The organism is Variovorax sp. SRS16, from assembly GCF_901827165.1.
Classification (GTDB): Bacteria; Pseudomonadota; Gammaproteobacteria; order Burkholderiales; family Burkholderiaceae_C; genus Variovorax.
Map to the genome: position 1 here is coordinate 3248860 of NZ_LR594666.1, position 54382 is coordinate 3303241.

Consider the following 54382-nt stretch of genomic DNA (forward strand, 5'->3'; position numbering starts at 1 on the left):
CATTCGAGATGCTCGTGACGGGCGAGTTCATCGATGCCGCGCGCGCCATGGAACAAGGCCTGGTCAATCGCGTCGCCGAGCCCGCGCAGCTGGATGCCGAGGTCGAGCGCCTCGCGGCGAGCATCGTGGCCAAGCCGCGCGTCGCGGTGGCGATGGGCAAAGCGCTGTTCTACCGGCAGATCGAGAAGAACATCGCCGCCGCCTACGAGGACGCCGGCCGCACGATGGCCTGCAACATGATGGACGAGGCGGCGCTCGAAGGCGTGCAGGCCTTCATCGACAAGCGGCCACCGGACTGGGCCGCGCGCTGAGCTGCGTGCGCGGCGCTAGGCCGCAGGCGCGCGCGACGAGCCGCGAATCACCAGCTCACCCGGCAGCAGCAACTGCCGCGGCGCCGTCTCCAGCCCCTTGAGCCGCTCGATCAGGCAGACCGCCGCGGTGCGGCCGATCGCATCGGTGGGCTGCGAGATGACGCTCAGGCCGGGCCCGATCAGCGATGTCCATTCGGGATCGTCGAAGCCGACGAAACCCAGCTCCTCGCCGAAGCGCCAGCCGAGCTTCGCCATCGCCGCCGCGACGCGCAACGTGACGACCGCGTTGCCGGCGATCACCGCCGCACGCCGCCCGCGCTTCGCGCGCTGGCGCAGGGCACGCAGCGCCGCGTCGAGCGCATCGGCGTCGCCGTCCGTGCTTTCGAACACCTGCCCTGCCACGCGCGGCGCGTCCGACGCATGCGCCTCCATGCAGCCGCCGAAGGCCGCGGTGCGTTCGCGCCGCGAGCTCACGCCCTTCTGCGGCTCGGTGATGTACAGCAGCTCGCACCATCCGCCTTCGACGAGGTGGCTGCATGCGGTCTTCATCGCGGCCGCATTGTCGAGCGACACGAAATCGGTGTGCATGCCGGCATGGCGCCGATCCACCAGCACCGCGGGTCGCCCATGCAGCGCATCGGCATCGACCAGGCCGGCGCCGCGGCCCAGCGTGTTGAGGATGAAGCCGTCGACCTGGTAGCCCGCCAGCGCATCGATCGCCTCGCGCTCGCGGTCGATGTCGTTGCCGAGGTTGAACAGCATCACGAGGTAGCCCGCATCCTGGCAGGCCTTCTCGGCGCCGCGCAGCACCGCAACCGAGTAGGGATTGGTGATGTCGGCCACGACGAGGCCGATCAGCCGCGAGCGGCCATGGCTCAGCGCCTGCGCCATCAGGCTCGGCGTGTAGGCGAGCTGGGTGACGGCGGCTTCGACGCGCGCCGCGATGTCGGGGCTCAGCAGGCGCTCGCGGTGATTCAGGAATCGGGAAACGGTGGCCTTGGACACCCCTGCCGCTTTCGCGACATCCGCGATCGTTGCTCGTGGCGGCCTCGCCTTCACGCCGCAGCCGTATCGAAAACCGCCGCCGGCCGTTCGCCCGCCAGCGCCTGCAACAGGCAGGTGGTCGCCAGCTCGGCCATCGCGTGGCGCGTCTCGTGCGTGGCCGAGCCGATGTGCGGCAGCGGCGTCACGCGCGGGTGGGTGCGCAGCGGCGAGGCCTTGGGCAAGGGCTCGGCGGCGAACACGTCGAGCCCCGCGGCGCGCAGCGTGCCGTGGTCGAGCGCGGCGAGCAGCGCGTCTTCCTGCACGGTCGCGCCGCGCCCGCCGTTGATGAAGATCGCGCCCGGCTTCATCGCGCCGAACACGCGCGCATCGATCATGCCGCGCGTGCTGTCCGACAGCGGCAGCATCGCGACCACGATGTCGGCGCGCGCCAGCAGATCGTCCAGCGGCGTATGGATGGCACGGCCCTGCAGCTCGGGCGCCTGCGCCGCCAGGTCGACCGGATGGCGCGCGTGGTAGAGCACCGGCATGCCGAAGCCGAGCGCGGCGCGGCGCGCGATCGCCTGACCGATGCGGCCGAAGCCCAGCAGGCCGAGCGTCTTGCCGTGCACGTCGAAGCCGAACAGTTCGTCGCCGATGTTCTTGTCCCAGCGGCCTTCACGCACCAGGTTCGACAGCTCGACCACGCGGCGGCAGGTCGCCATCAGGATCGCGAACACCGTGTCGGCCACTGTCTCGTCGAGCACGCCGGGCGTGTGGCACAACAGGATGCCGCGCGCATGCAGCTCGGACAGCGCGTAGTTGTCGACGCCGACCGAGACGCTGGCGATCGCCTCGAGCTTCGGCGCCCGGTCGAGCAGCGCGGCATCGACCGGATAGGCCGAACCGATCATGCCCTGCGCCGTCGGCAGCGCGGCCTCGAAGGCCTCGCGCTGCGCGGCGATGCGCGGATTGGCCACCGTGACCTCGTGCACCGCCTGCAGGCGCGCCAGTTGGTCATCGGGCAGTTCGCGGAACACCAGCACCTTCTTTTTTTGCATCACAAGTTCGCCTCATTGAGTTGGGCCCGCGTCGGCAGGCCTTCGGTATCGCCGAGCACCTGCACGGCGCGCGCGCCGATCCAGGCGCCGCGCCGCACCGCATCGGGCACCGGCCGGCCTTCGAGCAGCGCGCTGATCACGCCGGCCGCGAAGCCGTCGCCGGCGCCGACCGTGTCGATCACCTCTTTCACGGGGAAGCCGTCGACGCGCCCCGTGCCGGCCACGTCGCTGTCGTAGTAGGCGCCGTCGGCGCCGAGCTTGACCACCACCAGCTTCGCGCCGAGCGCGCGATAGAAATGCGCGATGCCTTCGGGTGTCGTCTCGCCGGTGAGGAACAAGCCTTCTTCCATGCCCGGCAGCACCCAGTCGGCGCGCGCGGCGAGGCCGTTGATCTCCTGCCGCATGCGCTCGGGCGAGGACCAGAGCGTGGGCCGCAGGTTGGGATCGAAGGAGATCGTGCGGCCGGCCGCGCGCATCACCGCCATGCTGCGGATCGCGGCCTGCAGGCTGGTGTCGGAGATGGCCGGGAACACGCCGGTCGCATGCAGGTGCCGTGCCGAGCACAGCCAGGCTTCGTCGACATCGGCCGGGCCCATGTGGCTGGCGGCCGAACCCTTGCGGTGGTATTCGACCGGCGGATCGCTGCCGTCGGTCACGCGGCCCTTGAACTGGAAGCCCGTGCGCTGCGTCGCGTCGCTGACCACGTGCGAGCAGTCGATGCCCTCGGCCCGCATCGCGGCCAGCAGTGCGCGGCCCATCGAGTCGGTGCCGAGGCGGCTGGCCCAGCCGACCCGGAGCCCGAGGCGCGCCAGGCCGATGGCGACATTGGTCTCGGCGCCGGCGGTGCGCTTGTGGAAGGCGGTCGCGTTCTCGATCGGTCCGGGGCGGTCGGCCACCAGCAGCAGCATGGCTTCGCCGAACAGCGCGACATCGAAGGCAGGCTTCGTCATGACACAGCGCGCAGCGCGCGGATGTGCGCGACCTGGTCGCGCGTGACGGCGAGCAGGTCGTCGCCGATCAGCGGGTATTCGATCGCATGCGGCACGTCGGCCGGCAATGCGCGCAGCACCGCGCGCCACGGCGCGACCGAGTCGGCCAGCGGCACCGCCACCCATTTCGCGGGCAGGCGCTGCACGCCCTTGCAATGCACGTAGCGCACGCGCGAGGCCAGTGCCGAGGCGGCCTGCAGCGGGCATTCGCCGAGCCAGTGCCAGTTGCCCATGTCGAAGGTCATGCCGAGGTCGAGCCCCGCGTGGTCGGCCGCCTTGAAGAAGGCCTGCAATGCAGGCAGCGAGCCGGCCGACACGGTCTGGTCGTTCTCGATCATGAGTTCGATGCGGGTCTCGTCGAGCTGCGCTTTCAGGCCCGCCAACGCGCCGTGCGAGGACACGCGGAAATCGCCGATCGCCATCTTGAGCCGGCGCGCGCCGAGCGCGGTCGCGGCGGCGAGGCCGCGCGCGAGCGCGGCGCCGTCGAGCAAGCCCCCTTCGGCCCACAGACCTTCGGGACTCGAATAGACCGAAGCCAGTCCGGCCAGCGCCGGCAGCTCCGACGACGGATTGCGCAGCAGCTCGCCGCGCACCTCGACGCCGTCGGCGCCGGCCGCCTTCGCGAGCTGCGCGCACCACAGCTGGCCGTGCTGGCCGACTTCGGCTGCGCCGTAGGATGACAGCGAGATCAGTACTTGGAACACGTCAATGCGCTTGGTGAGAGGAGAGGATTTGCCCGAGGAACTGCTTGGTCTTCTCGTTCTTCGGATGAGCGAAGAACTCTTCCGGCGGCGCCTCTTCGACGATCCTTCCTTCGGCCATGAAGATCACGCGGTCGGCCACGCTGCGTGCGAAACCCATCTCGTGCGTGACGCACAGCATCGTCATGCCGTCCTCGGCCAGGCCGATCATGGTGTCGAGCACTTCCTTGACCATTTCGGGATCGAGCGCCGACGTAGGCTCGTCGAACAGCATGATCTTGGGCGTCATGCACAGCGCGCGCGCGATCGCCACGCGCTGCTGCTGGCCGCCCGACAGCTGGCTCGGGTACTTGTTCGCCTGCTCGGGAATGCGCACGCGCGTCAGGTACTTCATGGCGATCGCTTCGGCCTCGGCCTTGTTCAGGCCGCGCGAACGCATCGGCGCCAGCGTGCAGTTCTGCAGGATGGTGAGGTGCGGGAACAGGTTGAACTGCTGGAACACCATGCCGACCTCGGCGCGCACGGCGTCGATGTTCCTGCCGCCGGCCGTGAGCTCGATGCCGTCGACCACGATGCGGCCCTTCTGCACCGTCTCGAGCCGGTTGATGCAGCGGATCAGCGTCGACTTGCCCGAACCGGACGGCCCGCAGATCACGATGCGTTCGCCGCTCTTCACCGACAGGTCGATGCCGGTCAGCACCTGGAAGGTGCCGTACCACTTGTTCACCGCCTCCATCCGGATGATGGTGTCGGCGCCCGCCTGGGTCGTGACTGCGTCCGTCATGGCTTTTCGCGTCTTACTGCAGCTTGGGCAGGTCAGCGCCGAGCCACTTGTTGTAGAGCTTGTTGAGCTCGCCGTTGGCGGTGTTCTTCTGCACGAAGTCGTTCACGTTCTTGAGCAGGTCGTCCTGGCCCGGACGCATCGCGATCGCCATGGCCTGCTGCACCAGCGTGAACTTGTTTTCGAAGGTGTTGGCCGGCACGCGCTTGGCGATCTGCGCCGCCACGGTGACCGAGCAGCCGATCGCATCGACCTGGCCCGACATCAGCGCCTGCATGGCCGAGGCGTCGTCGTCGAAGCGGCGGATCTCGGTGCCTTCGGGCGCGGCCTTGGTCACGGCCACATCCTGCGTGCTGGCACGGGCCACGCCGACGCGCACGCCCTTCAGGTCGGCCGCGCTCTTGATCGTGCTGCCCTTCTTGCCGTAGAGAACGATGGTCGCGGCCGCATAGGGCGTCGAGAACTGCACCTGCTTGGCACGCTCGGGCGTGATGGCCAGCGAAGCCACCAGCAGATCGACCTTGTTGGTCAAGAGGAAGGGAATGCGGTTCGGCCCGGTGACCGGCACGATGTTGGCCTTGACGCCCCAGTCCTTGGCCAGCAGCTTGGCGACATCGGCGTCGTAGCCGTCGGGCTGGTTCTTGGCGTCGGTGGTGCCGTAGGGCGGGAAGTCGACCAGCATGCCGATGGTGATCTCGCCTTTCTTCTTGATGTCGGCCACGCTCTGCGCCGAGGCGAAGGGTGCGAACGCCGTGAGCGCGGCGCCCAAGGCGATGGCTGCGAGGGCCGTGCGGCGGGCGATGGAATGGTTCATGTCGGAGTCTCCTTGATTTGAAGTCGGATGAGAAAAGAAAACGCAGTGCTCAGCGCGCCAGGGCACGCGCGCGGCGACGCTCCATGTGCGCAGCCAGCAGCGACAGCGGCCAGCAGATCACGAAATAGATCGCCGCCACCGTCGTGAAGACATACAGCGGCTGGAAGGTCGCGTTGTTGATGATCTGCCCGGCGCGCGTGATCTCGGTGAAGCCGATGATGGCCGCCAGCGAAGTGCCCTTGATGATCTGCACCACGTAGCCCACGGTCGGCGCGAGCGCGATCTTGAAGGCCTGCGGCAGCACCACGTCGCGCATGCGTGCGCTGTAGTTGAGGCTCAGCGCCTCGGCCGCTTCCCACTGGCCGCGCGGCACGGCCTCGATGCAGCCGCGCCAGATCTCGCCGAGGAAGGCCGCGCTGTTGAGCACCAGCGCGACGCCGGCGGCAATCCACGGATTGATGTCGAAGCCGAGCACCGGCGCGCCGAAGAAGATCAGGAACAGCTGCAGCAGCAGCGGCGTGCCCTGGAAGATCTGGATGAAGCCGGTCGACAGCGTGCGCGCGGTCTTGCTGTCCGACGTGCGCGCCAGCGCGACCACGAGGCCCAGGATCGCGCCGCCGACGAAGGCGATCAGCGACAGCGCCAGCGTCCACTTGGCCGCTTCGAGGATGAACAGGAATTCGGGAGTGCCGAAGGTACGCATGGTGTTCAGCGCCGGTCCGGATAGTTGAGCGTGCGCTGGTAGATCAGCTTGAACAGCGCCGAGAAGGCCAGCGCCAGCGCGAGGTAGATCGCGGCGACCACGATGTAGATCTCGAAGCTGCGGAAGGTCTGCGATTGCAGGTTGGCCGCGACCGAGGTGAGGTCATCGGCCGAGATCACCGACACCACGGCCGAGCTCAGCATCAGCAGGATGAACTGGCTGGTGAGCGCCGGGTAGATGGCCTTCAGCGCCGGCTTGATGATGACGAAGCGGAAGATCTCCCACGGCTTGAGGTTGAGCGCCCTGCCCGCCTCGATCTGGCCCTTGGGGATCGACTCGATGCCGGCGCGGATGATCTCGGTCGCGTAGGCGCCGAGGTTCACCACCATCGCGGTCAGCGCCGCGGTGTAGGGCGACCAGCGCAAGCCGATGGCCGGCAATGCAAAGAAAAAGAAGAACAGCTGCACCAGGAAGGGCGTGTTGCGAATGACCTCGATGTACGCATTGACGATGAAGCGCAGCCAGCCCGGCCCCGAGGTCTTGCCCCAGGCGCAGAAGATGGCGACCACCAGGCCCAGCAGCGTGGCGACGAGCGAGAGCTGGATGGTGATCCACGTGCCCTTGAGCAACAGCGGCCAGGCGGCGAAGACGGCTTCGAACTGGAATTGGTAGTGCACGGCGGCAAGTATATTGAAACCGGTTTCAGACGCGCACCCGGGATTTCCCTAGGCACCGTGCCCACCTACCGCCTGCCTACACTGACGCGATGCTGATCACCGAGACATCGGATGCTGCCGCAGCGATCGACCCCGCAGCCGCCACGCCGGTCGTGCGTCATCTGCGCCAGACCCTGCTGTGGCCGCTGCGGCTGATGCCGACCGCGCAGCCGCGCCATGCGCATCGCGGCCCATGGCAGGTGCTGCGCGAACTCGGCGACGCGTCGCCCTGGCACGAGGAGATCGACGAATACAACGGCAGCAGCGAGCATTTCCACGAACGGCACTACAACGAGTTCGTGAGCTTCCTGCCCTATGTGCAGCGCTTTCTCTATGGCGACGGCCGCCGCGGGCGCGAGGCCGGAACGGACATCGGCAGCGAATCGCCGATGCGCGTGTTCCGCCGCCGCGATGTCGCCGCCGTGCGCGTGCTGCCGAAGCCCGGCGATGCGCCGGTCACGCTGCAGGTGGTGCATGTCGACCTGTATTTCTTCTTCGACGTCGACGTGGTGCTGCTCAACGTCGAGGTCGGCGCCGACGACCTCGGGCTGCCGCAGGCGCAGGAGTTGCTCTACCGCTTCGGCCGCGCCTACCCCGGCGGCTGGGACGCGCAGGGCCAGGCCTTGCATTGCATGAACAGCGTCGAATGGCTGGCCGCGGACGGCCGCGTGCTCGCGCGCTCCGATGCGCAGCAGCGCGAGGCCTTTCTCTCGCACGTGGCCGAGCACCGCGCGCCGCGCCTCGCGGCCCACTGGGCCTGGCTGATGCAGCCATTGGTGAGCGACCATTCCGACGAGCCCGGCGCATTGCGTTTTCGCCAGCTCGAGTACTACCGCATGCCGGTGATGGCCTACCTCTCGCTCGACGATCCGCGGCGCCTGTCGCGCAGCGACTTCATCCGGCTCGCGATGGTCACGGGCGCCGCGGAACCCGCGGTCGGCGGCGCCGGACCGCTGCCCTATGCCGAGGCGCAGGTGGCCGACTTCGAGCAGCGCTACTGCTACGACCGCTTCTGGGTCGATGCCGGCGCCGCGCCCAACACGCGCTACCTGTGCAACGGCCGCGCGTTGATCGTGGTCGGGGATGCGCGCTCCGAATTCTTCGGCTGCCGCGATCGCGGCGTGCTCGCGCAGTTCAGGCACCAGCACTTCCTGCTGTTCCTGATCGCGCATTTCCAGAAGGCGGCGCTGCTGATGTTCTCCGACCGGCTGGTGGAGGCACTGCGCAATCTCGACGTGCACGATGTCGCGAGCGTCAAGCGTTTCAAGCGCGCGATCCGCATGAGCTTCGAGGGCTTCCTGCGCTTCACGCACCGCTACTGGTTCCACGAGATCTCGGAGCAGGCGCAGGTGCGCGCGCTGTTCCGTCTGTGCACCACGCACCTGGGGCTCGATCCGCTGTACGACGAAGTCAAGGTGCGCATCGCCGACATGAACACCTACCTCGATGCCGACAGCCTGCGGCGCCAGGCCAACACGGTGGTGCGGCTCACGGTGGTGACGCTGTTCGGCCTGATCGGCACCATCACCACCGGCTTCCTCGGCATGAACCTGCTGGCCGAGGCCGATGCGCCGTGGTGGCGCAAGGCAGCCTGGCTGTTCGGCATCGGCATCTTCACGACCTGGCTCACGGTCTACACGATGATCAAGTCCAAGCGGCTGTCGGACTTCATCGATGCGCTGTCGGACGAGCGCCATACCTTTCGCACCAAGCTGGCGGTGCTGGCGCGGGTCTGGCGGGCGGGGGCGGATTAGGGGCCGCGGCCTTGCTCAGTTCCCGTAGGTATCCCGGGTGCGCGGCAGCCAGACCTCGATCGCATCGGCCGCGCCCTTGAGCGAGCGCGGCAACAGCTTGATGGTCCACGGCTGGCCGGTCGGCGATGCGGCGGTCTGCACCAGCGCCTGGGCGCAGGCGCGCTGCGACTCGTCGCGGATGATCACGCTCGGCTGCGGATGGCCGGTGGGCGGCGAGCGCCCGGCCTGGCGCGAGGTGCGCAGCACGTCCTCGACCGGCGGCACCGAGGCACCGAGCGCGTGCCAGGGCTCGCGCAACGCGCGCGCCGCGTCGCGCAGCGCCGGTCCGTAGAGCTGGATGTAAACCACGACGCCACGGCACACGTCGGCTGCGGGCATCGGTGCGCCCCCGGCCTCGGGCGGCGTCGCACCGGCCTCTCCGGACGCTGCGCCGACCTGTCCCGGTTCGATGCCACGCATGGCCGAAGGCGCAGGGGCCTCCGCCGGCGGCGGCGGTGCGGCCGCGACCTGGACGGCGGGGCCGCCGGTCACCACGTCGCGCAACCACACCACCGCGGGCCAGGGCGCCGGTGCCGTGCCGCTGCAGTTTTCCTTCGATGCCGTCAGGCCGCTGTAGTCGCGCGCCCAGTAGCGCGGCGCACAGGCCGGCGCCTGCGTCGGCTGCAGGCAGTCGATGCCGTTGCCCGCGTCGAGCAGGCGCGCACAGGCCGGCGTGCGCTGTTGCGGCGCTTCCTTGGCGCACGCGCGCTTGGCATCGTCGACGATCTGCACCGAGAGACGGAACTTGGCCATGAAGTTGTCGCTGCCCTCGCGGCACAGCAGGTCGCCGGTGCGCAGCAATTCAGCCGCCAGCAGCGAGGGCGCCTCGCTCGCCGAGGTGCCGGCCGGCAGGTGCGCCCAGACATTGCTCAGGTCCTTGAAGGCGGTGTTCTCGGACTGCTCGGTCGCAGCCTGCTGCGAGCGCCAGTTGTCGATGCCCTGCCAGGCCGCGACGCCGAAGGTGGCGGCGGTGCCCAGCCCGACCGATGCCGTCACCGCACCGGCCTTGATCACGCGCGCCTGCAGGCGGCTCATCTTGCCGACGGCCGCGGCCGCAGCGCCGTCGCTGCGCTCGCCGGCCGTGCGCGGCGCATCGGCATCGTCCACCGGCAGCGACTGGCCATCGTCGGGCACGAAAAGCCCCTGCGCACCCGCCGCGACCTGGTCGAGCAGTTCGCCCTTGAGCCGGTGGCCGATCTCGGCGCCGAGCTGGAAGTAGCTTTCCCACTGCGCCTCGTCGAAGAACTGGTCGGTGGTCGGCTGTTGCGGAAAGAGCGGATTGGCGGCCTTGAAGTTCACCAGGTCGACCGGCAGCGCGGCCGAGACATTGGGCTTGACCAGCACGATCTGCCCCGTGGCGCCGCTGGCGTAGCGCACGTTCGCCATCGCAAGACAGGCCTGGCTGCTGGGCGAAGCGAGGTCGTTGAGCGAACCGAAGGCCTCCCGGTGCGACCACTCGGCGTCCGGTTGCGGTTTCATGAAGGTGATCTCGGCATTGAGGTCGATGCGCGCGCGGCGGATCAGGATCTCGAGGTCGCAGAAGCGGTAGTCCGGATCCGCGCCGCAGTCCGCGATCACGATCAGCGCGGCCTGCTGACGCAGCAGCGCATAGGCGCCGGTGTTCTCGAAATGGCCGCCGTCGCTCAGGTACCAGTTGGCCGAGCTGCTGCCCGGGAAGGCGCCGAAGCATTCGAGCAGCAGGAAGCGCGTCTTCATCAGGAGCGTGCTGCCGCGCGCGGCGGCGCCGCGCTGCACCATGCCGGCATCGGCGCTGTCCCACCAGTAGCCGAGCCGGAGGCCCGCGAACACCGACAGCGCGGAGATGCCGCGCTTGGTCACGCGGCCCAGGCCCGGCGCGATCGCGGCGCCCGAGATCGCGGTCCAGGCACCGAGCGTGAGCGCGGCCTTGGCACGGGCCTGCAGCCACGCGCCGCCGCCGGCCTGCATCCAGCCGAGCGGACCGATGGTCAGCGGCAGGCCCTTGCGATCGCGATTGAACAGCCGCTCCTTGGAGTCGTGCGTCTGGTTGATGCAGACGTTCACCAGATGCACCGGCCCGCCGTGCAGATGCGGCGCATAGTGCAGCTGCGCGATGTCGTCGTGCGCATCGACCTCGCCCACCGGCACCTGCGGCGGTTCGAGCCCCGAGATCTCGTCGGTCGGGCTGGCGCCGAGCCGCCGCGCATTGGCTGCACCGAGGTAGCCGCGCACGATGCGCGCGCGGTAGAACATGTGCAGCGACGAGATGTTGAGAAACGCGAAGTTGCGCCCCGTGACCAGTGCATAGGAGCCCACGATCACGCCGATGGTCCCGAGCCAGACCCAGCCGCGCGAGAAGTCGAGCCCTTCGGGCGTGAAGACCTGCAGCAACACGGCTGCGTACACCACGCCGATCCACCAGGCCGCAAGGCAGAAGGCCAGCACCAGCCCGAGCAGGCTGGCCAGCGTCAGCAGCACCGTCTTGCCGATGCCGGGCGCCTGGCCCTTCTGCGACAGCAGCGTCGGCAGCACGCCGCGCAGCGCCGCCGCCGCGACCAGCAGCACGGCGCCGTAGGAGATGCGCTGCTGCTGATTGTCGGCCGCCAGCCACCAGGCGCTGCGGTCGAGCAGGCCGAGCAGGCCGATCAGCAGCGCGGTGTTGAGCACCGAGGCCAGCGCATCGGTCAGCTCGTTGCGCAGCTGGCTGGCGTTGCGCTGCCGGCCGCGCCAGAGCACCCACAGCAAGGCGACGATCCAGCACAGCGCGAAGCCGACGAAGGCCGGCGCGAGCCATTGCGGGCCGCTGTAGTGATGGACCAGTTGAGGACCCACCCAACACGCGCCGGCGCCGAGCGCGCACCACATGCCGACCTGCAGGAACATCGAGGAGGGAGATGGCTTGTCGCGCACCGACCAGTAGGCGCACGCGAGCACCAGCGACGCGATGAAGGGTCCGATCCAGGTGAACCACAGCGTCGGCACCTGCGTGGCCCATTGCACGATCGCAAGCAGCGCCTGCGTGCTGGTGAGCTCGGCACCGGCGAGCGCCACGTCGGCCTGCGCGCCATCGAGGTCCACCGCGCGGAACACCGCATCCCACAGCAGCAGGTTGGTGGCGGCGAGCACCATGCCGATCAGGCTCGCGGCGATCGCGATCTCGACGTGCGTGCCCAGCAGGTTGCGCAGGTAGAGCGCGGTCGCGAACAGCGTGTCGCGCATGCCGCCCGGAATCAGGTAGCGGCCGTTGGCGCGCAGCCACCAGCCGAAGCGCGAGCGGTCGACATCGCCGAGCGTGCGCTCGATCTCGCGCACCGCGTCGGCCGAGTCGGCGTTGGTGCACAGCCGTCCCAGCGCGGCGCCGATGTAGCCGCCGCCGGAGACGGTGGAGATCAGGTCGAAGCGCAGCAACTGCCGCCGCGACGCCAGCGCCTTGAGCAGGCCGAGGCAGAAGGTCGCGCTGCGGATGCCACCGCCCGAGAGCGCCAGCCCCCAGGGCCGTCCGCCGTCGTCGCTGCCGTTGAGCGCCATGCGACGGGCGTTCACCAGCTTCTGGATGGTGTCGTCCATGCGGCTCCTCGTGGTTCGGCGTGGAATATTTCACCTTTGGCAGGCGCGATCAATGGGACGAATGGTCTATGCCGGATTCAGTAAGCTCGGCGCGGCGCCTTTGCCCGCTCGACGAATTCGCACGCCATGTCCATGCTGCCCTCCTTCGCCTTCGCACACCGGTGCCTGCGGCCATGCCGGCTGCATGCGGCGCTCGCCATCGCGGCCTGTGCCCTGCTCGCGGCCTGCGCCGGCCATGGTCCTTGCGACGCATCGCCCTATGCGTCGTCGCCGCAGTTCAAGGGCTGCGGTTTCCGCAACCCGCCGAACCCGCAGGCCCTGCCCTCGGCGAGCCCATGGAAGATCTGGCCGAGGTTCCTGTTCGAGACCAAGACCGGCACCATGCCGATCGACCCGATCCCGGTGCACGCGCTCGGCGCCGCACAGCTCGATGCACTCGATCCGCAAGCCAACCACGTGGCGCGCATCGGGCATTCGTCGAGCCTGCTCAAGCTGCGCGGCAGCTACTGGCTGATCGATCCGATGTTCAGCGAGCGCGCGTCGCCCTTCCAGTGGATCGGGCCCAAGCGCTTCGAGGAATCGCCGATCGCACTCGCGCAGCTGCCGGCGATCGAGGGCGTCATCATTTCGCACGACCACTACGACCATCTCGATGCCGCGACCATCGGCTACCTGGCGCAGCGCGCGCAACGCTTCTTCGTGCCGCTTGGGGTCGGCCGACGCTTGATCGCGCTCGGCGTGCCGGCCGATCGCATCACCGAGCTCGACTGGTGGCAGTCGGCGACGCAGGGCGAGGTGCAGGTCACGGCCGTGCCGGCGCAGCATTTCTCGGGCCGCAGCCTGGACGATCGCGACGACACGCTGTGGGCCGGCTGGGTGATGCAAAGCGGCACGCAGCGCATCTACTACAGCGGCGACAGCGGCTATTCGCCGAACTTCAGGCAGATCGGCGAACGCTTCGGCGGCTTCGACCTGGCGCTGATCGAGAACGGTGCCTACGACAGCCACTGGCCCTCGGTCCACATGACGCCGGAGCAAAGCGTGCAGGCTTTCGAGGAGGTGCACGCCCAGGTGCTGCTGCCCGTGCACAACAGCACCTTCGACCTCGCCTTTCATCCGTGGCAGGAGCCGATGGCGCGCATCGCGAAGCTGGCCGAGGACAAGCACATCGAGCTCGCGACGCCGGAGCTTGGCGAGGTGGTGACCATCGGCGTGCCGCGTGCGAATGTGCGGTGGTGGGAAGGGGTGCGCTAGCTTTTTTCCGGCCCTGATGACTTGCTCCCTCCCCCTCTGGGGGAGGGTTGGGGTGAGGGCTTGCGGGCCTTTGATTTGGCGTTGTGTTTGATGTGAGGCCGGAGCCGGGAATTCGCCCCGGCGGGCGACTCACTTTCTTTTGCTTCGCCAAAAGAAAGTAAGCAAAGAAAAGGCGACCCCACTGCGCGTGTCCCTCCGCTTCGCTACGGGCAACCTGCGGTGCTCGCTTCAGGCGGGGTCCGCGCAAACTCGCTTCGCTCAAACACGCGCGGCCCTGATCCGCCTGAAGATGCGCTCCTCGGCACGCGCAGAGGGGATGAGGGTCAACGCGCCTTGGCGCGTCCTTGTGTGGAGCAGCGCCGCGCGACGATTGCGTGGATAGATTCGATGGCGTCGGCCATCGGCTGTCGATGCAGATCAATCGCGAATGAGAAGTTCAATCAGCAATTGGCAGCGTTACTCGATGCCATTGGCTGCTGCGCAGCCGAGCGAAGCGATGGCCCGAGAAACACATATACGCGCCATGGCGCGTTGACCCTCATCCCCTCTGTGCGCGCCGAGGAGCGCAGCTTTTCGCGGATCAGGGCTCGCGACTGTCTGAGCGAAGCGAGTTTGAGCGAGACCCCGCGAAAAGCGAGCACCGCAGGTTGCCCGTAGCGAAGCGAAGGGTCGCGCACAGTGGGGTCGCCTTTTCTTTGCTTACTTTCTTTTGGCGAAGCAAAAGAAAGTAAGTCGCCCCCGGGGCGAATTCCCGGCCAACAGCCCAACCAACGAAGACAACAGTTCAAAGGCCCGGACGCCCTCACCCCAACCCTCTCCCAGAGGGAGAGGGAGCAAGACCTCGACAGAGGACCTACGCCGCCCGCTGTATGGCCGCCAAGCGCCATCCGAGTCACAGTCGTCGTCCCGCCGCAGCCCGGCGCCGACAGGACACGCCATGAGCAGCAACCGCTATCCGATCATCTACGTGCGCGGCTACGCGATGACCGCGTCGGAGCGCGACGAGACGGCGGCCGATCCGTTCTGCGGCTTCAATGTCGGCTCGACGGTGTACCGCGCCACGGTCGACAAGAACGCGGCGGCGCAGAAGTTCGTCTTCGAGTCGCCGGTGGTGCGGCTGCTGTCGGAATACGGCTACCAGAACGTCTACCAGAACGGCCTCGACATCCTCGATCCGGACTGGAAGACTCCGCCGGACGACACCGGCCGCGACGTGGACGGCATCGCATCCACCTCGATCGTCATCTATCGCTACTACGACGCCGGGTCCGCGCTCCTGGGCGACGGCCAGGCGCGCGACGTCAAGACCTACGCGACAGGACTCGGCCAGTTGATCCTGCGCGTGCGCGACCTGGTCTCGCAGCACCCCGGCGCCGGCTTGACGAAGGACGAATTCCGCTGCTACCTCGTCGCGCATTCGATGGGCGGCCTGGTGGTGCGCGCGTTCCTGCAGAACCATGCGCTCGGCACGCCCGAAGCGCGTGCCAGCGTCGACAAGGTGTTCACCTTCGCGACGCCGCACAACGGCATCGACGTTGCCGGCATCAACGTGCCGACCTGGCTCTCGGCCAGCGAGATGAATACCTTCAACCGCGACAAGATGGCCGACTACCTCGACACGCCGGCCGCGGCCGACGGGCGCGTCGATTGCCTGCCCGCCGGCATCCAGCCGTCGCCGGAGCGCTTCTTCTGCATGATCGGCAGCAACCGCGGCGACTACGAAGTGGCGCAAGGCCTGTCGCGCATGTTTGCCGGCCAGGGCAGCGACGGCCTGGTGCGCATCGACAATGCCGCGCTCTGGTACAAGGACGACGCCGGCAAGCTCAAGCCGACGGCGCGCGCGTTCACCTACCGTTCGCACTCCGGCTTCTTCGGCATCGTCAATTCCGAGGAGGCCTACCAGAATCTGGTGCGCTTCCTGTTCGGCGACGTGCGGGTCGACCTGTGGTTCGACGTCGACCAGGTCGCCTTGCCGCCCGACATCCCGAAGGACGCGGACGTCGATGCGCTCTACCAGGTCGAGCTGCTGGCCGCGCCGCGCGGCAAGCGCTGGTACCTGAGCCGGCGCGTCGCCGAGGAGGACTCGCCGGCCTGCCGCACCCACAAGGAACTGACCGACGCCGCCAACCCCGGTAACAAGTCGATCTACCTGTCGACCGTGTTCCTCGCCAACCGCGCGAAGGTCGATCCGAACCGGCGCACGCTGGCCTACGCAATGACGCTGGGCGTGCGGGTGCCCGACTACCAGGTCAACAAGAAGTTCTGGCTCGACGGCCACTACGAAGGCAGCTCGCTCTACCGCGACACGCTGATCATCGAGATGGAACCGCCGCCCGAAGGCAGCACCAGCCACCAGTGGAACGTGAAATACGGCTGGCAGACCGACACCGCCGGGCAGGCCTCGCTGCCGATCAGCTATCAGCAGGTGATCGACGGCAAGCTCGAGTTCGTGGTGCCGCTCTCGCAGCAGGGCGCGGCGCTCAGCACGCCGGGCATCACGGGCCGCGTGCGGCTGCAGGTCGGCGCCTGGAGTTGAGCCGGATGCGCGCGTGCTTCAGCGGTGCTTGCGCCGTTCGCGCGCGCGCCGCACCTGGCGGCTCTGGCTGGCCGCGGTCGCGGCGCGTTCGCGCTCGGTCTTCTTCTGCTGGCTGCGGCGCGACCACCAGCGCGTCAGCAGGAAGCTGACGAGGCCGAAGCCGAAGGCGACGATGAGGCTGATGAGGGTGGCGTCCACTTGTTCTCCAGAGCGGCCTACTGTACGCGCACGATGCTCGCCGGCTTGAAGCCGAGGTCGGCCGCCTTGCCCTTGCGCGCGCGGGCGGCGCGCGCATTGTTGAGCGTGCGGATCTCCAGCGTCTCCTCGCGTTCCTTGCCGCCCCGGCCGATGCCTTCGATGCGCACGCTGCGCGTGTAGGCCGCGGCGCCTGCGAGCGTGTCCTTGGGATCGAGGTCGATCAGCGTGAGCCCGCGGCCGCCCTTGGGCAGCGCCTTCAACTCGCCGATCTCGAAGGTCAGGATGCGCCCGCCGGTCGATGCGCAGGCCACGTGCGTCGCCACCGGCAGCGGCTCGGCGCCGCCCGCGCCGCCGACCAGCGAGGGCCGGCACAGTTGCTCGCCCTCGCCGACGTCGATGAAGGCCTTGCCGCCGCGCTGGCGCGAGACCATGTTCTCGACCGCCGCGATGAAGCCGTAGCCGCCCGTGTTCGACAGCAGCAGATTGGCGCCGAGCGGGCCCGCGAAGTAGTGCGCGACATGCGTGCCGCTGTCGAGATCGATCAGCGTCGTCACCGGCTGGCCGTCGCCGCGGCCGCCCGGCAGCGAGGCCACCGCGACGCTGTAGACACGCACGCCCTTCTCCTTGGCGGTGCCGAACACCAGCAGCGTGTCGACCGAGCGGCATTCGAAGGCGCCGTACAGCGCATCGCCGGACTTGAAGCTGTATTCGGGTGCCGCCGCGCCGGCGGCACGCTCGCTGGCCCAGCCCTTCTGCGTGCGGACCCAGCCCTTCTGCGAGACGATCACCGTGACCGGCTCGTCGACCACGCGCACTTCGGCGACGGCGCGCTTCTCGGCCTGGATCAGCGTGCGGCGCGGATCCTCGAAGCTCTTGGCATCGGTCTCGATCTCCTTCACCAGCAGGCGGCGCAACGCGGCCGGGCTGCCGAGGATGTCCTCGAGCTTCTTCTGCTCCTCGCGCAGGCCCTTGAGCTCCTGTTCGATCTTGATGGCTTCGAGCCGCGCCAGCTGGCGCAACCGGATTTCTAGGATGTCCTCGGCCTGGCGATCGCTGAGATGAAAGCGCGCGATCAGCGCCGCCTTCGGATCGTCGGCCGCGCGGATGATCGCGATCACCTCGTCGATGTTGAGCAGCACCAGCTGCCGCCCTTCGAGGATGTGGATGCGGTCCTGCACCTTGCCCAGCCGATGGCGCGAGCGCTTCTCGACCGTGATCTCGCGGAAGGCGATCCACTCGTTGAGCATCTGCCGCAGCGACTTCTGCGTCGGCTTGCCGTCGATGCCGACCATGGTGAGGTTGATCGACGAGGAGGTCTCGAGCGAGGTCTGCGACAGCAGCGTGGTGATGAGCTCGTCCTGGCTGATGCGCGAAGTCTTGGGCTCGAACACCAGCCGCACGGCCGCGTCCTTGCTCGATTCGTCGCGCACCACGTCGAGCACCGAGAGCACGGCCGCCTTCAGCTGCGTCTGCTCGGCCGAAAGCGCCTTCTTGCCGGTGCGGACCTTGGGGTTGGTGAGTTCCTCGATTTCCTCCAGCACCTTCTGCGTGCTGACGCCGGGCGGCAGTTCGTTGACCACCAGTTGCCACTGGCCGCGCGCGAGGTCTTCGATCTTCCAGCGCGCGCGCACCTTGAGCGAGCCGCGGCCGGTGCGGTAGGCCTCGGCGATGTCGGCAGCGCTGCTGATGATCTGCGCGCCGCCGGGATAGTCGGGGCCGGGCACGAGCGTGAGCAGTTCTTCTTCGCTGAGCTTGCCGTTGGACTTGATGAGCGCCACGCAGGCATCGGCGATCTCGCGCAGGTTGTGGCTCGGGATCTCGGTGGCCAGCCCGACCGCGATGCCGCTCGCGCCGTTGAGCAGCGTGAAGGGCAAGCGCGCCGGCAAGAGGCGCGGCTCTTCGGTCGAGCCGTCGTAGTTGGGAATGAAGTCGACCGTGCCTTCGTCGATCTCGTCGAGCAGGAGGCTGGTGATGCGCGCGAGCCGCGCCTCGGTGTAGCGCATGGCCGCGGCGCCGTCGCCGTCACGGCTGCCGAAGTTGCCCTGGCCGTCGACCAGCGGATAGCGCTGCGAGAAGTCCTGCGCCATGCGCACCAGCGCGTCGTAGGCGGCCTGGTCGCTGTGCGGATGGAAGCGGCCGAGCACGTCGCCGACCACGCGCGCGCTCTTGACCGGCTTGGCGCCCACGGTGCCATTGGCGCCGCCGAAGCCGAGGCCCATGCGCGACATCGAGTAGAGGATGCGCCGCTGCACCGGCTTCTGGCCGTCGCTGACATCGGGCAGCGCGCGGCCCTTGACGACGCTGAGCGCGTATTCGAGGTAGGCGGTCTGCGCGTAGTCGGCGAGCGTGAGCGCGCCGTCTTCTTCGGGGCTCTGGAGATCGAGAGGCGGTTGGGAGTCCATGTCTTGGCTGCTTCTTCTTCGGTGTGGGTTCGGTGTCTATTCGGTGATCGGTGCCGAGCGGCCGGGCACGCGCGGCATATAGGGCGAGATCCGCAGCTCCGGCATCGCCGGCATGTCCTGCGGCTCCACGGGTGGCATGTTGCCGCGCCCGATCGCGCCGCCGATCTGCATGCGGATGCGGCCGGGCGTGCGGCCGCCGCCCAGGGCGACCGAGGGCTTGAGGTAGGCGTAGAGCTGCAGCACGGTCTTCACGTAGTCCTGCGTCTCGCGGTAGTTGGGGATCTTGTTGCCGGCGCGCTGGACTGCGCCCTCGCCCGCGTTGTAGGCGGCGAGCGCGAGCTCGATCTCGCCGGGAAACATCGCGATCAGGTCGTGCAGGTAGCGCGTGCCGGTGGCGATGTTGATGCGCGGATCGAAGAGCTTCTTCTCGATCGTGTTTCGCTTGTCGGCCGACACGCCGTAGCGCTGCGCGGTCGCCGGCAGCACCTGCATGAGCCCGAGCGCGCCCTTGGGCGAGACCGCCTGGGCATCGAAGCCCGACTCGGTGGCGACCAGCGCCTGCAGCAGCTCGTAGTCGATCGCATGCTTGCGCGAGGCGTCTCGCAGCGCGGCCTTGGCCACCTTGTAGCTGGGCGATGCCTCGAACAGCGACATCAGGGTCTGCGAGGCCTTCGGCACCTTGCCGCCGATCACGCCCCGGCGCGCGAGCGGCCCGATGCCATCGGCCGTGTCGAAACTCTGGCCGCCGCGAAAGAAGATCTGGTAGCGCGCGTCGAGCTTCTCGGAGGCGAAATGAGCCACGCCCTTGTCATCGATGTAGCCGTAGATGTCGGCCGCATGGACACCCATCGAGCAGGCCACCAGCAGCCACGCCACGATCCACCGGATGTACCGCCTCAGGCTGCCGGACAACGAGTTCTTCATGCGCTTCGAGCCATGGACAGGATCAGGAACCCGACCGTCGGCGATCGAACTCGTCGATGAAAAGGCGCAGGCCCGTGTCGACGTAGGACATCTTGAGCGCGTCGAGCACGAGCAGATCGCGCTGCAGATGCGCGGGCCAGAGCGGATCCGGCAACGCGCTGAAATCGCAGGCCACGGTATTCCAGTCCTCGACACACAGGAGGAAGCTCGCAATCCGCTCCTGGAGGAATGCCTTGAACTGGTAGATGTTGGCCGCAGGGTTGTGAGCGGTGAAGGTCACGAGATGACGCGCCAGCGGGTGGTCCGGATCCTCTGCGATGCGAAACAGGGCCTCGCCGACCTCGAACCACCGCCGCCAGAAACGAGGCGTGGCCACGAAGTAATTGCAGAACACGGTGGTGCGCGTGCTCATGACGAGCTGCCGCAGATCGACGCGCCATCCAGCGGCATCGAAAAAGGCCTGCGACACCGGCAGCAAGCCGGGATGAAAGCGCTCGCCCTGCTCGAAGACATTGCGGAAATAGCAGGCCGCGCCCCACACCGGAGAAAACAGGTAGACGTCCGCGCGGGAAGCCGTACCGTCCCCGACGAACTGCCGCACCGCCTCGGCACTCAACCCTGTCTTGGTCCTGAACTTCGGCGAAAAGAAACCGTAGAGATCGTTCTCGTTCAGGACGGTGCCCAGAAAGAAGCGCCGGATGCTCCAGTACTCGAACCAGTCGGGCCGGGCGTTCGCCAGATTGTCCATCGGGACGAAGCCGGGATCGAGCGCGGCCCGGGTCGCTTCGTCGTAGAAAATCTGATGAAGGTGAATCTGCCGGAGGGGGGGCGCAAGCGCTTTCACAGCGAGGTCTCTTCTTCAGTACACGCCGAGCACGTTCACGCGCTGATAGTGCTCATGGAACGCCGCCTGAAGGCGCCGAGCCTGCGCCTGGGTCTGCTCGTCGACCTGCAGCCCGACACCGAAGAAGTACAGGTCGTGCGCGCTCAGGTCCTGGAAGAAGGCCCAGACCGAGAACCAGGCATCATGGTTGACGATGCCGGCGAAGTCCGCGGCTGCAAGGTTGCAGTAGTAGTTTTGCCCCTGACCGTGCGTCAGCGGCGAATCGAAAGGCAGGAACTCGGCGGTGCCGTGCTGGCGGCGCCCATGGGTGGCGCAGGTCATGATGACGAGCCCGTCGCCCTTCACCATCCGCAGCATGTTGAGCCAGGTCTTCTTCCAGCCGGGGTTGTGCTCCATGGCCTCGCAGGAGATCAGCACGTCGGCGCAGTTGGCCGCCCCGCCGTAGTCTTCGCCACGGCAGACCAGGTCGACGTCGTTGCCCTCGCCGACATCGAGCCCCACGTAGTTGCAGCCCGAGAAGAACTCGCGCACCGAGCCGTTGATGTTCAGGCTGCCAACCTCGATCACGCTCTTGCCCTGGAAGAAGCCGGGCAAGTGCTGGCTCACGCTGTTGACGAAAAACCGCTGCTGCTGATGTGACACGATCCTCTCCCCTTCCTTCCATGGTTGTCCGGCCCCCGCGCGCCTCGTCCGTCGACGCGGAGCGGGGGCCGCCGCGCCGTTCACCGGACGCCGCTCTGAATGGGTCTTGCCTTCAGACGTCGATCTCGACGTCGTCGGCCCTGAGCTCCATCAGCTCGCGCCGCGCCGCCGCTTCGCCCTTGCCCATCAGCTTGGTGATCTCGCCCTGGGTGCCGGTGACATCGAAGCGGCCCAGCCGGACCTGCAGCAGGCGCCGCGTGTCCGGGTTGAGCGTAGTTTCCCACAGCTGTTCGGCGCTCATTTCGCCCAGGCCCTTGAAGCGACTGATGCTCCAGGCGCCTTCGCGCACGCCGTCCTTGCGCAGCTTGTCGAGGATGGCGGTGAGTTCGCCTTCGTCGAGCGCATAGACCTTGGCCGCCGGCTTCTTGCCACGTGCCGGCGCATCGACACGGAACAATGGCGGCTTTGCGACATACACGTGGCCGGCGTCTATCAATTTCGGAAAGTGGCGAAAGAAGAGCGTGAGCAGCAGCACCTGGATGTGCGAGCCGTCGACGTCGGCATCGCTCAGGATGCAGACCTTGCCGTAGCGCAGGCCGGACATGTCGGGCGTGTCGTCGGGGCCGTGCGGATCGACGCCGATGGCCACCGAGATGTCGTGGATCTCGGTGTTGGCGAACAGGCGGTCGCGCTCGACCTCCCAGGTGTTGAGCACCTTGCCGCGCAGCGGCAGGATGGCCTGGCTTTCCTTGTCGCGGCCCATCTTGGCGCTGCCGCCGGCCGAGTCGCCCTCGACCAGGAAGACCTCGTTGTGCGCGATGTCCTTGCTCTCGCAATCGGTCAGCTTGCCGGGCAGCACGGCGACGCCGGAGCCCTTGCGCTTCTCGACCTTCTGCCCGGCCTTCTGCCGCGTCTGCGCGGCCTTGATGGCCAGCTCGGCGAGCTTGCGGCCGTAGTCGACATGCTGGTTGAGCCACAGCTCGAGCGCCGGCCGCACGAAGCTGGACACCAGCCGCACCGCGTCGCGCGAATTCAGGCGCTCCTTGATCTGGCCCTGGAACTGCGGATCGAGCACCTTGGCCGAGAGCACGTACGAGGCGCGCGCGAACACGTCCTCGGGCAGCAGCTTGACGCCCTTGGGCAGGAGCGAATGCAGCTCGATGAAGCTCTTCACGGCATTGAACAGGCCATCGCGCAGCCCGCTCTCGTGCGTGCCGCCGGCGCTGGTCGGGATCAGGTTGACGTAGCTCTCGCGCACCGGCTGGCCGTCTTCGGTGAAGGCCACGCACCACTCGGCGCCCTCGCCCTCGGCAAAGTTGTCGGCATTGCGGTCGGCATGGCCGGCGCCTTCGAACAGCGGGATCACCGGATCGCCGTTGAGCGTCTGCATCAGGTAGTCACGCAGGCCGCCCTTGTAGAGCCAGGTCTGGGTTTCCTTGGTCTTCTCGATCACCAGCGTCACGGTGACACCCGGCATCAGCACCGCCTTGCTGCGCAGCAGGTGCGTGAGTTCGTGGATCGGCAGCACCGGCGACTCGAAGTATTTCGGATCGGGCCACGCGCGCACCGTGGTGCCCTGCCTGCGGTCGCGCGGACCATCGCCGTTGTTCGCGCTCGCGCTTTCCTGCGGGCGGATCTTGAGCTTCTCGATCACGTCGCCGCCCGAGAATGCGAGCTGCGCCACCGAGCCTTCGCGGTACGTGATCACCTCGAGCCGCTTGGACAGCGCATTGGTCACCGAAACACCAACGCCGTGCAGCCCGCCCGAGAAGCTGTAGGCACCGCCCGAGCCCTTGTCGAACTTGCCGCCCGCATGCAGCCGCGTGTAGACCAGCTCGATCACCGGCGCCTTCTCTTCCGGATGCAGGCCGAAGGGAATGCCGCGGCCGTCGTCCTCGATGCCGACCGAGCCGTCGGCGTGCATCGTGACCTTGATCTTCTTGCCGTAGCCGGCGAGCGCTTCGTCGGCCGCGTTGTCGATCACTTCCTGGATGAGGTGCAGCGGGTTTTCGGTGCGGGTGTACATGCCCGGACGCTGCTTGACGGGCTCGAGGCCCTTGAGGACGCGGATGGAGCCTTCCGAATAGGCCGGGGGAATCGTGCTGGGGGTCGCCATGGGGGCGGATTGTATGCGTGCGAAGCGCCAAAGCCTGTATGAACATACAGAAGACGGCGATGCGGCCGCGGCATCAACCCGGGCTGCAAATATCAACAATGCCTGCGGCCCGCGCGGCCACGCTTTTTGGATACATTGCCCGGATGCCTTCCACGTCCGCGCCCCTGTCGCTCAAGCAAGTCCTCTTCTGCGGCGCCATGGTCGTCACGCTGTCGATGGGCATCCGCCATGGCTTCGGACTCTGGTTGCAGCCGATCACGCAGGAGCAGGGCTGGTCGCGGCAGACCTTCTCGTTCGCGATCGCGATCCAGAACCTGGCCTGGGGCGTGATCGGCGTGTTCGCGGGCATGCTGGCAGACAAGCTGGGCGCGTTCCGGGTGCTGCTGATCGGCGCCGTGTGCTATGCGCTCGGGCTGGCCGGCATGGCGCTGTCGCCGACGCCGCTGCTGTTCACGCTGACGGCCGGCGTGCTGATCGGCGCGGCGCAGGCGGGCACCACCTACGCCGTCGTCTATGGCGTGATCGGGCGGCAGATTGCGCCCGAGCGCCGCTCCTGGGCCATGGGCGTGGCGGCGTCGGCCGGCTCCTTCGGGCAGTTCCTCATGGTGCCGATCGAGGGCCAACTGATCTCGCGGCTCGGCTGGCACACGGCGCTGATCGTGCTCGCGATGATGGTGCTGGTGATCGTGCCGCTGGCCTTCGGCCTGCGCGAGCCGCGCAGCTCGGCCGCGGCCACCGTGCCACGCGAGCAGACGGTCGTGCGCGCGGTGGCCGAAGCCTTCCGCTACCCAAGCTTCGGCTTCCTGATGGCCGGCTATTTCGTCTGCGGCTTCCAGTTGGCGTTCATCGGCGTGCACATGCCGAGCTACCTGCGCGACAAGGGCCTCGGGCCCGAGGTCGCGAGCTATGCGCTGGCGCTGGTCGGGCTGTTCAATGTCTTCGGCTCCTACCTCGCGGGCATGCTGGGCCAGCGCTTCGCCAAGCGCAAGATCCTGGCCGTGATCTACCTGGGCCGCGCGATCGCGATCGCGCTCTTCATCGGGTTGCCGGTCTCGCCGCTCTCGACCTATGTGTTCGCGGCGGTGCTCGGCTTCCTCTGGCTGTCGACGGTGCCGACCACCAACGCGCTGGTGGCGCAGATCTTCGGCGTGGCGCACCTGTCGATGCTGAGCGGCTTCGTGTTCCTGAGCCACCAGGTCGGCTCGTTCCTCGGCATCTGGCTCGGCGGCTATCTCTACGACAGCACCGGCAGCTACGACATCCTGTGGTACATCGCCATCGCGCTCGGCGTGTTCGCCGCGCTGATCAATCTGCCGGTGCGGGAAAGCGCGATCGCACGGCCGATCGCGCAACCCGCCTGAGCCTGCACGACCATGAACACGAAGCCGACGCTGCACCAACGCCTGCGCCATGCCGGGTGGCTGGCCGCAGCGGCGATCGTGCTGGCCGGCGTGTTCGCGCTCTACACCCGGCCGGCGTTCATGGTGACGCTGATCGACCAGTTCTGGGCCTGCTTTTGAACCACGCGACGCTCACGCCCTCGCCCTGGATCGTGCGCTGGTCGCACCTGCCCGCAGCCGATGCCACGGTGCTCGACGTCGCCTGCGGCGCGGGCCGGCACATGCAGTGGTTCGCGCAACGCGGCCATGCGGTGACCGGCGTGGACCGCTCGCCGGAGGCCGTCGATGCGGCCGGCCGCTTCGGACGCGCCGTGCTGGCCGACATCGAGGCCGGGCCATGGCCGTTCGCCGGCCAGCGCTTCGGCGCCGTGGTCGTGACCAACTACCTCTGGCGGCCGCGCCTGCCCGACATCGTCGCGGCGGTCGCGCCCGGCGGCGTGCTGCTGTACGAAACGTTCGCAATGGGCAATGAGACCGTCGGCAAGCCGTCGCGACCGGACTTCCTGCTCGCGCCCGGCGAGTTGCTGGCCGCCTGTGCGCCCTTGCGGGTGGTGGCCTACGAGGACGGCTTCCTGAGCGCGCCGGAGCGCTTCGTCCAGCGCATCGCGGCCGTGCGCCCGTCCGGCGCCGCGCCTGCGCGCCACCCCCTCTAGGGAAAGCCCGCACGGGCCTTCGCCGCCGGACCGTTCCGGCCTGCGCCGGGGCCGTCCGGCGGATCAGTAGAATGTGTACCTTTCGTGCAACCGACAAAGAGATTCCCTTGGAGCAACTGACAGGCAGCATCGTCGCGCTCGTCACGCCGATGCATGACGACGGCAGTGTCGACTATCCCGCCTTGCGCCGGCTCATCGACTGGCACATCGACGAAGGCACCGATTGCCTCGGCGTGGTCGGTACCACGGGCGAGTCGCCGACGGTCGATGTCGAAGAGCACTGCGAGATCATCCGCGTCTCGGTCGAGCAGGCCCGCGGGCGCGTGCCCATCATGGCCGGCTGCGGCGCGAATTCCACCAAGGAAGCGATCGAGCTCGCCAGGTTCGCCAAGGGCGTCGGCGCCGACTCGCAATTGCAGGTCGTGCCCTACTACAACAAGCCGACGCAGGAAGGCCAGTACCGGCATTTCAAGGCGATCGCCGAAGCGGTGGGCGACCTGCCGACCGTGCTCTACAACGTACCGGGCCGCACCGTCGCCGATATGGCGCACGACACCGTGCTGCGCCTCGCGCAGGTGCCCGGGATCATCGGCATCAAGGAAGCGACCGGCAACATCGAGCGTGCGCAGTGGCTGATCCGCGACCTGCCGAAGAATTTCGCCGTCTACTCGGGCGACGATCCGACCGCCGTGGCGCTGATGCTGTGCGGCGGCCAGGGCAACATCAGCGTCACCGCCAATGTCGCGCCGCGCAAGATGCATGAGCTCTGCATGGCGGCGATCGCCGGCGATGCGAAGCGCGCGATGCAGATCCAGTTCGAACTGATGCCCCTGCACCGCCACCTGTTCGTCGAGCCCAACCCCATTCCCGTCAAGTGGGCCATGGCTCGCCTGGGCCTGTGCGGCGGCGCGCTGCGGTTGCCGCTCACCGAGCTCGGCGAAGCGAGCCGCCCAGTGGTCGAATCCGCGCTGCGCGCGAGCGGCCTGCTCAAGGACTGAGCCATCTTTACTCGCCGTACGCGAACGCCGGCAACCTTTTGCGCGGCCTGCGCTCTGAAAGACGGGCGCTGCGGCCCATCGATAGATCGAACCATCCTCCAAGGAAGACGACGTTGAACACCATTTCGCGATTTGCACTGCTGGCACTGGTCACCAGCCTCGCTGCCTGCTCGGCCCTCGAAGGCGACAAGATCGACTACAAGAGCGCCGGCAAGGCACCCACGCTCGAAGTGCCGCCCGATCTCACGCAGCTGTCGCGCGAAAACCGCTATGCCGTGCCCGGTGGCACCGTCAGCGCCAATTCGTACCAGGCCGGCATCGCCAATGCGCCGGGCGTGCCGACCGCGGTCAGTTCCGTCGGCGACGTGCGCATGGAGCGTTCGGGGTCCGAGCGCTGGATCGTCGTCGGCCGCACACCCGAGCAGCTCTGGGAACCGGTGCGCGACTTCTGGCAGGAGAACGGCTTCCTGCTCACCACCGACCAGCGCAACCTCGGGATCATGGAAACCGACTGGGCCGAGAACCGCGCCAAGCTGCCGCAGGACATCATCCGCAGCACGCTCGGCAAGATCGTCGACCCGATCTATTCGACCGGCGAACTCGACCGTTTCCGCACCCGCATGGAACGCACGCCCAACGGCACCGAGATCTTCGTCAGCCATCGCGGCATGCAGGAGGTCTACAGCACGTCGCGCCAGGACCAGACGGTGTGGCAGCCCCGGCCGAGCGACCCCGAACTCGAAGCCGAATTCCTGCGCCGCCTGATGGTCAAGCTCGGCGTCTCGCAGGAGCAATCGAAGATCCTGGCCGCGACCGCCGCGACGCCGCAGACATCGCGCGTCGCCAACGTCGGCGGCCAGCCGGTGGTGCAGATCAGCGAAGGCTTCGAGCGCGCATGGCGCCGTGTCGGCCTGGCACTCGATCGCACCGGCTTCACGGTGGAGGATCGCGACCGCAGCGCCGGCATCTACTTCGTGCGCTACGTGACGCCGGATCCGAACAAGAAGGAGCCCAGCTTCTTCGGCAAGATCTTCAGCAGCAGTTCTTCCAAGAACGAAGCGCCGCTCAAGTTCCGCATCCTGGTCAAGAGCCAGGGCGAAGCGAGCACGGTCTCGGTGTTGAACGGGGCGGGTGTGCCCGAGTCTTCGGCCAATGCACAACGAATCGTTCAAGTCATCGCCGATGACCTGAAGTAGCGGCAACAAGTCCCATGCTGCGTTTTCGCAGTCTCGGGAGCGGTAGCACCGGCAACGCCACGGTGGTCGAAGCGGTCAGCGATGGCCGCACGTCGAGACTGCTGATCGACTGCGGCTTCGCGCTGCGGCATCTCGATGCACGGCTGGCGCGTGCCGGACTCGCGGCAGGCGACATCGATGCGATCTTCGTCACGCATGAACACGGCGATCACATCGGCTGCGCGCATGCGCTGTCGCGCCGCGATCGCATCCCGGTCTGGATGAGCGAAGGCACCTGGCTGGCGACCGGCGGGCGCGACTTCGAGGGGCGGCTGAAGCTCGCGCGCGACGGCGCCGACATCCATGTCGGCGACCTCGTGGTGCAGCCGTTCACCGTGCCGCACGATGCGCGCGAACCGCTGCAATTGCGCTGCACCGACGGCGCGCGCAGCCTCGGCGTGCTGACCGACCTGGGCCACGCGACACCGCACGTGCTTGCGCAGTTGACGCGACTCGATGCCTTGCTGCTCGAGTTCAACCACGACAGCGAGATGCTGGCCGCTTCGGCCTACCCGCCGTTCCTCAAGCTGCGCGTCGGCGGCAACTACGGCCACTTGTCGAATGCCGCCGCCGCGGCCATTGCACACGCGGTGCATCACGACGGCCTGCGGCATGTGCTGGCGGCGCATCTGAGCGAACAGAACAACCGTCCCGACATCGTTCGACGCATGCTGGCCGATGCGCTGGGTGCGCATGAGGACGAGATGCTCGCCGCGAGCGCCGCGGACGGATCACCCTGGCTCGATCTTTGAGGCCATGAAAAAGGCCGCCCGAAGGCGGCCTGCGTCGAGACGCTGATGCGCATGAAGCGACTCAGGGCTTCTTCGCTGCGTCGGTGGCCGCATTCGCTGCGTCGAGCGCGGAAGACGCACTGGACGAAGGCGCCATGGCCGAATCGGAAGCCGTGGGTGCCGGCATTGCGGAAGAATCGGATGCAGCAGGTGCCATGGGCGCAGCCGGTGCCGCGGGTGGCGTGACCTCGGCGGGCGGTGGCGTGCTGACGGCAGGTGCGGTCTCTTCCTTCTTGCCGCATGCGGTCAATGCAGCAGCGACGATCAAAGAGGCAAGCAGGACGGACTTCTTCATTAGTGGGCTCCTTAGGGTGAAGATCTGGAATGGAAAATTCTAGACCTCCACCCTCGCCGGACTATGTCTGGGCCGACGATTCGCGGCATTGGCTTACAAGCCGAGCGTCGTTGCCGGAAATCCCGGTTTCGCATGGCGAAGGCACTCGTCGAGCCGCTCGCGAAGCGCCCGGCGGCCTTCGGGCTCGCGGCCGCAAACGCCTCGGCCGTGCTCGATGTCGATGCGGTTCAGGAACCAGGACGGCGTCCAGATCGCGCTCGGCACCTGCGGCAAGCCGGGCCCTTCGCAGGCACGGCATTCGATGATGTGGCTCCACATGCGGCGCCAATGGACAAAGCGCGCATGTTCGCGATCGAAGACATCGAAGCGCTGCGCCAGCAGAACGAGGCGGCGACCCGCCGACGCCCAGGCCTGCAGCGCATCGACGATGGCACGCTCACCGAGCGGCCAGTCGTCGAAGGCCGGATCGCTCAGCACGATCTCGCGCCAGTTCTGATTTGCAGCCGCGGCCAGCGCGGCGTGCACATGCGCGTGGAATGCATGGCGGCCATCGACCGGACCTTCCGGCAGATCGATATTCGGAATTTCATTCTCATTCGGCATGCAGCCACCCCGCTTCGCACCAGTCGCCCAACAAGGCCAACGCGTCGTCGCTGGCGCCCTTCAGATCGCGCGCGCCGAGGGCGCGCTCGTCCGCCAGCCGACGCATGAGTTTCGCATCGCGCCCCGAGGCGCGAAAGCTTTCGCCGTTGATGTAGAGATGCCGCGCGTCATACAGCATGCGCGTGCGGCGGTCGAGCGCCACGGCATTGAATTCGGAAGGGAGTTCGCCCTGCTCGAACCAGACGCTGGCCTTGGGCTCCGTCATCGATTCACCCAGCGCGCGGTCGATGGCGTCAGCCTCCCGCAAGGCAGCCATCACCGCGTCACGCGCAAAGGCCTGCAGCGCGGGTGGCATCGCGGCGGGCGCATCGAGCGCAGGTTGCGCGGGGTCGCGGTAGTGGACGGCAGTCCGCACGGTCTCTTCCAGCGCGTCGGCCTGTGCCTCCGCGATGCGCGCGAGCAGATCCGCACCGAGCGGCGCAGCGGCCGGCGAGCGCAATCCGATCGAACAGGTCATGCAATCGCCACCGACCGCGACGCCATCGTGCGCATAGCGCGGCGGCAGGTACAGCATGTCGCCGGGTTCGAGCACGAAGCTCTGCTCGGGCTCGAACTGCGCAAGGATCTTGAGCGGAACGTCCGGCTGCAGCCCAAGGTCGCGCTGCCTGCCGATCGACCAGCGGCGGCGCCCCTGGACCTGCAGCAGAAACACGTCGTAACTGTCGAAGTGCGGGCCGACGCCGCCCTCGTCGCTCGCATAGCTGATCATCAGATCGTCCAGGCGCGCATCAGGCACGAAACGGAACTGTTGCAACAGTTCGTAGGCGCGTTGGTGATGCAGATCGACGCCTTGCACCAGCAGCGTCCAGCCCGGCTGTCCCGGCGAAGGCAGGGCCCGGCGTGCGAAGGGGCCGTGACGCAGCGTCCAGCCGCTCTTGCCGTGGCGAATCAGCCGCGACTCGACGCCCTCCTGCCCGGCCAGCGCGAACAACGCCGCGCGCTCGATCGGCGGCGCCATGGCAGGCATCGCCTGGCGCACCAGCAACGGCTTCTTCTGCCAGTGACGGCGCATGAACAGGCTTGCACTGAGGCCGCCGAGCAAAGACAAGGGTTGGTGAATCTCCATGGGAGAATTCTCCCCCATGGAAATCTCAGAACAATGCGTGGTCGGCCTGACCTGGGCCTTGAAGGACACCCTGGGCGAAGTCCTGGACGTGCTCGACGATCCGGTCGAATTCCTGGTCGGCGGCGACGACCTCTTCGATGCGATCGAAGCCGCGCTGCTCGGCCATGAGCCGGGTGCGAGGGTCCAGCTCCAACTCGAACCCGAACAGGCCTTCGGCGACTTCAACGACCAGTTGCTGTTCCTCGAGCCGCGCATGCTGTTCCCCGAAGGCACCGAGGAAGGCATGACCTTCGACGGCGCCGCGCTGCCGCAGGGCGTGAACCCCGACATGCCCAAGGACGTGATCTACACCGTGAGCGAAATCTATCCCGAGCATCTGGTGCTCGACGGCAACCATCCCCTCGCCGGCATCGCGATCCGCCTCGACATCATGGTGAGATCGGTGCGCGAAGCGACAGAGGAAGAGATCGGCAAAGGCACCGCCGGCACAGGCTTTTTCAAAGTCCCGCCCACAGCCCCGGGCAACGACCTGCTGCATTGAACCGAACTAAGCAACGCGCAAAGAAAAGGCGCCGCTCAAAAGCGGCGCCTTTCGTGAAACACCGCGGAACCGGCTCAGCCGGGCCGCAGGTGTTGCCCCCGGCAGGGGGTGGGCGGCCACACGAAGTGGGCAAGCCTGGGGGCGAGCCTAGAGCCTCGAGATCTGGCCGTTGTCGATCCGCACGCGATCGCCGATGCGCAGATCGCCCGGCGTCGGAACATCGAAGGCCCGGTAGGCGCCGTTGTCGGTCTGCACCGACACGCGATAGCTCTGATAGGTGCGCGGGCCGTTCTGGTTGGCCTCGATGTTGTTGCCGAGCAGCGCGCCGCCAACGACGCCGAGTGCGGTGGCCGCCGCACGGCCGCTGCCGCGTCCGATCTGGTTGCCGAGCACGCCGCCGATCACGCCGCCTGCCACCGCACCGCCACCGGAGGTGCCGGTGCCCGCGGTCTGGCTCTGGAGCACTTCGATGTTGGCCACGCGGCCATATTCGACATAAGCGCCCTGGGCCTGGGGATACGCGGGCTGGTAGGGATAGCGCGTGGTCTGATAGACCGGTGCCGGCGCGACGCAGGCTGTCAGCGTGGAGAGCGCAAGCACCGACGCGGTGATGGCAACAAGGCGAAACGAGATCTTCATGATGGGTACTCCTCGAAAAGGGCGCGATCGGGGTCTCGAAAGAAAACCCCCGCACATGGGCTTTAACGCGTCCGGCGCCTTCGGGATGACGACCGGAACATGTTGAAACCTTCGACGATCCGCGCCATGGCCGGTTCCGCTCTTTACCTGTGGGTTACGTGCGCGCGCACGTGAAGGAGACCGCCTGCAGCGGGCTTCAGGCGATCTTGCGCGCGTGCGCCCGCATCGCGTCATCGTCGACGGCCGGGCGCCGCGCATAGCGCTGCGCGATCACCGCGCAGGCCATCAGCTGGATCTGATGGAACAGCATCAGCGGCAGCACGATCGCGCCGACCGCCTGCGAGGCGAACAGCACCTTCGCCATCGGAATGCCGCTCGCCAGGCTCTTCTTGGAGCCGCAGAAGACGATGGTGATCTCGTCGGCCTTGCTGAAGCCCAGGCGCCGGGCGACGAAAGTCGTGAAGCCGAGTGCAAGCGCCAGCAGCACCACGCACACCACCAGCAGCCCGGCCAGCGCAGACAGCGGAACCTGCTTCCACAGGCCTTCGATCACGGCCGCGCTGAATGCGGTGTAGACCACCAGCAGGATCGAGCCGCGATCGACCACGGTCAGGATCGCGGCACGCCGCTTCACGAAGCCGCCGATCCATGGCCGCAGCAGATGGCCGGCGATGAAAGGAACCATCAGCTGCAGCAGGATGTGCCAGATCGCATCGAGCGACGAGCCTGCCGCGCCATTCGGCACGACGACCAGATTGACCAGCACGGGCGTCACGAAGACGCCGAGCAGCGTCGACGCGGAAGCACTGCAGACGGCGGCCGGGATGTTGCCGCGCGCCATCGAGGTGAAGGCGATCGCCGACTGCACGGTGGCCGGCAGCACGCACAGGTACAGCACGCCGGTATAGAGCTCGGGCGTGACGAGCGGCGTGAGCACCGGCCGCAGCAGCAGGCCCAGCACCGGGAACATCACGAAGGTGCTGATGAATACCAGCAGGTGCAGCCGCCAGTGCGTGATGCCGCCAAGGATGGCCTCGCGCGACAGCTTGGCGCCATGCAGGAAGAACAACAGACCGATCGCGACGGTCGTGAGGTGCTCGAAGAACCGGCCTGTCGCGCCGCCGGCCGGCCACAGGCTGGCGAGAACGACGACGGCAACGAGGGCAATGGTGAAGTTGTCGGGAAGAAAGCGTGAACGGGCCATGGCGCAGATTGGACCGCGGTCCGATTGAAAAGTGAAATGGATTTATCTGATAGATATATGATTCTTGCGCATGAACGTGACCTTGCGCCAGCTTCGCGTCTTCCGGGCCGTGGCCGCGGGCCGCAACTTCAGCCGCGCGGGCGATCAGGTGGGCCTCACGCAGCCGGCGGTCAGCCGCTCGATCTCCGAACTCGAGGCGCAACTCGGCCTGAAACTGCTCGACCGCACCACGCGCGAGGTCGCATTGACCGAAGCCGGCCAATCGCTCGCCGCGCGGCTCGACCGGGTGCTCGACGAACTCGAACAGGCCTTGGCCGACACCCACGACATGGCGAGCGCGCGGCGCGGCAAGGTGCGGGTGGCCAGCAGCCCGACACTGTCCGCCAATCTGATGCCGGGCTGCATCGCCGAGTGCGCGCGGCGCCACCCCGAGATCGAATTCGTGCTGCTCGACCGCATCCAGAAAGACGTGCTCGACAGCGTGCGTGCCGGCGAGGTCGACTTCGGCGTCGTGGTCGAGCCGCCCGCCGCCGATGACCTGTACGGCGAAACCATTCTCGAAGACCCGTTCTGCCTGATCCTGCATCCCTCCCATCGCCTCGCCACACGCAGCAGCGTGCGCTGGTCGGCGCTCGATGGCGAGTCGCTGGTGCTGCTCGACCACGCCTCCGGCAGCCGGCGCCTGATCGACGACGCGCTTGCCGGACATGGCGCGCACTGCGAAGTGCGGCAGCAGGTCGGCCATGCGACCACCGCCTTTCGCATGGTCGAGGCCGGCATCGGGATCAGCGTGATGCCTGCGCTGGCCGTGCCACCGGCCGGCCTGCAGGCGCTGGCCGTGCGCCCGCTCGTGCCGCGGATGCAGCGCGCGATCATGCTGGTGCATCGGCGCAACCGCGCGCCCTCCCCGCTGGCGCAGCGGGTGTGGCGGCTGGTCCGAGAGACCGTCGCCCTCAGCCCGTCGAGCCGAAGCCCCCCGCACCCCGTTCGCTCGACGCCGAGAACGAAGTGACGACGGTGAAGCGCGGGCGCAGGATGGGCACGAACATCATCTGCGCGATGCGCTCGCCGGGCTCGATGCGGATCGGCTCGCTGCCGGCCGGATTGCGGTTCCACACGCTGACCATCACCGTGCCGGTGTAGTCCGCGTCGATGACGCCGACGGAGTTGCCGAGCACGAGGCCACGCTTGTGACCCATCCCCGAACGCGGCGCGATCAGGGCCGCGATGCCAGGATCGGCGATGTGCATCGCGAAGCCCGCCGAGATCAGGATCGCCGGGCTGCCGGGCGCGATCGAGAGGCTCTGATCGGCGCACGCATGCAGGTCGATGGCCGCGGCCATCGGCGACTGGTATTCGGGCAGGCCCCATTCCTCGAGCCTCGGGTCGAGGATCAGGAACTCTATGTCGGGACGCGAAGGGGTCAGCTGCATGTCAGTCGTCGGATTCGTTGAGGTTCGGCGCTATTGTCTCCGCACCGCATCCGCCGCCACGAAACCTCACTTGCCGGACGTCTTCTTCTGCTGCTGCTTGCGCGCCTCTTCCGCCAGCCATTCGCGCCAGTTCGCCATCCCGGGCGGCAGCGCCCAGCGCCGCAGCCGATGGGCCAGCCAGAGCCCGCCCACGAGAACCAGCACGACGATCGAGAACGACACCTTGAGCGTCAGCAGCGCGAGCAAGGCGAAGACCCAGCCGATCGCCAGCGCCTTGGCGAGGTTGTGCGCGCCCTGGCCGCCGCTCTCGCCGCGCGGCACTTCGCCGTTCGATTGCGCGCTGCGCCGCGCTGCGGCGACCGCGCTGTCCGTCGCGCCGTGCGGCGCCGAGGACGGCGTCATGCCGACATCGAGCCCATGCTCGCCTTCCTGCGGCGGACGCTGCGGCAGCGCCGCCTGGGCCGAGAGGCGCTCGACGTAGCGCGCGAAATCGCCGTCGGGCGGCGTGTTCCAGTCCGGGTTCATCGCTGCCGTCCGGACGGCAACCGTGCCGCGATCTCGGCCACCAGCTCGCGTGCCAGCATGAGCTTGGGCGCGCGCGGCAGCTCGCGCACGCCGTCGGCATCGACCAGCAGCAGGCTGTTGTGGTCCTGTCCGAAAGTCAGCGGACCGATGTTGCCGACCAGGAGCGGAATGCCCTTGCGCGCGCGCTTGGCCTTCGCATGCTCGACGAGGTTCTCGCTTTCGGCCGCGAAGCCGACGCAGAACAGTTCGCCGGCCTTGGCGCGCGCGCCCTGGGCCACGGTCAGCAGGATGTCGTCGTTCTCGACGAAGTGCAGCACCGGCGGCTGGCCGCTGCCATCCTTCTTGATCTTGTGTTCGCTGTGCGAAGCCGGCCGCCAGTCGGCCACCGCGGCCGTGGCGACGAAGACGCTCGCGTGCTGCGTGGCGCCGAGCGTGGCTTCGAGCATCTGCCGCGCCGAGGTCACGTCGACACGCTGCACGCCGCGCGGCGTCGGCAGATGCACCGGCCCGGCGATCAGCGTGACCTCCGCACCCGCCTCGCGGGCCGCGCGCGCGATCGCGAAGCCCATCTTGCCCGACGAATGGTTGGTGATGCCGCGGATCGGATCGAGCGCCTCGAAGGTCGGGCCGGCGGTGACGACCACGTGCTCGCCGGCCAGCACCTTGGGCTGGAACTCGGCCACGATCTCTTCGAACAACTGGGCGGGTTCGAGCATCCGGCCGTCGCCGGTCTCGCCGCAGGCCTGCCAGCCGTTGCCGACGCCCAGCACGCGCGCACCGTCGGCATCGACCTGCCGCAGGTTGCGCTGGGTGGCCGGATGCACCCACATCTCGCGGTTCATCGCCGGCGCGATCAGGAGCGGCACGCGCTCGGCCGGGCGCGCCAGGCACAGCAGGCTCAGCAGCTCGTCGGAGCGGCCCTGCACCAGGCGCGCGATGAAGTCGGCGCTGGCCGGCGCCAGCACGATCGCATCGGCCTCGCGGCTCAGGTTGATGTGCGGCATGTTGTTGGGCTCGCGCACGTCCCACTGCGAGCCGTAGACGGGCCGCCCGGACAGGGCCTGCATCGTCACCGGCGTGATGAACTGCGTGGCCGCCTCGGTCATCACGACCTGGACCGTGGCGCCGGCCTTCACGAGCAGCCGGCACAGCTCGGCCGACTTGTAGCAGGCGATGCCACCCGTGAGACCCAGAACGATATGTTTGCCATCCAACTCTTGCATGGCCGGCAGTGTAAAGGGGTATGGCCCGACCTCTATAATCGCAATTTCCCACTGCCCGGACCTGCACGTTCGGAACTGGCATGACCAAATTCGTCTTCGTCACTGGTGGTGTGGTGTCTTCCCTCGGCAAAGGGATCGCCTCCGCCTCGCTCGCCGCGATCCTCGAATCGCGCGGCCTCCAAGTCACCCTCATCAAGCTGGACCCCTACATCAACGTCGACCCCGGCACGATGTCGCCGTTCCAGCACGGCGAGGTGTTCGTCACCGACGACGGCGCCGAAACCGACCTCGATCTCGGCCACTACGAGCGCTTCATCACGACGCGCATGCGCCGTGCCAACAACTTCACCACCGGCCAGATCTACAAGACCGTGCTCGAGAAAGAGCGCCGCGGCGACTACCTCGGCAAGACGGTGCAGGTGATCCCGCACATCACCAACGAGATCCAGGAATACATCAAGCGCGGCGCCGGCCTCGGCACGGCGCACGAGGTCGATGTCGCGATCGTCGAGATCGGCGGCACCGTCGGCGACATCGAGTCCCTGCCCTTCCTCGAAGCCGTGCGCCAGATGAGCCTGCGCATGGGCCCCAACAACTCGGCCTTCGTGCATCTGAGCTACGTGCCGTGGATCGCCGCGGCCGGCGAGCTCAAGACCAAGCCCACGCAGCACACGGCCAAGGAACTGCGCGCCATCGGCATCCAGGCCGACGCCCTGCTGTGCCGCGCCGACCGGCCGATTCCCGACGACGAGCGCGCCAAGATCTCGCTCTTCTCCAACGTACCCGAATGGGGCGTGATCTCGATGTGGGACGTCGACACCATCTACAAGGTGCCGCGCATGCTGCACGAGCAGGGCCTGGACGGCCTGATCTGCGACAAGCTCAGGCTCAACACGCCGCCGGCCAAGCTCCAGCGCTGGGATGACCTGGTCTACGAGGTCGAGCATCCGCAAAAGGAAGTGGCCATCGCGATGGTGGGCAAGTACGTCGACCTGTCCGACAGCTACAAGTCGCTCAACGAGGCGCTGCGCCACGCCGGCCTGAAGAACCACGCCCGCGTGAAGGTCGACTATGTCGACTCCGAAACCATCACGCCGCAGGACGTGGCCCGCCTGGCCAAGTACGACGCGATCCTGGTGCCCGGCGGCTTCGGCCAGCGCGGCGTCGAGGGCAAGATCGCCGCCGCCCGCTTCGCGCGCGAGACCCGCGTGCCCTACCTGGGCATCTGCCTGGGCATGCAGGTCGCGACCATCGAGTACGCGCGCAACGTGGCCGGCCTCAAGAACGCCAACAGCACCGAGTTCGACCCCGAAACGCCCTGCCCCGTGATCGCGCTGATCACCGAGTGGAAGGACAACGATGGCACGGTCAAGACCCGCGACGAGAAGTCCGACCTCGGCGGCACCATGCGCCTGGGCGCGCAGAGCTCCGACGTGACACCGGGCACGCTGGCCCACAGCATCTACGGCGACGTGGTGACCGAGCGCCATCGCCATCGCTACGAAGCCAACGTCAACTACCTCGACGACCTGCGGCGTGCGGGCCTGGTGATCTCGGCCCTCACGCAGCGCGAGCACCTGACCGAGATCGTCGAGCTGCCGCGCGAGGTCCATCCCTGGTTCATGGGCGTGCAGTTCCACCCCGAATTCAAGTCCACGCCGTGGAGCGGCCATCCGTTGTTCAACGCATTCATCAAGGCCGCGCTCGAACACCAGGTCGCGGACAAGAAGGCATTGAAGGTCGTGGCATGAAGCTTTGCGGGTTCGAGATCGGGCTGAACAGGCCCTTCTTCCTGATCGCCGGCCCCTGCGTGGTCGAGTCCGAGCAATTGCAGATGGACACCGCCGGCACGCTGAAGGAAATCACTTCCTCGCTCGGCATTCCCTTCATCTTCAAGAGCAGCTTCGACAAGGCCAACCGTTCCTCGGGCACCAGCTTTCGCGGACCGGGGCGCGACAAGGGCCTGGAGATCCTCGCCAAGGTCAAGCGCGATCTCGGCCTGCCGGTGCTCACCGACGTTCACACCGACGAAGACATCACCGCCGCCGCCCAGGTGGTCGACGTGCTGCAGACGCCCGCCTTCCTGTGCCGGCAGACCGACTTCATCCGCGCGGTGGCGCAGTCGGGCAAGCCGGTGAACATCAAGAAGGGCCAGTTCCTCGCGCCGCACGACATGAAGAACGTGATCGACAAGGCGCGCGCGGCCGCCCGCGAAAAGGGCTTGCCCGAAGACAGCTTCATGGCCTGCGAGCGCGGCGCCAGCTTCGGCTACAACAACCTGGTGTCGGACATGCGTTCGCTCGCGATCATGCGCGAGACCGGCGCCCCCGTGGTGTTCGACGCCACCCACTCGGTGCAGTTGCCCGGCGGCCAGGGCACGACGTCCGGAGGCCAGCGCGAGATGGTGCCGGTGCTCGCGCGCGCGGCGATCGCCGTCGGCGTCGCGGGGGTCTTCATGGAAACCCATCCCGATCCGGCCAAGGCGCTGAGCGACGGCCCCAACGCCGTGCCGCTCAAGCACATGAAGGCGCTGCTCGAGACGCTGCTGGCACTCGACAGCGTCACCAAGAAAAATACCTTCCTCGAGGATGCGTTTCAACCATGAGCAGCGCCTACATCATCGCCCACGTCGACGTCACCGATCCCGCGCAATACGAGGAGTACAAGAAGCTGTCCTCCGAGGCCATGAAGGCCCATGGCGCCGAAGTCTGCGTGCGCGGCGGCAAGGTCGAGGTGCTCGAAGGCGACTGGAATCCGCAGCGCATCGTGATCCTCAAGTTCCCCAGCGTCGAGGCCGCGAAGAAATTCAACGGCTCGCCCGAATATGCCAAGGCGCGTGCATCGCGCCAGGGCGCGGCCATCATGCGAATGATCGTGGTCGAAGGTCTGTAATCCCCGTCAATCCGAAAGAGAAAAGATGAGTGCAATCGTTGACATCGTCGGCCGCGAGATCCTCGACAGCCGCGGCAATCCCACCGTCGAGTGCGACGTGCTTCTCGAGTCGGGCACCATGGGCCGCGCGGCCGTGCCCTCGGGCGCATCGACCGGTTCGCGCGAAGCCATCGAGCTGCGCGACGGCGACAAGAGCCGCTACGGCGGCAAGGGCGTGCTCAAGGCGGTCGAGAACATCAACACCGAGATCTCCGAAGCCGTGCTCGGCCTCGACGCGAGCGAGCAGGCCTTCCTCGACCGCACGCTGAACGACCTCGACGGCACCGACAACAAGGCCCGCCTGGGCGCCAACGCGACGCTGGCCGTCTCGATGGCCGTGGCCCGCGCGGCCGCCGAGGAATCGGGTCTGCCGCTGTACCGCTACTTCGGCGGCATGGGCGGCATGCAATTGCCGGTGCCGATGATGAACGTCATCAACGGCGGCGCGCACGCCAACAACAGCCTCGACCTGCAGGAGTTCATGATCATCCCCGTGGGCGCCAAGAGCTTTCGCGAGGCCGTGCGCTACGGCGCCGAAGTGTTCCATGCGCTCAAGAAGATCCTGGGCGACCGCGGCATCAGCACCGCGGTCGGCGACGAAGGCGGCTTCGCGCCCAGCGTCGAGAACCACGAGGCCGCGATCCAGCTGATCCTCGAAGCCATCGACAAGGCCGGCTACACCGCGGGCGAGCAGATCGCGCTCGGCCTGGACTGCGCCGCCAGCGAGTTCTACAAGGATGGGAACTACGTGCTCTCGGGCGAGAACCTCACGCTGTCGGCCGGCAACTGGATCGACATGCTCTCGACCTGGGTCGACAAGTACCCGATCATCAGCATCGAGGACGGCATGCACGAAGGCGACTGGGACGGCTGGAAGCAGCTCACCGAGCGCCTGGGCAAGCGCGTGCAGCTGGTGGGCGACGATCTGTTCGTGACCAACACCAGGATCCTGCAGGAAGGCATCGACAAGGGCATCGCCAACTCGATCCTGATCAAGATCAACCAGATCGGCACGCTGACCGAGACCTTCGCCGCCATCGAGATGGCCAAGCGCGCCGGCTACACGGCCGTGATCAGCCACCGCTCGGGCGAGACCGAGGACAGCACCATCGCCGACATCGCGGTCGGCACCAACGCCGGCCAGATCAAGACCGGCTCGCTGTCGCGTTCGGACCGCATCGCCAAGTACAACCAGCTGCTGCGCATCGAGGAAGACCTCGGCGACGTCGCGAGCTACCCGGGCCGCGCCGCGTTTTATAACCTCCGCTAGCGATCCTGGGCTCGCCGCGCCATGCGCTCGCGCATCGTCCCGATCATCCTGGTCCTGCTGCTGCTGATCCTCCAGTGGCAGCTGTGGACCGGGCGCGGCAGCGTGCGCGACGTGGCGCAGATGGAGCAGAAGATGGCCGAGCTGAAAGAGGCCAACACCAAGGCTGCGCAGAACAACGAGCGCCTGGCTTCCGAGGTCAACGACCTCAAGGAAGGCCTCGAGATGGTCGAGGAGCGGGCGCGCCAGGAGCTCGGCATGGTCAAGCCCAACGAAGTGTTCGTGCAGATCACGCACTGAATGGGCAGTACCCGTCTGGCGCCATGACGCCCGTGCTGCCGGCCGGCTGTGTGATCGCGGTGCTCGGTGCGCCCGGCACCGGCAAAACCTGGCTCGCGAACGCGCTCGCGCAACGCCTCGCGCAACGCGGCGTGGTGGACACCGACGCGAGCGGACTCACGACCACCGTCTGCAACGATCTCGCGCACGCCGACGCATTGCTCTACGTACCGGCACTGGCCGCGCAGCGCGGGCACGTCATCACGCTGCTGATGGCGCTCGACCTTCCGCGAGCCGCCGGTGTGAGCCCGCAGGAACAGGCAGGGTGGGATGCGCGCATCCGGACCGCTCTCGCCGACGCGCAGACCCCCTACGCGGTGATCCATGGCCGCGGGACCGAACGGCTCGCCAGCGCCTGGAACGCGATACTTTCGGCGGCCGAGGCCGGCACCGCGGGCCGTTCGAACGGCAACGAGGCGCGCGGCTGGTTCTGGCCCTGCGAGAAATGCTCGGACCCCGCCTGCGAGCATCGCCTGTTCAGCGAACTCATCGGCCAGAAGCGCTGATGCCATGATCCGCCTCATGCTTTTCCTCAGACACCGCGCCGCCCTCTTCTGCCTCTTGCTGGCGGCCTTCGCGTCCACGATGGTTTGGGCCGCGCCGCTCCAGGCCACGGTCGAGAACCAGACCCGGCCGACCACCTGCGCGGAGGAAGACAACGTCTCGATGGACCTGCACGGCGACGGCATCCGCCGCTTCCGGGTCGAGGCGCTGCCGCCCGTCTACCTCGCATCGATCGCCAAGGACCGCACGGCGCCGGATTTCTCCGGCTGCAATTTCGACGGCGGCACGCACCCGACCGATCCGCGCTACACCTTCACGCCGCGGCGCGAAGTGCTGCACGACGGCAAACGGTGGCTGATCGTCGGCATGGTGCTGCCGAGTTTCTGGCGGCCGAACCAGGTGCCGGTCACGCTGGATGGGCGCACGGTCACGGGCTTCCACCTGCTCCAGATCTTTGCGAAGAAGCCCGGCCGCAAACCGCTCGAGGCGCTGGTGCTCTATCCGGCCGACGGCTATTGGCGGCTCAAGCCGCTGCCCGCGCCGCGCTTCGGCGACGGGGTCTACGGCTCGTCCTTCGTGCTGGGCCCGGTCGAGCAGGATGGACGGCCGGTGGTGAACATCGCATCGATCGCGATCGACAGCAAGCCGCTGCGGATCCGCCTCGCCTTCGCGCAGGGCGGCAGCGCCATCGCGAAGGTGACCGAGATCAGCCAGGCGCGCACCGCGCTCGACGTCACGTTGACGCAACCGACGCACGGCGATCAGCGCTTCGCGGTGCTGCGTTCGATGTATGTCGCCGCCGACAATGCCGACATGAGCGAAGTGCGGTGGCAAGCCACCCCGCGGTCCGCGCTGAAGGCCACGCCGCTGCCCGAGGTATCGACGCTGCGGACGGTTCAGGTGCGCTTCGGCCGCAGCATCGTGTCGCGCCACAACACGAGCGCGCCGGACATCCGCTTCAGCCGCTTCGACGGCTATTGAATCGTGGGGTTGGCGGGCAGCTGATCGCCCTGCGCGAGAAAGAGCTGGGCCACATCCACCGCATCGAAGCGGTATTGCCTGCCGCAGAAATCGCAGCCGACTTCGACGTCGCCGCGCTCCGCCAGGATGCTCCGGGCCTCGGGCTGCCCGAGCCCGCGGATCATTCCTGCAACCCGCTCGCGCGCGCAAGTGCAGGCGAAATGCGGACCGCCGTGCCCGGTCTGCGGCTCGAAGCGCAGCAACTTTTCTTCCCAGAAAAGGCGCCGCAGGATGGTGTCGACATCGAGCGTGAGAAGCTCGCCGCGCGTCAGGCTCGAGGCCAGGATCGAGATCCGGTTGTAGTCCTCGTTGCGGCCGATCTGGTCCTCGTTGGCCTGGTCGCGATCGCTCGGCGACCTGCCTTCGAGATTGGCCTCGCCCTTCACCGGCAGGCGCTGGATCAGGAGGCCCGCGGCCACCTTGTCGTCGGCGGCCAGCACCAGCGTGGTGTCGAGCTGTTCGCTCTGCAGCATGTAGTGCTGCAGCACATCACTCAGACGTTCGAGCTTCTCGCCCTGGTCACCGAAGAGCGGCACCACGCCTTGGTAGGCCTGCTGGCCCGGCAGCTTGTCCTTGGGATCGAGCGTGATCGCACAGCGGCCCTTGTTGCCCACGTTGACCATGTCCGGCAAGTGCGCATCGGCCGCGACCATGCCCATCACCTTGGCCGTGGCGCGCAGGCTCAGGTCGTGCCGCACTTCGGCCACCGCGATCTTCACCGGCCCGTCGCCGAAGATCTGCAGATTCAGTGCGCCGTTGAATTTGATGTTCGCCTGCATCAACGTGGCCGCGGCCGTCATCTCGCCGAGCAGTTCGGCCACCGGCGGCGGATAGGCGCCGGTGGCGGTGTTGGACGCGCGCCGCGCGAGGATCTCTGTCCAGGAATCGGTCAGGCGCACGATCATGCCGCGCACCGGCAGGCCGTCGAACAGGAACTTGTGCAACTCGGACATGCCTTACACCCCCATGCGCCTGCGGCGCTCCCCCTCAAGGGGGCGCGCCCCGCGGCCCGGCAGCGCCGGTTCCACGGGTGCCCTGGTCTCCTCATGGATGAGGGAGGAGTCGGTGAACTTCATGTCATGCGATCTTCTTGAGGCCCTTCGCAAAGCGATGGGCGTTTTCCACATAGTGCTCGGCACTCTGCCGCAGCTTCGTGGCGGCCGCATCGTCGAGCGTGCGCACCACCTTGGCGGGCGCGCCGATGATGAGCGAGTTGTCCGGAAACTCCTTGCCCTCGGTCACCACACTGCCGGCGCCAACGATCGAGTTGCGGCCGATCTTCGCGTTATTCAAGACCACCGCCTGGATGCCGATCAGCGAGTTGTCGCCCACCGTGCAGCCGTGCAGCATGACCTGGTGGCCGACGGTCACGTTGTCGCCGATCGTCAGCGGGCAGCCGTGGTCGGTGTGCAGCACCGAGAGGTCCTGGATGTTGCTGTTGCGTCCGATGCGTATCGGCTCGTTGTCGCCGCGCAGCACGGCGCCGAACCAGATGTTGGCGTTGTCTGCCAGCACCACGTTGCCAATGACCTGCGCGCTGTCGGCGACCCAGGCGCCGTCGCCGAGTTGCGGCGCCACGCCGTCGAGTTCATACAGAGCCATTCGGTGCCCCCGGGATCAAAACCTAGAATTGTAGGGATGCATCCCCGTCTCGGCGCCCTGGCCGCATTGCGCCTCACCGATCCCGACCGCAAGGTGCTGGCGACGCGCGCCGTGGCCGCCGGCATGGGCGAGCAGCCTGTGCCCCTCGACACCGTGCGCGCGCCCGGCGACGAAGCCGGCGTGCCCGGACGCCCCGAACGCCCGCTGCGCGTGGCCGCCACGGCGGTGGAAAAGCGTTCGCCCTTCACGACCGAGGGCCGCGCGGCGCTGATCCATTCGATCTGCCACATCGAGTTCAATGCGATCAATCTCGCGCTCGATGCCGCCTGGCGCTTCGACGGCATGCCCGAGGCCTACTACCGCGACTGGCTGCGCGTGGCCGACGAAGAGGCGCAGCACTTCACCCTGCTGCACGCGCATCTGCAAACGATGGGCTGGCGCTACGGCGACTTCACCGGCCATGATGGCCTCTGGGCCATGTGCGAAAAAACGAAGGACGACGTGCTGGCGCGCATGGCGCTGGTGCCGCGCACGCTCGAGGCCCGCGGGCTCGACGCCACGCCGCTGATCCAGGCCCGCCTGCGGCGCGTCGACACGCCGGATGCGCTGGCCGCCTGCGCCATCCTCGACATCATCCTGCGCGACGAGGTCGGGCATGTGGCGATCGGCAATCGCTGGTATCGATGGCTGTGCGAACGCGAAGGGCACGATCCGATCACGCACTACCGCGTGCTGTACCGCCGGCACGAGGCACCGCGGCTGCGGGCGCCCTTCAACCTCGAGGCGCGAGCACGCGCCGGCTTCACCGACGAAGAACTGCGCGCGCTGGCCGACAGCTGAGCGCGCTCAGGCAGCCGGCCGGCGCGACACCACCATCTTCGGCGTGAAGCGCTGCACCACCTCGCCGTGCTGGTTCAGCGTCTCGCAGCGCATCGTCACCATGCCGCGCTCGGGCCGCGAGCGCGAGGGCACGACCTCGATCACCTCGGACTCGACATGCAGCACGTCGCCCGGCCGCGTCGGCTTGGGCCAATGGAGCTCGCCGCCCGAGCCGATGATGCCGTCGGCCAGCGGCAGGCCGCTGGTGACCAGCAGCCGCATCGTGATCGCCGCGGTATGCCAGCCGCTCGCCGCAAGGCCCTGGAAGATGGTGCGCTGGGCGGCCTCGGCATCGAGGTGGAAGGGCTGCGGATCGAAGCGCGTCGCGAACTCGATGATCTGCTTGGCATCGAGCGCATGTTCGCCGCTCGTGAAGCGATCGCCGGGCGACAGGTCCTCGAGGTAGAGCTGCTGCTGCTTCGCCGCGCCGGCGCCGGGGGTCTCGTCCATGCGGGTCTCCTCAATCTGCCTTGATGCCTGCCGTCCGCACGATGCGGGCGTTGCTTTCGTACTCCGCCGCGATCTCGTCGGCGAAGGCCTCCGCGCTGCCGCCGGTCGGCACGTTGTCCGCCGCCATCAGCTTGGCACGCAGATCGGGCGAGTCCAGCGCCCTGTTGATCTCGGCGTTGTACTTCTCGATCAGGATCGACGGCATCGCGGCCGGCGCGAACACGCCGAACAGCGAGGTCAGGTTGGCCGCGGGAAAGCCCAGCTCGGCCAGCGTCGGCACCTTCGGCAGGTTGTCGAGCCGCTTCGGTGCGCCGACGGCGAGCGGCCGCAGCCTGCCGGCCTTGATCTGCGGCGTGAGGCTCGGGCCGGCGTTGATCGACAGGATCTCGAACTGGCCGCCGAGCGCGTCGTTCATCTGCTGCGCGCCGCCCTTGTAGGGCACATGCGTGATGTTCACGTTCGCCGCCGCACGCAGTTGTTCGAGCACGATGTGGCCGAGCGAAGCCTGGCCCGAGGTGGCCCAGCGCACCGCGCCGGGCCGCGCCCGCGCGTCCTCGAGCAGCGAAGCGAAGTCGCGCGTGCCGGTGGCGGATGTCGCCAGCAGCAGCACGGGCGAATACATGACGCTGGCGACCGGTGCGATGTCCTTCAGCGGATCGAAGGGCGACTTCGCGAGGTGCGGGTTCAGCACCAGCGGGCTGACCGCGGAGAAGCCGAGCGTGCCGCCGTCCGGCGGCGCCTTGGCGACGGCGTCCATGCCGATGGTGCCGCTCGCACCCCCCCGGTTCTCGACCACCACCGCGGTACCGAGCTGCGCGCCGAGCTTGTCGGCCAGCGCGCGCGCCACCACGTCGGCGACGCCGCCGGCCGGATAGCCGACGATGAGATGAATGGTCTTCGGGATGACCTGCGCCTGCGCCGCGGGCAGCAGGCTGCACAGTGCGAGACCGAGCGCCGCCGCGAGCGCGCGACGGCAGGAATTCAAGGGCATCGAGAGTTCTCCACGGACAGGCTGGAACGCTGGTTCATTCGATTCTCCCGCAATGACGATGACCTCAGCCACGCGGGTGATGCTTGGCATGCATCTGCTTGAGCCGCTCGCGCGCGACATGGGTGTAGATCGTGGTGGTCGAGATGTCGGCATGCCCGAGCAGCAATTGCACCGCGCGCAGGTCGGCGCCATGGTTGAGCAGGTGCGTGGCGAAGGCATGGCGCAGCGTGTGCGGCGACAGTGGCACCTCGATGCCCGCGGCCCGCGCCTGCTTCTTGACGATGACCCAGAACATCACGCGCGTCATGCCCGCGCCGCGCGCGGTGACGAACAGGTCGGCGGTCTGCTGGCCACCGAGGATGGCCGGCCGCGCGTCGTGCATGTAGCGCTCGATCCAGCGGCGCGCCTCGCCGCCGAAGGGCACGAGGCGCTCCTTGCTGCCCTTGCCGAGCACGCGCAGCACGCCGTCGTTCAGGCTCATCTCGAAGACCTTGAGCGCCACCAGTTCGCTCACGCGCAGGCCACTTGCATACATCAGCTCGAGCATCGCGCGATCGCGCAGGCCCAGCGGCGTGTCGACATCGGGCGCGGCCAGCAGGTCGTCGACGTGCTGCTCCGACAGCGTCTTGATGGCGCGCGGCATCTGCCGCGCCGGCGCGAGACGCAGGCTGGGATCGGCCGCGATCCGGTGCTCGCGCAAGGCCCAGCGGAAATAGCGCTTGAAGACCGTAAGCCGCCGGTTGGCCGAGGTCGCCTTGCCCTTGTCCGACAGCCGCTGGCCCATGTAGGCCTGCAGGTCGCTCTCCAGCGCAGCGTTCAGCGCGCGGCCGCGCTCGGCCTGCATCCAGCGCGCGAACAGGGCCAGGTCGCGCCGGTAGGCGGCCAGCGTGTTCTTCGACAGGCCGTCCTCGAGCCAGAGCGCATCGATGAAATCGTCGATCTCGGGGGCGGTGTCGGGCGTGGCGGTGTCCGCGGTCATGCGCTGCAAGATAACAAAAAGAAAAGCCGCCCGTCGACGGGGCGGCCTGCATCGGACGCGGCGCGCCTCAGTCGATCGTGAGCTTCTGCTTGACGACCACCTGCTTGTAGATCGCGAACTCGGCCTTGATCTGCGCGGCGAATTCCTCCGGCGTGTTGGCCACCACGAGCGAGCCGGTGTCCTCGATGCGCTTGCGCACCGCGGGATCCTCGACCGATTTCTTGACGCCGGCGTAGATCTTGTCCACCACTTCCTTCGGCAGGCCCTTGGGGCCGAGGATGCCGTAGTAGGCCATGCGGTTGACCGGCTCCAGGCCGACTTCCTTGAAGGTCGGCACGTTGGGCAGCGCGGCCAGGCGCTGCGGCGCCGCCACCACGATCGGTATCAGCTGGCCGCTCTTGATGAAGGGCAGGGTCGACGGAATGTTGTCGAACATGATCGGCACCTGGCCGCCGACGACGTCGTTCAGCGCCGGGCCGGCGCCGCGGTAGGGAATGTGCAGCACGTAGGTGTTGGTGAGGCTCTTGTAGAGCTCCATCAGAAGATGGCCGATGCCGCCGGTGCCCGACGATGCGTACGAATACTTGCCCGGGTTCTTCTTGAGCTCGGCAACGAACTCGGCATAGTTCTTGGCCGGAAAGTGCGGATTGACCGCGATGATGTTGGGCGTGGCCGCGATGTTGGTGATCGGCGTGAAGTCGGTGATCGGGTTGTACGGCGTCTTCGGATTGATGGCCGGATTGGCCGCCGTGCTCGACACCGTGGCGATGCCGAGCTTGTAGCCGTCAGGCGCGGCGCGCGCGGTCTCGGCCGCACCCACGATGCCGCCGCCGCCGGCGCGGTTGACGACGATCACGCTCTGGCCCAGCACCTTGGCGAGCGGCTCCGAGATCACGCGCGCCACGATGTCGGTGGTGCCGCCGGGGGCGAAGGGCACCTGCAGCTCGATCGGCTTGGTGGGATAGCCTTGCGCCCAACTCGGTCCCGCGACGGCGGCCAGTGCGGTCATACAGGCGAAAGCATTCCATTGGCGACGTCGCATCGAGAGGCTCCTTGAACGAACAAAAGCCTCGGATGCTACCGGCTCTGCCCTCCATCCAACCTCGTGGATAACCCACGGTCGGTGCCGCAGCTATCCTCGACCGGTGAACTATGCGCAGTTGCTCTTTCCCGATTTTTCGCTGATCGCCTGCGGCTGGCTGCTGTGCCGCTACACCGCGCTCGACCGCCGGGTATGGGACCAGGTCGAGAGCCTGGTCTACTATTTTCTTTTTCCGGTGCTGCTGTTCCAGTCGATCGTTCGCAGCCCGTTCGACTTCGGCGCCGCCTCGCACCTGCTGGGCGCGGGCCTGGGGGTCGGGCTCTCGGGCATCGCGCTCGCCTACGCGCTGCCGTTCGTTCCGCTGCTCGGCGCCTACATCGACCGCCGCGACCACGCCTCCAGCGCGCAGGTCGCCTTTCGCTTTAACTCCTTCATCTGCCTGGCACTGTCAGAGCGGCTGGCCGGAGCCGACGGTCTGCTGTCGATCGCGGTGCTGATCGGCGTCTGCGTGCCGCTGTTCAACGTCGCCGCGGTCTGGCCCATGGTGCGGCATGCGCGCAGCGGATTGCTGCGCCAGCTGGTGCGCAATCCGCTGATCATCGCCACGGTGAGCGGGCTGATCGCCAATCTGCTGGGCCTGCGCGTGCCGTTCTGGCTCGAACCGACGCTCACGCGCATCGGCGCCGCATCGCTCGCGCTCGGCCTGATGGCCGCCGGCGCCGGCATGCAGTTCGCGACGCTGGCGCGCGGCAAGGTGCTGGCGGTGTCGGTGCTCGCCATCCGGCATCTCGCGTTGCCGCTGATCGGCTGGGGCCTCTCGCGCGCGCTGGCGCTGGGCCCCGCGCAATCGGCGGTGCTGATGGTCTTTTCGGCCGTGCCGACCGCTTCCAGCGCCTACGTGCTGGCAGCGCGCATGGGCTACAACGGGCCGTTCGTGGCGGGGCTGGTGACGCTGTCGACGGCACTCGGCGTGGCCAGCCTGCCCTTCGCCCTGGCGCTTTCACGCTAGACGACCCTCGTCGAGCCGCTACCATCGAGTCGATGCGCTACCTACCGGCCCTCGTCGTCGCAGCGTTGTTCGGGGCGACCGCCCAGGCGCAGGACTACACGCGCTACCAGGGAGCCTGGAAAGGCCCTTTCCTGTTTTCCGTCGTGCAGCCCGACATCGGTGTGCAAGGCGCGCCCGCGGTGCATCCCGGCGCGATCCAGATCGATCCCGACGGCACGGTGCGCGGCAGCGTGCCCGAGGCCGCCTGCACGATGGCCGGCTCCAGCACCGACTTCGTCTCGCCCGCGAATGCCTCGCTCGACCTCACGCTCAGCGGCTGCAGCGACACGCGCTTCAACGGCCACTTCAGCGGCCGGCTGATCAACAACCCGATCCTCAAGTACGGTTCGCTGCGGCTGAGCTCGATGCACTCGCTCGATGCGGGCACGGCGCAGCTGTCGGCGATCATTCACCACTGAGCGCCCATTCGACGTGCTCGCGCACCAGCGCGCTCGGGTCTTCCGTGCGCGCGGCCAGCGCCGCACGTGCGCCCTCGTCCCCCGCGCGCAATGCATTGCCCAATGCGACCGCCACGTTGCGCAGCCAGCGCTCGTGGCCGATGCGGCGGATCGGGCTGCCTTCGGTGTAGCGCAGGAAATCGTCCTCGCGCCATGCGAACAGCTCGCCCAATTGCCGGCCGGTGAGGCCCTCGCGCGCATCGAAGTCCGGCAGCGCGCTTTTCTTCGCGAACTTGTTCCATGGGCAGATGAGCTGGCAATCATCGCAGCCGTAGATGCGGTTTCCGATCAACCGCCGCAGTTCGAGCGGGATCGCGCCGGCGTGCTCGATGGTGAGGTACGAGATGCAGCGTCGCGCATCGAGCCGCATCGGCGCGATGATCGCCTGCGTGGGGCAGATGTCGATGCAGGCGCTGCAGCTGCCGCAATGCGGCGAGACCGGCTCGCTCGGCGGCAGCGCCATGTCGACGTAGATCTCGCCGAGGAAGAACATCGAACCCGCATCGCGGTCCAGCACCAGCGTGTGCTTGCCGCGCCAGCCCTGGCCGCTGCGCGATGCGAGCTCGGCCTCGAGCACCGGCGCCGAATCGGTGAAGGCGCGGTGGCCGAAGGGCCCCACCTCCGCGGCGATGCGATCGGCCAGCTTCGACAACCGCGACCGCAGCACCTTGTGGTAGTCGCGGCCGCGCGCATAGAGCGACACGATGCCCTCGCCCGGCCGCGCGAGCCGCTCGAATTCGATCGCCTGCCAATCGTCGGGCGTGGTGCGCGGCAGGTAGTCCATGCGCGCCGTGATGACCGACACGGTGCCGGGCACCAGTTCGGCCGGCCGCGCGCGGCGCGCGCCATGCGCGGCCATGTAGTGCATGTCGCCATGGAAGCCCTGGGCCAGCCACTGCATGAGGCCGTCCTCCGCGCTCGACAGATCGACGCCGGCAACGCCGATTTGGGAGAATCCGAGCTCCCGGGCCAAGGCCTGAATCCGGATCACGAGTTGATGGCTGCCGATCACCCGCCGATTGTAGAAACGCAAGGCGTCACCCGACGCTGGCGCACCGAAGAAGACACCGACACACTCGCACGAGCGCTCGCGCGTTCGAGTGCGCTGCGCGATGCCTTCGTCTCGCTGGAAGGCGAGCTCGGCGCCGGCAAGACCACCTTCGTTCGCCACCTGCTGCGCGCGCTCGGCATCGGCGGGCGCGTCAAGAGCCCGACCTACGCGGTGGTGGAACCGCACGAGGCGCCGGACGGCCTCGCCATCTACCATTTCGACTTCTATCGCTTCAGCGATCCGCGCGAATGGGAAGACGCGGGCTTTCGCGACATCTTCGCCGGCCCGGGCCTCAAGCTCGCCGAGTGGCCGCAGAACGTCGCCGGACACCTTCCGCTCGCGGACCTTGCTATTAAAATAGAAGCAATGACAGACGACACCCGCACCGTGACCCTGCAGGCGCACACAGCGCGCGGCAGCCGGTTGCTCGCCGACGCTGCATGAAGGCCCGTGGCCTGAAACGACGCACGCTGCTGCAGGGCGGCAGCATCGCCCTGCTGCTCGGGCTGCACGAGATCGCGCACGGCGCCACCATCATCGCGGTGCGCGTCTGGCCGGCGGCCGACTACACCCGCGTCACCATCGAATCCGACGGCCGGCTCAAGTCGACGCAGCGCGTGGTCGGCAGCCCGCCGCGGCTGGCGGTCGACATCGAAGGCATCGACCTCAACCCCGCGCTGCGCGAGCTGGTCGGCAAGATCAAGCCCGGCGATCCCTACATCAACGGCCTGCGCGTCGGACAGTTCGCGCCGAATGTGGTGCGCATCGTGTTCGACCTCAAGCAGTCGGTGGCACCGCAGGTGTTCTCGCTCGCGCCGGTGGCCGCCTACCGCGACCGGCTGGTGCTGGACCTGTATCCGGAGCAGGCCATCGATCCGCTCGAGGCGCTGATCGGCGAACGCCTGCGCGACGCGCCCAGGCCGCAGGAGCGCGAAGGCACGGTGGCCGGCATCGCACCGCGCAACGGCGCAGGGCCGGGCGAAACGCAGGCGCCCTTGCGCGCCGCACCCGACGCGGTGGATCCGCTGGGCGAGCTGATGGCGCAGCAGTCGATGCGCACGACGCCGCCACCCGCTGCCACACTGGGCAACCGCAACGCCGGGCCGGCGCTCACCGCCCCGCCCTCGCTGCCGCCCGTCGTGGGCTCGCTGCCCCTGACGCCGGTGCCGCCGGCTGCCAGCGCGCGCGGCAACGGCGCGACACCGAGCCGCACCGACCGCATCATCATCGTCGCGATCGACCCCGGCCATGGCGGCGAGGATCCCGGCGCCACCGGCTCGGCCGGCACGCACGAGAAGGACGTGGTGCTGCAGATCGCGCACCGGCTGCGCGAGCGCATCAACGCCAGCAGCGTCAACGGCAACCCGATGCGCGCCTTCCTCACCCGCGATTCCGACTTCTTCGTGCCGCTCGGTATGCGCGTGCAGAAGGCGCGCCGCGTGCAGGCCGACCTGTTCATCAGCATTCATGCGGATGCCTTCACCACGCCGGCCGCCAGCGGCGCGAGCGTGTTCGCACTGAGCCGCAGCGGCGCTTCGAGCAGCGCCGCGCGCTGGCTGGCCAACAAGGAAAACCAGGCCGACAAGGTCGGCGGCATCAACGTCGGCGCGCACGAGGTGCAGGTGCAGCAGGCGCTGCTCGACATGAGCACCACGGCCCAGATCAACGACAGCCTCAAGCTCGGCGGCGCCATGATCGGCGAGATCCGCAACATCGGCGCGCGCCTGCACAAGGGCGAGGTCGAGCAGGCGGGCTTCGCAGTCCTGAAGGCGCCCGACATCCCGAGCGTGCTGGTCGAGACGGCCTTCATCAGCAACCCCGGCGAAGAAGCCAAGCTGCGCACCGCGGCCTACCAGGAAGAACTGGCGGATGCGTTGATGCGAGGCATCCTGCGCTACTTCGCGCAGAACCCGCCGATGGCGCGCAGCCGCCAGCTGTAGCGCGGGCCGCGGCGCAAAGGGTGGGACACCGCCCGCGATCACATTACGGCGAAACCTGCAGCCAACCCGTCGGGCAGAACTGGATCTCGGGGAAAAATCCCATCGGGTTCTGGCAGTACAGATAGAGGGGCACCTCGCCCACGAAACCCACCGCATTCACGGCGACGGGAAAAGGCACGCCGACGAACACGGCACTGTGCCGGACGAAAAATGGATGCCGCGCGGGAAAGCCGGCGAATCCATGGAATGGGTGGAATCCGGGGCCTCCATGGAAGCCTCCGGCGTGTCCCTGGAAGCCTCCGCCGTGAGCGCCTCCCTGCGCTCCGTTGAAGGCAAAGCTGGCGGTAGGGCCGCCGGCCGCTGCGGCGATCAAGAAGACCAAGGCCAGTAGTTTCTTCATGCAGAACTCCAGCAGTTGGGAAGGGGTCTGTTGGACTTCGGGTTCCCCAGCGAAGTTCGCCATTCGGAACGCCGGCAGGCGTGCTCGCGTCAATCGTCGTTGCGAAATGTGTCGGCCGCGATGCGCAGCGCGCGCACGCTGCCCGGCCCTGTGTGGGCCATCGGGTCCGTCAACTGCGCGCAGCTGAACAGCGGCGCCGGGAGCTGCCAGCGGAAAACTAGACGGTGCGTGCCGGGATGATCACCAGCGTCACGGTGATCGCGCCGCCGATGCGGGTCGCGATCTGCGCGAAGCGTGATGGAGAACCCTGCGATGCGCCAAGGGATATCCGGCACGACGATGGCCAGACCCTTTGTCGTGCAAGCGCCGATCGTGCTTTCGCTCAAGCCGCCGGGGTCGGCTCCTACAGCCGTGCACGGTGGATTGCAGAGAATGGTTTCACCAATCACTGAAAAGGTGGACACCATGAAGACACGTCTCTGGATCTCGGCCCTCGCCTCGACTTTCGTCCTGACCCTGGCCGGCTGTGCCGCAGGACCCAACCAGCAGCTCGGCGCGGCGGGCGGTGCCGTCGGCGGCGCCATCATCGGCAATGCGATCGGCAAGAACACCGCAGCCACCGTGGGCGGCGCGGCCATCGGCGGCCTGATCGGCAACGAGGTGGGCCGCAATGCCGACCAGCGCAACTACTACAACAACAACGGCTATTCGCCCAACAATAGTTACTATCCGAACAACGGCCCGCGCTACTGAACGCGCCGCCGGCAGATTCTCCAAGCTGGGCGCGCTTTCGAGCGCGCCTTTTTTTGCGCCTCAGATGCCGCAGGCGATCATTCGGCGCGAGCGAATTCCTGCGGGAGCGCTCAGGCGCGTGGCGGCTTCAACGCGCCGACGAGGGCGCGCCGCGCGCGCGCCATGCGCCGAAGATCGCGATCAGCCCCGGAATGAAGATCAACGCCCAGATGATCTTGTCCAGGTGCTCGCGCACCAGCGGCAGGTTGCCGAAGAAATAGCCCGCGATGCAGATGCCCACCACCCACAACAGCCCGCCAGCGATGTTGAACAGGCTGAACTTCGAGCGGCTCATGTCGGCCACGCCCGCGACAAAGGGCGCGAAGGTGCGGATGAAGGGCATGAAGCGCGCCAGCACGATGGTGATGCCGCCATAGCGCTCGTAGAACGCATGCGCCTGGTCGAAGGCGCGGCGGTTGAAAAAGCGCGAACTCTCCCACTGGAAGACCTTGGGCCCGAAGTAGCGGCCGATGCTGAAGTTGCACTGGTCGCCGGCGATCGCGGCCACGATGAGGATCGGCACCGCGATGCCGAAACTCATCAGCCCGGCGCCGCACAGCGCGCCGACGATGAACAGCAGCGAGTCGCCCGGCAGGAAGGGCATCACCACCAGCCCGGTCTCGACGAAGACGATCAGGAACAGCAGCGCGTAGACCCAGACGCCATAGGCAATGACGAAGGCTTCGAGGTGTTTGTCGACATGCAGGATGA

Annotated in this window: 58 protein-coding genes (2 of these 58 running past the window's edge); 25 read left to right on the forward strand and 33 right to left on the reverse strand. The window is 67.8% G+C overall.

Annotation, left to right across the window (positions count from 1 at the left end):
* On the forward strand, positions 1-311 hold the 3' end of the coding sequence (locus E5P2_RS15680) for an enoyl-CoA hydratase (RefSeq protein ID WP_162568059.1). Its footprint begins 517 nt before the window's first position; the window shows 311 of its 828 coding nt (coding positions 518-828); its start codon lies beyond the left edge, outside the window; it ends in the stop codon at positions 309-311.
* Positions 312-326: 15 nt separating this feature from the next.
* Here the strand turns inward: E5P2_RS15680 and E5P2_RS15685 are convergent, their stop codons facing one another.
* Genes E5P2_RS15685 through E5P2_RS15720 form a run of 8 tightly spaced genes read right to left on the reverse strand, consistent with a single transcriptional unit; the run spans position 327 to position 7018 of the window.
* Positions 327-1370 carry a LacI family DNA-binding transcriptional regulator gene (locus E5P2_RS15685; RefSeq protein WP_162568060.1) on the reverse strand — a complete coding sequence of 348 codons (1044 nt, stop codon included), beginning with the start codon at positions 1368-1370 and terminating at the stop codon, positions 327-329.
* Positions 1367-2353 carry a 2-hydroxyacid dehydrogenase gene (locus E5P2_RS15690; RefSeq protein WP_162568061.1) on the reverse strand — a complete coding sequence of 329 codons (987 nt, stop codon included), beginning with the start codon at positions 2351-2353 and terminating at the stop codon, positions 1367-1369. Before E5P2_RS15690 ends, E5P2_RS15685 begins: the two co-directional genes overlap by 4 nt.
* Positions 2353-3303 carry a sugar kinase gene (locus E5P2_RS15695; RefSeq protein WP_162568062.1) on the reverse strand — a complete coding sequence of 317 codons (951 nt, stop codon included), beginning with the start codon at positions 3301-3303 and terminating at the stop codon, positions 2353-2355. Before E5P2_RS15695 ends, E5P2_RS15690 begins: the two co-directional genes overlap by 1 nt.
* The gene (locus E5P2_RS15700; RefSeq protein WP_162568063.1) at positions 3300-4046 is read right to left on the reverse strand and encodes a sugar phosphate isomerase/epimerase family protein; all 747 of its coding nucleotides are present in this window, start codon (positions 4044-4046) and stop codon (positions 3300-3302) included. The genes E5P2_RS15695 and E5P2_RS15700 overlap by 4 nt, the downstream gene beginning before the upstream one ends.
* A 1-nt stretch (position 4047) precedes the next feature.
* Positions 4048-4827 (reverse strand): amino acid ABC transporter ATP-binding protein, encoded by a 780-nt coding sequence (locus E5P2_RS15705; protein WP_162568064.1) that lies wholly within the window; start codon positions 4825-4827, stop codon positions 4048-4050.
* 13 nt (positions 4828-4840) lie between these two features.
* Positions 4841-5638, reverse strand: coding sequence for a transporter substrate-binding domain-containing protein (locus tag E5P2_RS15710; protein ID WP_162568065.1), 798 nt, complete (start codon positions 5636-5638; stop codon positions 4841-4843).
* A 49-nt stretch (positions 5639-5687) separates the two neighbouring features.
* Complete coding sequence (locus E5P2_RS15715; protein WP_162568066.1) at positions 5688-6341, reverse strand: amino acid ABC transporter permease; 654 nt, start codon at positions 6339-6341, stop codon at positions 5688-5690.
* Between the two features lie 5 nt (positions 6342-6346).
* Entirely contained in the window at positions 6347-7018 is a 672-nt protein-coding gene (locus E5P2_RS15720) for an amino acid ABC transporter permease (RefSeq protein WP_162568067.1), read from the reverse strand.
* 89 nt (positions 7019-7107) lie between these two features.
* Here E5P2_RS15720 and E5P2_RS15725 point away from each other — a divergent pair, with 89 nt between their 5' ends.
* Complete coding sequence (locus E5P2_RS15725; protein ID WP_174262674.1) at positions 7108-8811, forward strand: hypothetical protein; 1704 nt, start codon at positions 7108-7110, stop codon at positions 8809-8811.
* Positions 8812-8826: 15 nt separating this feature from the next.
* On the opposite strand, the gene E5P2_RS15730 is transcribed toward E5P2_RS15725, so the two are convergent.
* On the reverse strand, positions 8827-12396 hold the full coding sequence (locus E5P2_RS15730) for a patatin-like phospholipase family protein (protein ID WP_197908509.1): 3570 nt from the start codon (positions 12394-12396) through the stop codon (positions 8827-8829).
* A 126-nt stretch (positions 12397-12522) separates the two neighbouring features.
* Between E5P2_RS15730 and E5P2_RS15735 the strand changes: the two genes are divergently transcribed.
* Positions 12523-13650 carry an MBL fold metallo-hydrolase gene (locus E5P2_RS15735; RefSeq protein ID WP_332107546.1) on the forward strand — a complete coding sequence of 376 codons (1128 nt, stop codon included), beginning with the start codon at positions 12523-12525 and terminating at the stop codon, positions 13648-13650.
* A gap of 937 nt (positions 13651-14587) precedes the next feature.
* Entirely contained in the window at positions 14588-16186 is a 1599-nt protein-coding gene (locus E5P2_RS15740) for a hypothetical protein (protein ID WP_162568068.1), read from the forward strand.
* Positions 16187-16204: 18 nt separating this feature from the next.
* Here the strand turns inward: E5P2_RS15740 and E5P2_RS15745 are convergent, their stop codons facing one another.
* From E5P2_RS15745 to E5P2_RS15770, 6 genes are all read right to left on the reverse strand, one after another.
* Complete coding sequence (locus E5P2_RS15745) at positions 16205-16384, reverse strand: hypothetical protein (protein WP_162568069.1); 180 nt, start codon at positions 16382-16384, stop codon at positions 16205-16207.
* A gap of 17 nt (positions 16385-16401) precedes the next feature.
* Complete coding sequence (gene parC / locus E5P2_RS15750; protein ID WP_162568070.1) at positions 16402-18786, reverse strand: DNA topoisomerase IV subunit A; 2385 nt, start codon at positions 18784-18786, stop codon at positions 16402-16404.
* A 36-nt stretch (positions 18787-18822) separates the two neighbouring features.
* Positions 18823-19710: a lytic transglycosylase domain-containing protein gene (locus tag E5P2_RS15755; RefSeq protein WP_162568071.1), complete on the reverse strand. Its 888-nt coding sequence runs from the start codon at positions 19708-19710 to the stop codon at positions 18823-18825.
* Between the two features lie 22 nt (positions 19711-19732).
* On the reverse strand, positions 19733-20458 hold the full coding sequence (locus tag E5P2_RS15760; protein WP_232080716.1) for a hypothetical protein: 726 nt from the start codon (positions 20456-20458) through the stop codon (positions 19733-19735).
* 111 nt (positions 20459-20569) lie between these two features.
* On the reverse strand, positions 20570-21196 hold the full coding sequence (locus E5P2_RS15765) for a class I SAM-dependent methyltransferase (RefSeq protein WP_162568073.1): 627 nt from the start codon (positions 21194-21196) through the stop codon (positions 20570-20572).
* Positions 21197-21308: 112 nt separating this feature from the next.
* On the reverse strand, positions 21309-23312 hold the full coding sequence (locus E5P2_RS15770) for a DNA topoisomerase IV subunit B (RefSeq protein WP_162568074.1): 2004 nt from the start codon (positions 23310-23312) through the stop codon (positions 21309-21311).
* 143 nt (positions 23313-23455) lie between these two features.
* Between E5P2_RS15770 and E5P2_RS15775 the strand changes: the two genes are divergently transcribed.
* The 6 genes from E5P2_RS15775 (at position 23456) to E5P2_RS15800 (ending at position 28350) form a co-directional block, all read left to right on the forward strand.
* A complete protein-coding gene (locus E5P2_RS15775; protein ID WP_162568075.1) occupies positions 23456-24673 on the forward strand; it encodes an MFS transporter in 1218 nt (405 codons plus the stop codon).
* Between the two features lie 12 nt (positions 24674-24685).
* On the forward strand, positions 24686-24832 hold the full coding sequence (locus tag E5P2_RS15780) for a hypothetical protein (protein ID WP_162565133.1): 147 nt from the start codon (positions 24686-24688) through the stop codon (positions 24830-24832).
* On the forward strand, positions 24829-25365 hold the full coding sequence (locus tag E5P2_RS15785) for a class I SAM-dependent methyltransferase (RefSeq protein WP_232080717.1): 537 nt from the start codon (positions 24829-24831) through the stop codon (positions 25363-25365). The genes E5P2_RS15780 and E5P2_RS15785 overlap by 4 nt, the downstream gene beginning before the upstream one ends.
* Positions 25366-25436: 71 nt before the next feature.
* Entirely contained in the window at positions 25437-26363 is a 927-nt protein-coding gene (dapA, locus tag E5P2_RS15790) for a 4-hydroxy-tetrahydrodipicolinate synthase (RefSeq protein ID WP_162568076.1), read from the forward strand.
* Between the two features lie 113 nt (positions 26364-26476).
* Positions 26477-27559, forward strand: coding sequence for an outer membrane protein assembly factor BamC (gene bamC, locus E5P2_RS15795; RefSeq protein WP_162568077.1), 1083 nt, complete (start codon positions 26477-26479; stop codon positions 27557-27559).
* Positions 27560-27573: 14 nt separating this feature from the next.
* Complete coding sequence (locus E5P2_RS15800) at positions 27574-28350, forward strand: MBL fold metallo-hydrolase (protein ID WP_162568078.1); 777 nt, start codon at positions 27574-27576, stop codon at positions 28348-28350.
* Positions 28351-28411: 61 nt separating this feature from the next.
* On the opposite strand, the gene E5P2_RS15805 is transcribed toward E5P2_RS15800, so the two are convergent.
* The 3 genes from E5P2_RS15805 to E5P2_RS15815 form a co-directional block, all read right to left on the reverse strand.
* Positions 28412-28684 (reverse strand): hypothetical protein, encoded by a 273-nt coding sequence (locus tag E5P2_RS15805; protein WP_162568079.1) that lies wholly within the window; start codon positions 28682-28684, stop codon positions 28412-28414.
* A gap of 93 nt (positions 28685-28777) precedes the next feature.
* Positions 28778-29287 (reverse strand): hypothetical protein, encoded by a 510-nt coding sequence (locus E5P2_RS15810; RefSeq protein WP_162568080.1) that lies wholly within the window; start codon positions 29285-29287, stop codon positions 28778-28780.
* Entirely contained in the window at positions 29277-30413 is a 1137-nt protein-coding gene (locus E5P2_RS15815) for a cupin domain-containing protein (protein ID WP_162568081.1), read from the reverse strand. The genes E5P2_RS15810 and E5P2_RS15815 overlap by 11 nt, the downstream gene beginning before the upstream one ends.
* A gap of 16 nt (positions 30414-30429) precedes the next feature.
* Here E5P2_RS15815 and E5P2_RS15820 point away from each other — a divergent pair, with 16 nt between their 5' ends.
* Complete coding sequence (locus E5P2_RS15820; RefSeq protein ID WP_162568082.1) at positions 30430-30954, forward strand: FKBP-type peptidyl-prolyl cis-trans isomerase; 525 nt, start codon at positions 30430-30432, stop codon at positions 30952-30954.
* A 147-nt stretch (positions 30955-31101) separates the two neighbouring features.
* Here the strand turns inward: E5P2_RS15820 and E5P2_RS15825 are convergent, their stop codons facing one another.
* Together E5P2_RS15825 and E5P2_RS15830 are read right to left on the reverse strand one after the other, a co-directional pair.
* Positions 31102-31593 (reverse strand): glycine zipper 2TM domain-containing protein, encoded by a 492-nt coding sequence (locus E5P2_RS15825; RefSeq protein WP_162568083.1) that lies wholly within the window; start codon positions 31591-31593, stop codon positions 31102-31104.
* Positions 31594-31789: 196 nt separating this feature from the next.
* A complete protein-coding gene (locus tag E5P2_RS15830; RefSeq protein WP_162568084.1) occupies positions 31790-32797 on the reverse strand; it encodes a bile acid:sodium symporter family protein in 1008 nt (335 codons plus the stop codon).
* A 70-nt stretch (positions 32798-32867) separates the two neighbouring features.
* Between E5P2_RS15830 and E5P2_RS15835 the strand changes: the two genes are divergently transcribed.
* Positions 32868-33809, forward strand: a complete 942-nt coding sequence (locus tag E5P2_RS15835) for a LysR family transcriptional regulator (RefSeq protein WP_162568085.1) — start codon at positions 32868-32870, stop codon at positions 33807-33809.
* Here E5P2_RS15835 and dut read toward each other — a convergent pair.
* From dut to coaBC, 3 genes are all read right to left on the reverse strand, one after another.
* Positions 33751-34230 carry a dUTP diphosphatase gene (dut, locus tag E5P2_RS15840; RefSeq protein WP_162568086.1) on the reverse strand — a complete coding sequence of 160 codons (480 nt, stop codon included), beginning with the start codon at positions 34228-34230 and terminating at the stop codon, positions 33751-33753. The two genes, E5P2_RS15835 and dut, sit on opposite strands and share 59 nt — an antisense overlap.
* A 66-nt stretch (positions 34231-34296) precedes the next feature.
* Positions 34297-34755: a hypothetical protein gene (locus tag E5P2_RS15845; protein ID WP_162568087.1), complete on the reverse strand. Its 459-nt coding sequence runs from the start codon at positions 34753-34755 to the stop codon at positions 34297-34299.
* Positions 34752-35978 carry a bifunctional phosphopantothenoylcysteine decarboxylase/phosphopantothenate--cysteine ligase CoaBC gene (gene coaBC, locus E5P2_RS15850; protein WP_162568088.1) on the reverse strand — a complete coding sequence of 409 codons (1227 nt, stop codon included), beginning with the start codon at positions 35976-35978 and terminating at the stop codon, positions 34752-34754. Before coaBC ends, E5P2_RS15845 begins: the two co-directional genes overlap by 4 nt.
* Before the next feature lie 80 nt (positions 35979-36058).
* On the opposite strand from coaBC, the gene E5P2_RS15855 reads away from it, so the two are divergent.
* The 7 genes from E5P2_RS15855 to E5P2_RS15885 are packed head-to-tail and all read left to right on the forward strand — an operon-like array spanning position 36059 to position 42000.
* Positions 36059-37729, forward strand: a complete 1671-nt coding sequence (locus E5P2_RS15855; protein WP_162568089.1) for a CTP synthase — start codon at positions 36059-36061, stop codon at positions 37727-37729.
* Positions 37726-38583 carry a 3-deoxy-8-phosphooctulonate synthase gene (gene kdsA, locus E5P2_RS15860; RefSeq protein WP_162568090.1) on the forward strand — a complete coding sequence of 286 codons (858 nt, stop codon included), beginning with the start codon at positions 37726-37728 and terminating at the stop codon, positions 38581-38583. The genes E5P2_RS15855 and kdsA overlap by 4 nt, the downstream gene beginning before the upstream one ends.
* Positions 38580-38870, forward strand: a complete 291-nt coding sequence (locus E5P2_RS15865) for a DUF1330 domain-containing protein (RefSeq protein ID WP_162568091.1) — start codon at positions 38580-38582, stop codon at positions 38868-38870. The genes kdsA and E5P2_RS15865 overlap by 4 nt, the downstream gene beginning before the upstream one ends.
* A gap of 25 nt (positions 38871-38895) precedes the next feature.
* On the forward strand, positions 38896-40179 hold the full coding sequence (gene eno, locus E5P2_RS15870) for a phosphopyruvate hydratase (RefSeq protein WP_162568092.1): 1284 nt from the start codon (positions 38896-38898) through the stop codon (positions 40177-40179).
* A 21-nt stretch (positions 40180-40200) separates the two neighbouring features.
* Positions 40201-40476, forward strand: a complete 276-nt coding sequence (gene ftsB / locus E5P2_RS15875; RefSeq protein WP_162568093.1) for a cell division protein FtsB — start codon at positions 40201-40203, stop codon at positions 40474-40476.
* Positions 40477-40499: 23 nt separating this feature from the next.
* Complete coding sequence (locus tag E5P2_RS15880) at positions 40500-41021, forward strand: ATP-binding protein (protein ID WP_162568094.1); 522 nt, start codon at positions 40500-40502, stop codon at positions 41019-41021.
* 16 nt (positions 41022-41037) lie between these two features.
* Entirely contained in the window at positions 41038-42000 is a 963-nt protein-coding gene (locus E5P2_RS15885) for a hypothetical protein (protein ID WP_162568095.1), read from the forward strand.
* On the opposite strand, the gene hslO is transcribed toward E5P2_RS15885, so the two are convergent.
* Both hslO and E5P2_RS15895 read right to left on the reverse strand, forming a co-directional pair.
* On the reverse strand, positions 41994-42992 hold the full coding sequence (hslO, locus tag E5P2_RS15890; protein ID WP_162568096.1) for an Hsp33 family molecular chaperone HslO: 999 nt from the start codon (positions 42990-42992) through the stop codon (positions 41994-41996). The genes E5P2_RS15885 and hslO overlap by 7 nt on opposite strands.
* A 124-nt stretch (positions 42993-43116) precedes the next feature.
* Positions 43117-43641, reverse strand: coding sequence for a gamma carbonic anhydrase family protein (locus E5P2_RS15895; RefSeq protein ID WP_162568097.1), 525 nt, complete (start codon positions 43639-43641; stop codon positions 43117-43119).
* 36 nt (positions 43642-43677) lie between these two features.
* On the opposite strand from E5P2_RS15895, the gene E5P2_RS15900 reads away from it, so the two are divergent.
* A complete protein-coding gene (locus tag E5P2_RS15900; protein ID WP_162568098.1) occupies positions 43678-44481 on the forward strand; it encodes a ferritin-like domain-containing protein in 804 nt (267 codons plus the stop codon).
* Positions 44482-44487: 6 nt separating this feature from the next.
* Here the strand turns inward: E5P2_RS15900 and E5P2_RS15905 are convergent, their stop codons facing one another.
* From E5P2_RS15905 to E5P2_RS15920, 4 genes are all read right to left on the reverse strand, one after another.
* Complete coding sequence (locus tag E5P2_RS15905) at positions 44488-44970, reverse strand: MaoC family dehydratase (RefSeq protein ID WP_162568099.1); 483 nt, start codon at positions 44968-44970, stop codon at positions 44488-44490.
* Between the two features lie 10 nt (positions 44971-44980).
* Entirely contained in the window at positions 44981-45961 is a 981-nt protein-coding gene (locus E5P2_RS15910; RefSeq protein ID WP_162568100.1) for a Bug family tripartite tricarboxylate transporter substrate binding protein, read from the reverse strand.
* A gap of 64 nt (positions 45962-46025) precedes the next feature.
* Entirely contained in the window at positions 46026-46940 is a 915-nt protein-coding gene (xerD, locus tag E5P2_RS15915; RefSeq protein WP_162568101.1) for a site-specific tyrosine recombinase XerD, read from the reverse strand.
* A gap of 67 nt (positions 46941-47007) precedes the next feature.
* Complete coding sequence (locus E5P2_RS15920; RefSeq protein ID WP_162568102.1) at positions 47008-47982, reverse strand: tripartite tricarboxylate transporter substrate binding protein BugE; 975 nt, start codon at positions 47980-47982, stop codon at positions 47008-47010.
* A gap of 103 nt (positions 47983-48085) precedes the next feature.
* Here E5P2_RS15920 and E5P2_RS15925 point away from each other — a divergent pair, with 103 nt between their 5' ends.
* Both E5P2_RS15925 and E5P2_RS15930 read left to right on the forward strand, forming a co-directional pair.
* On the forward strand, positions 48086-48991 hold the full coding sequence (locus E5P2_RS15925) for an AEC family transporter (RefSeq protein WP_162568103.1): 906 nt from the start codon (positions 48086-48088) through the stop codon (positions 48989-48991).
* Between the two features lie 32 nt (positions 48992-49023).
* The gene (locus tag E5P2_RS15930) at positions 49024-49449 is read left to right on the forward strand and encodes a hypothetical protein (protein ID WP_162568104.1); all 426 of its coding nucleotides are present in this window, start codon (positions 49024-49026) and stop codon (positions 49447-49449) included.
* Here the strand turns inward: E5P2_RS15930 and queG are convergent.
* Complete coding sequence (queG, locus tag E5P2_RS15935; RefSeq protein ID WP_162568105.1) at positions 49436-50500, reverse strand: tRNA epoxyqueuosine(34) reductase QueG; 1065 nt, start codon at positions 50498-50500, stop codon at positions 49436-49438. The genes E5P2_RS15930 and queG overlap by 14 nt on opposite strands.
* Here queG and tsaE point away from each other — a divergent pair.
* Positions 50486-50983 carry a tRNA (adenosine(37)-N6)-threonylcarbamoyltransferase complex ATPase subunit type 1 TsaE gene (gene tsaE, locus E5P2_RS15940; protein ID WP_162568106.1) on the forward strand — a complete coding sequence of 166 codons (498 nt, stop codon included), beginning with the start codon at positions 50486-50488 and terminating at the stop codon, positions 50981-50983. The two genes, queG and tsaE, sit on opposite strands and share 15 nt — an antisense overlap.
* Positions 50980-52479 (forward strand): N-acetylmuramoyl-L-alanine amidase, encoded by a 1500-nt coding sequence (locus E5P2_RS15945; RefSeq protein WP_162568107.1) that lies wholly within the window; start codon positions 50980-50982, stop codon positions 52477-52479. The genes tsaE and E5P2_RS15945 overlap by 4 nt, the downstream gene beginning before the upstream one ends.
* A 43-nt stretch (positions 52480-52522) precedes the next feature.
* Here E5P2_RS15945 and E5P2_RS15950 read toward each other — a convergent pair whose 3' ends face one another.
* Complete coding sequence (locus E5P2_RS15950; protein WP_162568108.1) at positions 52523-52879, reverse strand: hypothetical protein; 357 nt, start codon at positions 52877-52879, stop codon at positions 52523-52525.
* Between the two features lie 89 nt (positions 52880-52968).
* On the reverse strand, positions 52969-53346 hold the full coding sequence (locus E5P2_RS15955; RefSeq protein ID WP_162568109.1) for a hypothetical protein: 378 nt from the start codon (positions 53344-53346) through the stop codon (positions 52969-52971).
* On the opposite strand from E5P2_RS15955, the gene E5P2_RS15960 reads away from it, so the two are divergent.
* Positions 53345-53632: a glycine zipper domain-containing protein gene (locus tag E5P2_RS15960; RefSeq protein WP_162568110.1), complete on the forward strand. Its 288-nt coding sequence runs from the start codon at positions 53345-53347 to the stop codon at positions 53630-53632. The two genes, E5P2_RS15955 and E5P2_RS15960, sit on opposite strands and share 2 nt — an antisense overlap.
* A 127-nt stretch (positions 53633-53759) precedes the next feature.
* On the opposite strand, the gene E5P2_RS15965 is transcribed toward E5P2_RS15960, so the two are convergent.
* On the reverse strand, positions 53760-54382 hold the 3' portion of the coding sequence (locus E5P2_RS15965) for a DedA family protein (RefSeq protein WP_162568111.1). 28 nt of this gene lie beyond the right edge of the window; the window shows 623 of its 651 coding nt (coding positions 29-651); the start codon falls outside the window, past its right edge; the stop codon is at positions 53760-53762.

Coding starts and splice junctions, on each gene's coding strand:
- E5P2_RS15690 (WP_162568061.1), bottom strand. CDS start 2,353: ATGCAAAAAAAGAAGGTGCTGGTGTTCCGCGAACTGCCCGATGACCAA.
- E5P2_RS15695 (WP_162568062.1), bottom strand. CDS start 3,303: ATGACGAAGCCTGCCTTCGATGTCGCGCTGTTCGGCGAAGCCATGCTG.
- E5P2_RS15705 (WP_162568064.1), bottom strand. CDS start 4,827: ATGACGGACGCAGTCACGACCCAGGCGGGCGCCGACACCATCATCCGG.
- E5P2_RS15710 (WP_162568065.1), bottom strand. CDS start 5,638: ATGAACCATTCCATCGCCCGCCGCACGGCCCTCGCAGCCATCGCCTTG.
- E5P2_RS15715 (WP_162568066.1), bottom strand. CDS start 6,341: ATGCGTACCTTCGGCACTCCCGAATTCCTGTTCATCCTCGAAGCGGCC.
- E5P2_RS15725 (WP_174262674.1), top strand. CDS start 7,108: ATGCTGATCACCGAGACATCGGATGCTGCCGCAGCGATCGACCCCGCA.
- E5P2_RS15730 (WP_197908509.1), bottom strand. CDS start 12,396: ATGGACGACACCATCCAGAAGCTGGTGAACGCCCGTCGCATGGCGCTC.
- E5P2_RS15735 (WP_332107546.1), top strand. CDS start 12,523: ATGTCCATGCTGCCCTCCTTCGCCTTCGCACACCGGTGCCTGCGGCCA.
- E5P2_RS15740 (WP_162568068.1), top strand. CDS start 14,588: ATGAGCAGCAACCGCTATCCGATCATCTACGTGCGCGGCTACGCGATG.
- parC (WP_162568070.1), bottom strand. CDS start 18,786: ATGGACTCCCAACCGCCTCTCGATCTCCAGAGCCCCGAAGAAGACGGC.
- E5P2_RS15755 (WP_162568071.1), bottom strand. CDS start 19,710: ATGAAGAACTCGTTGTCCGGCAGCCTGAGGCGGTACATCCGGTGGATC.
- E5P2_RS15760 (WP_232080716.1), bottom strand. CDS start 20,458: ATGGACAATCTGGCGAACGCCCGGCCCGACTGGTTCGAGTACTGGAGC.
- E5P2_RS15770 (WP_162568074.1), bottom strand. CDS start 23,312: ATGGCGACCCCCAGCACGATTCCCCCGGCCTATTCGGAAGGCTCCATC.
- E5P2_RS15775 (WP_162568075.1), top strand. CDS start 23,456: ATGCCTTCCACGTCCGCGCCCCTGTCGCTCAAGCAAGTCCTCTTCTGC.
- E5P2_RS15780 (WP_162565133.1), top strand. CDS start 24,686: ATGAACACGAAGCCGACGCTGCACCAACGCCTGCGCCATGCCGGGTGG.
- dapA (WP_162568076.1), top strand. CDS start 25,437: ATGTGTACCTTTCGTGCAACCGACAAAGAGATTCCCTTGGAGCAACTG.
- E5P2_RS15800 (WP_162568078.1), top strand. CDS start 27,574: ATGCTGCGTTTTCGCAGTCTCGGGAGCGGTAGCACCGGCAACGCCACG.
- E5P2_RS15805 (WP_162568079.1), bottom strand. CDS start 28,684: ATGAAGAAGTCCGTCCTGCTTGCCTCTTTGATCGTCGCTGCTGCATTG.
- E5P2_RS15810 (WP_162568080.1), bottom strand. CDS start 29,287: ATGCCGAATGAGAATGAAATTCCGAATATCGATCTGCCGGAAGGTCCG.
- E5P2_RS15815 (WP_162568081.1), bottom strand. CDS start 30,413: ATGGAGATTCACCAACCCTTGTCTTTGCTCGGCGGCCTCAGTGCAAGC.
- E5P2_RS15820 (WP_162568082.1), top strand. CDS start 30,430: ATGGAAATCTCAGAACAATGCGTGGTCGGCCTGACCTGGGCCTTGAAG.
- E5P2_RS15825 (WP_162568083.1), bottom strand. CDS start 31,593: ATGAAGATCTCGTTTCGCCTTGTTGCCATCACCGCGTCGGTGCTTGCG.
- E5P2_RS15830 (WP_162568084.1), bottom strand. CDS start 32,797: ATGGCCCGTTCACGCTTTCTTCCCGACAACTTCACCATTGCCCTCGTT.
- E5P2_RS15835 (WP_162568085.1), top strand. CDS start 32,868: ATGAACGTGACCTTGCGCCAGCTTCGCGTCTTCCGGGCCGTGGCCGCG.
- dut (WP_162568086.1), bottom strand. CDS start 34,230: ATGCAGCTGACCCCTTCGCGTCCCGACATAGAGTTCCTGATCCTCGAC.
- E5P2_RS15845 (WP_162568087.1), bottom strand. CDS start 34,755: ATGAACCCGGACTGGAACACGCCGCCCGACGGCGATTTCGCGCGCTAC.
- coaBC (WP_162568088.1), bottom strand. CDS start 35,978: ATGCAAGAGTTGGATGGCAAACATATCGTTCTGGGTCTCACGGGTGGC.
- E5P2_RS15855 (WP_162568089.1), top strand. CDS start 36,059: ATGACCAAATTCGTCTTCGTCACTGGTGGTGTGGTGTCTTCCCTCGGC.
- kdsA (WP_162568090.1), top strand. CDS start 37,726: ATGAAGCTTTGCGGGTTCGAGATCGGGCTGAACAGGCCCTTCTTCCTG.
- E5P2_RS15865 (WP_162568091.1), top strand. CDS start 38,580: ATGAGCAGCGCCTACATCATCGCCCACGTCGACGTCACCGATCCCGCG.
- eno (WP_162568092.1), top strand. CDS start 38,896: ATGAGTGCAATCGTTGACATCGTCGGCCGCGAGATCCTCGACAGCCGC.
- ftsB (WP_162568093.1), top strand. CDS start 40,201: ATGCGCTCGCGCATCGTCCCGATCATCCTGGTCCTGCTGCTGCTGATC.
- E5P2_RS15880 (WP_162568094.1), top strand. CDS start 40,500: ATGACGCCCGTGCTGCCGGCCGGCTGTGTGATCGCGGTGCTCGGTGCG.
- E5P2_RS15885 (WP_162568095.1), top strand. CDS start 41,038: ATGCTTTTCCTCAGACACCGCGCCGCCCTCTTCTGCCTCTTGCTGGCG.
- hslO (WP_162568096.1), bottom strand. CDS start 42,992: ATGTCCGAGTTGCACAAGTTCCTGTTCGACGGCCTGCCGGTGCGCGGC.
- E5P2_RS15895 (WP_162568097.1), bottom strand. CDS start 43,641: ATGGCTCTGTATGAACTCGACGGCGTGGCGCCGCAACTCGGCGACGGC.
- E5P2_RS15900 (WP_162568098.1), top strand. CDS start 43,678: ATGCATCCCCGTCTCGGCGCCCTGGCCGCATTGCGCCTCACCGATCCC.
- E5P2_RS15905 (WP_162568099.1), bottom strand. CDS start 44,970: ATGGACGAGACCCCCGGCGCCGGCGCGGCGAAGCAGCAGCAGCTCTAC.
- E5P2_RS15910 (WP_162568100.1), bottom strand. CDS start 45,961: ATGCCCTTGAATTCCTGCCGTCGCGCGCTCGCGGCGGCGCTCGGTCTC.
- xerD (WP_162568101.1), bottom strand. CDS start 46,940: ATGACCGCGGACACCGCCACGCCCGACACCGCCCCCGAGATCGACGAT.
- E5P2_RS15920 (WP_162568102.1), bottom strand. CDS start 47,982: ATGCGACGTCGCCAATGGAATGCTTTCGCCTGTATGACCGCACTGGCC.
- E5P2_RS15930 (WP_162568104.1), top strand. CDS start 49,024: ATGCGCTACCTACCGGCCCTCGTCGTCGCAGCGTTGTTCGGGGCGACC.
- tsaE (WP_162568106.1), top strand. CDS start 50,486: ATGGCTGCCGATCACCCGCCGATTGTAGAAACGCAAGGCGTCACCCGA.
- E5P2_RS15945 (WP_162568107.1), top strand. CDS start 50,980: ATGAAGGCCCGTGGCCTGAAACGACGCACGCTGCTGCAGGGCGGCAGC.
- E5P2_RS15950 (WP_162568108.1), bottom strand. CDS start 52,879: ATGAAGAAACTACTGGCCTTGGTCTTCTTGATCGCCGCAGCGGCCGGC.
- E5P2_RS15960 (WP_162568110.1), top strand. CDS start 53,345: ATGAAGACACGTCTCTGGATCTCGGCCCTCGCCTCGACTTTCGTCCTG.
- E5P2_RS15955 (WP_162568109.1), bottom strand. CDS start 53,346: ATGGTGTCCACCTTTTCAGTGATTGGTGAAACCATTCTCTGCAATCCA.